The organism is Rahnella sp. GSA61A, from assembly GCF_019969905.1.
Lineage (GTDB): Bacteria > Pseudomonadota > Gammaproteobacteria > Enterobacterales > Enterobacteriaceae > Rahnella > Rahnella aceris.
In genome coordinates this window covers 57,672-114,803 of sequence record NZ_JAHXYO010000014.1, presented here as the reverse complement: position 1 = coordinate 114,803, position 57,132 = coordinate 57,672, and the positions used below count along the sequence as shown (strand labels likewise).

At 53.2% G+C, this 57,132-nt stretch carries 57 protein-coding genes (2 of these 57 running past the window's edge); 37 read left to right on the top strand and 20 right to left on the bottom strand.

From position 1 onward, the window contains the following. The 8 genes from csrD to tldD form a co-directional block, all read left to right on the top strand. Positions 1-1,295: the 3' portion of an RNase E specificity factor CsrD gene (gene csrD, locus LC431_RS17755; RefSeq protein WP_112151056.1), read on the top strand. The gene continues 640 nt to the left of window position 1, outside the view; 1,295 of the gene's 1,935 nt are visible here — the last part of the coding sequence; its start codon lies beyond the left edge, outside the window; it ends in the stop codon at positions 1,293-1,295. Positions 1,296-1,650: 355 nt separating this feature from the next. Next, positions 1,651-2,694, top strand: coding sequence for a rod shape-determining protein MreB (gene mreB, locus LC431_RS17750; protein ID WP_013577291.1), 1,044 nt, complete (start codon positions 1,651-1,653; stop codon positions 2,692-2,694). 255 nt (positions 2,695-2,949) lie between these two features. After that, entirely contained in the window at positions 2,950-3,957 is a 1,008-nt protein-coding gene (mreC, locus tag LC431_RS17745; RefSeq protein WP_013577290.1) for a rod shape-determining protein MreC, read from the top strand. Continuing rightward, positions 3,954-4,442 carry a rod shape-determining protein MreD gene (gene mreD, locus LC431_RS17740; RefSeq protein ID WP_013577289.1) on the top strand — a complete coding sequence of 163 codons (489 nt, stop codon included), beginning with the start codon at positions 3,954-3,956 and terminating at the stop codon, positions 4,440-4,442. Before mreC ends, mreD begins: the two co-directional genes overlap by 4 nt. Before the next feature lie 7 nt (positions 4,443-4,449). Continuing rightward, positions 4,450-5,043 carry a nucleoside triphosphate pyrophosphatase gene (locus LC431_RS17735; RefSeq protein WP_013577288.1) on the top strand — a complete coding sequence of 198 codons (594 nt, stop codon included), beginning with the start codon at positions 4,450-4,452 and terminating at the stop codon, positions 5,041-5,043. Further along, the gene (gene rng / locus LC431_RS17730) at positions 5,033-6,502 is read left to right on the top strand and encodes a ribonuclease G (RefSeq protein WP_013577287.1); all 1,470 of its coding nucleotides are present in this window, start codon (positions 5,033-5,035) and stop codon (positions 6,500-6,502) included. The genes LC431_RS17735 and rng overlap by 11 nt, the downstream gene beginning before the upstream one ends. Before the next feature lie 98 nt (positions 6,503-6,600). Continuing rightward, positions 6,601-10,428, top strand: coding sequence for an AsmA2 domain-containing protein YhdP (gene yhdP, locus LC431_RS17725; RefSeq protein WP_112151055.1), 3,828 nt, complete (start codon positions 6,601-6,603; stop codon positions 10,426-10,428). A gap of 141 nt (positions 10,429-10,569) precedes the next feature. Beyond that, the gene (gene tldD, locus LC431_RS17720) at positions 10,570-12,015 is read left to right on the top strand and encodes a metalloprotease TldD (RefSeq protein ID WP_013577285.1); all 1,446 of its coding nucleotides are present in this window, start codon (positions 10,570-10,572) and stop codon (positions 12,013-12,015) included. A 73-nt stretch (positions 12,016-12,088) separates the two neighbouring features. Here tldD and aaeR read toward each other — a convergent pair whose 3' ends face one another. Beyond that, complete coding sequence (gene aaeR / locus LC431_RS17715; RefSeq protein WP_013577284.1) at positions 12,089-13,027, bottom strand: HTH-type transcriptional activator AaeR; 939 nt, start codon at positions 13,025-13,027, stop codon at positions 12,089-12,091. Between the two features lie 273 nt (positions 13,028-13,300). Between aaeR and aaeX the strand changes: the two genes are divergently transcribed. The 3 genes from aaeX to aaeB are packed head-to-tail and all read left to right on the top strand — an operon-like array spanning position 13,301 to position 16,416. Beyond that, the gene (gene aaeX, locus LC431_RS17710; protein ID WP_013577283.1) at positions 13,301-13,504 is read left to right on the top strand and encodes a p-hydroxybenzoic acid efflux pump operon protein AaeX; all 204 of its coding nucleotides are present in this window, start codon (positions 13,301-13,303) and stop codon (positions 13,502-13,504) included. 7 nt (positions 13,505-13,511) lie between these two features. Then, positions 13,512-14,447, top strand: a complete 936-nt coding sequence (aaeA, locus tag LC431_RS17705) for a p-hydroxybenzoic acid efflux pump subunit AaeA (protein WP_013577282.1) — start codon at positions 13,512-13,514, stop codon at positions 14,445-14,447. A 10-nt stretch (positions 14,448-14,457) separates the two neighbouring features. Next, on the top strand, positions 14,458-16,416 hold the full coding sequence (aaeB, locus tag LC431_RS17700; protein WP_112198487.1) for a p-hydroxybenzoic acid efflux pump subunit AaeB: 1,959 nt from the start codon (positions 14,458-14,460) through the stop codon (positions 16,414-16,416). Positions 16,417-16,423: 7 nt separating this feature from the next. Here the strand turns inward: aaeB and LC431_RS17695 are convergent, their stop codons facing one another. Next, complete coding sequence (locus LC431_RS17695; RefSeq protein ID WP_217244656.1) at positions 16,424-17,005, bottom strand: maltose acetyltransferase domain-containing protein; 582 nt, start codon at positions 17,003-17,005, stop codon at positions 16,424-16,426. Positions 17,006-17,190: 185 nt separating this feature from the next. Here LC431_RS17695 and LC431_RS17690 point away from each other — a divergent pair, with 185 nt between their 5' ends. The 3 genes from LC431_RS17690 (at position 17,191) to LC431_RS17680 (ending at position 19,474) form a co-directional block, all read left to right on the top strand. Continuing rightward, positions 17,191-18,651, top strand: a complete 1,461-nt coding sequence (locus LC431_RS17690) for an NAD-dependent succinate-semialdehyde dehydrogenase (RefSeq protein WP_013577279.1) — start codon at positions 17,191-17,193, stop codon at positions 18,649-18,651. A gap of 77 nt (positions 18,652-18,728) precedes the next feature. After that, positions 18,729-19,175: a ribonuclease domain-containing protein gene (locus LC431_RS17685; protein WP_121019663.1), complete on the top strand. Its 447-nt coding sequence runs from the start codon at positions 18,729-18,731 to the stop codon at positions 19,173-19,175. 5 nt (positions 19,176-19,180) lie between these two features. Next, positions 19,181-19,474, top strand: coding sequence for a barstar family protein (locus LC431_RS17680; RefSeq protein WP_013577277.1), 294 nt, complete (start codon positions 19,181-19,183; stop codon positions 19,472-19,474). A 52-nt stretch (positions 19,475-19,526) separates the two neighbouring features. Here LC431_RS17680 and yjgA read toward each other — a convergent pair whose 3' ends face one another. Further along, positions 19,527-20,078: a ribosome biogenesis factor YjgA gene (gene yjgA / locus LC431_RS17675; RefSeq protein WP_013577276.1), complete on the bottom strand. Its 552-nt coding sequence runs from the start codon at positions 20,076-20,078 to the stop codon at positions 19,527-19,529. A 227-nt stretch (positions 20,079-20,305) separates the two neighbouring features. Here yjgA and pmbA point away from each other — a divergent pair, with 227 nt between their 5' ends. After that, positions 20,306-21,646, top strand: a complete 1,341-nt coding sequence (gene pmbA / locus LC431_RS17670) for a metalloprotease PmbA (protein WP_015690526.1) — start codon at positions 20,306-20,308, stop codon at positions 21,644-21,646. A gap of 147 nt (positions 21,647-21,793) precedes the next feature. Next, on the top strand, positions 21,794-22,180 hold the full coding sequence (gene cybC / locus LC431_RS17665) for a cytochrome b562 (protein ID WP_013577274.1): 387 nt from the start codon (positions 21,794-21,796) through the stop codon (positions 22,178-22,180). Positions 22,181-22,633: 453 nt separating this feature from the next. On the opposite strand, the gene rnk is transcribed toward cybC, so the two are convergent. Next, the gene (gene rnk / locus LC431_RS17660) at positions 22,634-23,044 is read right to left on the bottom strand and encodes a nucleoside diphosphate kinase regulator (RefSeq protein WP_112198098.1); all 411 of its coding nucleotides are present in this window, start codon (positions 23,042-23,044) and stop codon (positions 22,634-22,636) included. A gap of 399 nt (positions 23,045-23,443) precedes the next feature. On the opposite strand from rnk, the gene LC431_RS17655 reads away from it, so the two are divergent. The 9 genes from LC431_RS17655 (at position 23,444) to LC431_RS17615 (ending at position 31,180) form a co-directional block, all read left to right on the top strand. After that, on the top strand, positions 23,444-23,794 hold the full coding sequence (locus LC431_RS17655) for a PRD domain-containing protein (RefSeq protein WP_112198097.1): 351 nt from the start codon (positions 23,444-23,446) through the stop codon (positions 23,792-23,794). A gap of 46 nt (positions 23,795-23,840) precedes the next feature. Then, a complete protein-coding gene (locus tag LC431_RS17650; protein ID WP_013577270.1) occupies positions 23,841-24,206 on the top strand; it encodes an SFCGS family glycine-rich protein in 366 nt (121 codons plus the stop codon). After that, positions 24,206-24,505 (top strand): DUF4312 family protein, encoded by a 300-nt coding sequence (locus tag LC431_RS17645; RefSeq protein WP_037035025.1) that lies wholly within the window; start codon positions 24,206-24,208, stop codon positions 24,503-24,505. Before LC431_RS17650 ends, LC431_RS17645 begins: the two co-directional genes overlap by 1 nt. A 32-nt stretch (positions 24,506-24,537) precedes the next feature. Continuing rightward, positions 24,538-25,314 (top strand): DUF4311 domain-containing protein, encoded by a 777-nt coding sequence (locus LC431_RS17640; protein WP_095924408.1) that lies wholly within the window; start codon positions 24,538-24,540, stop codon positions 25,312-25,314. 13 nt (positions 25,315-25,327) lie between these two features. Next, positions 25,328-25,975, top strand: coding sequence for a DUF4310 family protein (locus LC431_RS17635; RefSeq protein WP_112198095.1), 648 nt, complete (start codon positions 25,328-25,330; stop codon positions 25,973-25,975). Positions 25,976-26,056: 81 nt separating this feature from the next. Further along, on the top strand, positions 26,057-27,190 hold the full coding sequence (locus LC431_RS17630; RefSeq protein ID WP_223510134.1) for an amidohydrolase/deacetylase family metallohydrolase: 1,134 nt from the start codon (positions 26,057-26,059) through the stop codon (positions 27,188-27,190). Beyond that, positions 27,180-28,307, top strand: coding sequence for a DgaE family pyridoxal phosphate-dependent ammonia lyase (locus tag LC431_RS17625; protein WP_013577265.1), 1,128 nt, complete (start codon positions 27,180-27,182; stop codon positions 28,305-28,307). The genes LC431_RS17630 and LC431_RS17625 overlap by 11 nt, the downstream gene beginning before the upstream one ends. Beyond that, entirely contained in the window at positions 28,304-29,044 is a 741-nt protein-coding gene (locus LC431_RS17620; RefSeq protein WP_013577264.1) for a KDGP aldolase family protein, read from the top strand. Before LC431_RS17625 ends, LC431_RS17620 begins: the two co-directional genes overlap by 4 nt. A gap of 216 nt (positions 29,045-29,260) precedes the next feature. Further along, complete coding sequence (locus LC431_RS17615) at positions 29,261-31,180, top strand: transcription antiterminator (protein WP_013577263.1); 1,920 nt, start codon at positions 29,261-29,263, stop codon at positions 31,178-31,180. A gap of 25 nt (positions 31,181-31,205) precedes the next feature. Here the strand turns inward: LC431_RS17615 and npr are convergent, their stop codons facing one another. The 11 genes from npr to LC431_RS17560 all read right to left on the bottom strand — a co-directional run bounded on the left by npr (position 31,206) and on the right by LC431_RS17560 (position 39,223). Continuing rightward, positions 31,206-31,478: a PTS phosphocarrier protein NPr gene (npr, locus tag LC431_RS17610; RefSeq protein WP_013577262.1), complete on the bottom strand. Its 273-nt coding sequence runs from the start codon at positions 31,476-31,478 to the stop codon at positions 31,206-31,208. Further along, complete coding sequence (gene rapZ, locus LC431_RS17605) at positions 31,475-32,329, bottom strand: RNase adapter RapZ (RefSeq protein WP_013577261.1); 855 nt, start codon at positions 32,327-32,329, stop codon at positions 31,475-31,477. The genes npr and rapZ overlap by 4 nt, the downstream gene beginning before the upstream one ends. A 67-nt stretch (positions 32,330-32,396) precedes the next feature. After that, positions 32,397-32,879 carry a PTS IIA-like nitrogen regulatory protein PtsN gene (gene ptsN, locus LC431_RS17600; protein ID WP_173362074.1) on the bottom strand — a complete coding sequence of 161 codons (483 nt, stop codon included), beginning with the start codon at positions 32,877-32,879 and terminating at the stop codon, positions 32,397-32,399. 98 nt (positions 32,880-32,977) lie between these two features. Beyond that, positions 32,978-33,265, bottom strand: coding sequence for a ribosome hibernation promoting factor (gene hpf / locus LC431_RS17595; RefSeq protein WP_013577259.1), 288 nt, complete (start codon positions 33,263-33,265; stop codon positions 32,978-32,980). Positions 33,266-33,288: 23 nt separating this feature from the next. Then, positions 33,289-34,722, bottom strand: coding sequence for an RNA polymerase factor sigma-54 (gene rpoN / locus LC431_RS17590; protein ID WP_013577258.1), 1,434 nt, complete (start codon positions 34,720-34,722; stop codon positions 33,289-33,291). Between the two features lie 101 nt (positions 34,723-34,823). After that, positions 34,824-35,549 carry an LPS export ABC transporter ATP-binding protein gene (lptB, locus tag LC431_RS17585; protein WP_013577257.1) on the bottom strand — a complete coding sequence of 242 codons (726 nt, stop codon included), beginning with the start codon at positions 35,547-35,549 and terminating at the stop codon, positions 34,824-34,826. 6 nt (positions 35,550-35,555) lie between these two features. Continuing rightward, complete coding sequence (gene lptA, locus LC431_RS17580) at positions 35,556-36,113, bottom strand: lipopolysaccharide ABC transporter substrate-binding protein LptA (RefSeq protein ID WP_013577256.1); 558 nt, start codon at positions 36,111-36,113, stop codon at positions 35,556-35,558. Then, positions 36,091-36,660, bottom strand: coding sequence for an LPS export ABC transporter periplasmic protein LptC (lptC, locus tag LC431_RS17575; protein ID WP_013577255.1), 570 nt, complete (start codon positions 36,658-36,660; stop codon positions 36,091-36,093). Before lptC ends, lptA begins: the two co-directional genes overlap by 23 nt. Then, positions 36,657-37,223 (bottom strand): 3-deoxy-manno-octulosonate-8-phosphatase KdsC, encoded by a 567-nt coding sequence (gene kdsC / locus LC431_RS17570; RefSeq protein WP_013577254.1) that lies wholly within the window; start codon positions 37,221-37,223, stop codon positions 36,657-36,659. The genes lptC and kdsC overlap by 4 nt, the downstream gene beginning before the upstream one ends. Positions 37,224-37,239: 16 nt before the next feature. Then, on the bottom strand, positions 37,240-38,226 hold the full coding sequence (gene kdsD, locus LC431_RS17565) for an arabinose-5-phosphate isomerase KdsD (RefSeq protein WP_037035037.1): 987 nt from the start codon (positions 38,224-38,226) through the stop codon (positions 37,240-37,242). Positions 38,227-38,245: 19 nt separating this feature from the next. Further along, on the bottom strand, positions 38,246-39,223 hold the full coding sequence (locus LC431_RS17560) for a calcium/sodium antiporter (RefSeq protein ID WP_223510133.1): 978 nt from the start codon (positions 39,221-39,223) through the stop codon (positions 38,246-38,248). A gap of 307 nt (positions 39,224-39,530) precedes the next feature. Between LC431_RS17560 and mlaF the strand changes: the two genes are divergently transcribed. From mlaF to murA, 7 genes are all read left to right on the top strand, one after another. After that, entirely contained in the window at positions 39,531-40,334 is an 804-nt protein-coding gene (gene mlaF, locus LC431_RS17555) for a phospholipid ABC transporter ATP-binding protein MlaF (protein ID WP_013577251.1), read from the top strand. A 15-nt stretch (positions 40,335-40,349) separates the two neighbouring features. Beyond that, entirely contained in the window at positions 40,350-41,132 is a 783-nt protein-coding gene (gene mlaE / locus LC431_RS17550) for a lipid asymmetry maintenance ABC transporter permease subunit MlaE (protein WP_013577250.1), read from the top strand. 3 nt (positions 41,133-41,135) lie between these two features. Then, positions 41,136-41,702 carry an outer membrane lipid asymmetry maintenance protein MlaD gene (mlaD, locus tag LC431_RS17545; protein ID WP_013577249.1) on the top strand — a complete coding sequence of 189 codons (567 nt, stop codon included), beginning with the start codon at positions 41,136-41,138 and terminating at the stop codon, positions 41,700-41,702. A gap of 41 nt (positions 41,703-41,743) precedes the next feature. Then, positions 41,744-42,379: a phospholipid-binding protein MlaC gene (gene mlaC, locus LC431_RS17540; RefSeq protein ID WP_013577248.1), complete on the top strand. Its 636-nt coding sequence runs from the start codon at positions 41,744-41,746 to the stop codon at positions 42,377-42,379. Further along, on the top strand, positions 42,376-42,690 hold the full coding sequence (mlaB, locus tag LC431_RS17535; protein ID WP_013577247.1) for a lipid asymmetry maintenance protein MlaB: 315 nt from the start codon (positions 42,376-42,378) through the stop codon (positions 42,688-42,690). The genes mlaC and mlaB overlap by 4 nt, the downstream gene beginning before the upstream one ends. A 168-nt stretch (positions 42,691-42,858) precedes the next feature. Next, positions 42,859-43,113 carry a BolA family iron metabolism protein IbaG gene (gene ibaG, locus LC431_RS17530; RefSeq protein ID WP_013577246.1) on the top strand — a complete coding sequence of 85 codons (255 nt, stop codon included), beginning with the start codon at positions 42,859-42,861 and terminating at the stop codon, positions 43,111-43,113. Between the two features lie 67 nt (positions 43,114-43,180). Beyond that, positions 43,181-44,440 carry a UDP-N-acetylglucosamine 1-carboxyvinyltransferase gene (murA, locus tag LC431_RS17525; RefSeq protein WP_013577245.1) on the top strand — a complete coding sequence of 420 codons (1,260 nt, stop codon included), beginning with the start codon at positions 43,181-43,183 and terminating at the stop codon, positions 44,438-44,440. Between the two features lie 96 nt (positions 44,441-44,536). On the opposite strand, the gene degS is transcribed toward murA, so the two are convergent. From degS to zapG, 3 genes are all read right to left on the bottom strand, one after another. After that, positions 44,537-45,604, bottom strand: a complete 1,068-nt coding sequence (gene degS / locus LC431_RS17520; RefSeq protein ID WP_037035040.1) for an outer membrane-stress sensor serine endopeptidase DegS — start codon at positions 45,602-45,604, stop codon at positions 44,537-44,539. Positions 45,605-45,691: 87 nt separating this feature from the next. After that, positions 45,692-47,059 carry a serine endoprotease DegQ gene (degQ, locus tag LC431_RS17515; protein ID WP_013577243.1) on the bottom strand — a complete coding sequence of 456 codons (1,368 nt, stop codon included), beginning with the start codon at positions 47,057-47,059 and terminating at the stop codon, positions 45,692-45,694. A gap of 154 nt (positions 47,060-47,213) precedes the next feature. Further along, complete coding sequence (zapG, locus tag LC431_RS17510; protein ID WP_013577242.1) at positions 47,214-47,615, bottom strand: Z-ring associated protein ZapG; 402 nt, start codon at positions 47,613-47,615, stop codon at positions 47,214-47,216. Between the two features lie 285 nt (positions 47,616-47,900). Between zapG and zapE the strand changes: the two genes are divergently transcribed. From zapE to sspB, 5 genes are all read left to right on the top strand, one after another. Continuing rightward, positions 47,901-49,040 (top strand): cell division protein ZapE, encoded by a 1,140-nt coding sequence (gene zapE / locus LC431_RS17505; protein ID WP_112151046.1) that lies wholly within the window; start codon positions 47,901-47,903, stop codon positions 49,038-49,040. 318 nt (positions 49,041-49,358) lie between these two features. Next, the gene (rplM, locus tag LC431_RS17500; RefSeq protein ID WP_013577239.1) at positions 49,359-49,787 is read left to right on the top strand and encodes a 50S ribosomal protein L13; all 429 of its coding nucleotides are present in this window, start codon (positions 49,359-49,361) and stop codon (positions 49,785-49,787) included. A gap of 16 nt (positions 49,788-49,803) precedes the next feature. After that, a complete protein-coding gene (gene rpsI / locus LC431_RS17495; RefSeq protein ID WP_013577238.1) occupies positions 49,804-50,196 on the top strand; it encodes a 30S ribosomal protein S9 in 393 nt (130 codons plus the stop codon). A 334-nt stretch (positions 50,197-50,530) separates the two neighbouring features. Continuing rightward, positions 50,531-51,172 (top strand): stringent starvation protein SspA, encoded by a 642-nt coding sequence (sspA, locus tag LC431_RS17490; protein WP_013577237.1) that lies wholly within the window; start codon positions 50,531-50,533, stop codon positions 51,170-51,172. 3 nt (positions 51,173-51,175) lie between these two features. Further along, a complete protein-coding gene (gene sspB / locus LC431_RS17485) occupies positions 51,176-51,670 on the top strand; it encodes a ClpXP protease specificity-enhancing factor (RefSeq protein ID WP_013577236.1) in 495 nt (164 codons plus the stop codon). A gap of 163 nt (positions 51,671-51,833) precedes the next feature. Here sspB and LC431_RS17480 read toward each other — a convergent pair whose 3' ends face one another. Further along, positions 51,834-53,252 carry a glutamate synthase small subunit gene (locus LC431_RS17480; protein ID WP_013577235.1) on the bottom strand — a complete coding sequence of 473 codons (1,419 nt, stop codon included), beginning with the start codon at positions 53,250-53,252 and terminating at the stop codon, positions 51,834-51,836. Positions 53,253-53,261: 9 nt separating this feature from the next. Then, positions 53,262-57,132, bottom strand: the 3' portion of a protein-coding gene (gene gltB, locus LC431_RS17475; protein WP_223510132.1) for a glutamate synthase large subunit. Its footprint extends 587 nt past the window's final position; 3,871 of the gene's 4,458 nt are visible here — the last part of the coding sequence; its start codon lies off the right edge, out of view; the stop codon is at positions 53,262-53,264.

Below are 57,132 nucleotides of genomic sequence, written 5' to 3'. Positions count from 1 at the left end.
GCAGCCGCGTGGATACCTTGATCCGTGCTTATGCTCAGCAGGACGCGCAAACCGGCCTCAGTAACCGCTTGTTCTTTGATAATCAGCTTGCGACGCAGCTGGAAGAAAAGGGTGCGCACGGTGTGCTGATGTTACTGCGCTTGCCGGATTTCGACACCATGCGCGAAACGCACGGTCAGGCAGTGGTCGAAGAACTGCGTTCGGCGATGGTGAATTTGTTATCGACGTTCGTGATGCGCCATGTTGATGCGCTGCTGGCACGTTATTTCCACAGTGATTTTGCCGTGCTGTTGCCACACCGCACCTTAAAGGAAGCGGAAGTGATGGCCTCACAATTAGTCAATGCGCTCGGCGTCCTGCCGACCTCGTCGCTAATTGACCGCGATGCGCTGATGTACATCGGTATCAGCGCCTACCGTTTCGGTCAGACGCCGGATCAGGTGATGGACATGGCCGAGCAGGCGACGCGACATGCGGCGTTTCAGGGCAGTAACAGCTGGTTTATCTATGATAAAAATGTGCCGGAAAAAGGTCGCGGCAGCGTGCGCTGGCGGACCCTGCTGGAAAATACGCTGGCGCGCGGCGGCCCGCGTCTTTATCAGAAGCCCGCTTTCACCCGGGACAACAAACCGGATCACCGTGAGGTGCAGCGGCGTGTCTTCGACGGCGAGCAGGAACTGCTGGCTGCGGAGTTTATCCCGCTGGTGGTTCAGTTCGGGTTGTCGCAAAGCTTTGACCGGGTCATGTTAAGTCAGATTATTCCGTTACTTAACCGTTGGCCGGATGAAACGTTAGCATTTCACCTGACGGTTGATTCATTATTGCAGCGCTCATTTGTTCGCTGGCTGCGCGATACCTTGCTGCAGTGCGAAAGAACACAACGAAATCGAATTTTGATTGAACTTGCTGAGGCGGATCTCTGTCAACATACCGACCGCCTGCGTCCTGCGATCAGATTGTTACAGGGTTTGGGCTGTCGTCTGGCCGTTTCGCAAGCCGGACTGACGGTGGTCAGCACCTCCTATCTGAAAACTTTCCCGGTGGAGAGAGTTAAGCTTCACCCGGGGTTAGTGCGTGATATTGATAAAAGGGTTGAAAATCAGCTCTTTGTACAAAGCTTACTCAGTGCATGCGAAGGGACTCAGGCGCTGGTATTTGCCTCTGGCGTGCGCACAAAAGAGGAGTGGGCTGTCCTGCTGAAAAGCGGGATCCACGGCGGGCAGGGCGATTTTTTTGCCGGTCCGGAGCCTGTTGAACCGGTCGGTAAAAAATATTCACACAACCGCGATGTTTAAGTGACCGTTAATGCATTATTTAACGTAGAATGAGCCAGCTTTTGACCTACGCCCTTGTCTGGTTTCCGGTGTTTGTACTCAGACCGCAGATGGATGGAAGATGTTGGTAAAAGTGTAAGAATTTATGTGTGGTGTTGCTACTTCGCCTGGGTGCCTGCCCGAGGTAAACCGAGCCTGCGAGACAGAATTATTTCGCAGTGCCATCAGCCTCAAAAAGTCACCGCAAGTGAATGGCGACATCGCGGACAATTTTCACGGAAGCAGGACGTTTTTGCGCCTTGTCGCTGCTTCGCGTGGTTGGTAAAGTAGGCGGATTTTATTTTCCGCCCCCAGCTAGCAGGATTATCCCTTCGTTATGTTTAAGAAATTTCGTGGCATGTTTTCCAACGACTTGTCCATCGACCTGGGTACCGCCAATACCCTCATTTATGTAAAAGGACAAGGCATCGTGCTGAATGAGCCATCAGTTGTGGCTATTCGTCAGGATCGTGCTGGTTCACCTAAAAGCGTTGCTGCTGTTGGTCACGACGCGAAACAGATGCTGGGTCGTACTCCTGGCAATATTGCCGCTATTCGTCCAATGAAAGACGGCGTTATCGCTGACTTTTTCGTGACTGAGAAAATGCTGCAACACTTCATCAAGCAAGTTCACAGCAACAGCTTCATGCGCCCAAGCCCGCGTGTACTGGTGTGTGTGCCAGTCGGCGCAACTCAGGTTGAACGCCGTGCTATCCGTGAATCTGCACAAGGTGCAGGCGCGCGTGAAGTGTTCCTGATTGAAGAACCGATGGCTGCGGCAATCGGTGCAGGCCTGCCGGTATCCGAAGCGACCGGTTCAATGGTGGTGGATATCGGTGGTGGTACCACAGAAGTTGCCGTGATCTCCCTGAACGGCGTGGTGTATTCCTCTTCTGTACGTATCGGTGGCGATCGTTTCGACGAAGCTATCATTAATTACGTACGCCGTAATTATGGTTCACTGATCGGTGAAGCAACGGCTGAGCGTATCAAGCACAGCATCGGTTCTGCCTATCCGGGTGATGAAGTTCACGAAATCGAAGTGCGCGGTCGTAACCTGGCTGAAGGTGTTCCACGTGGCTTCACGCTGAACTCCAACGAAATTCTCGAAGCATTGCAAGAGCCGCTAACCGGTATCGTCAGCGCGGTGATGGTTGCACTGGAACAGTGTCCGCCAGAACTGGCTTCCGACATCTCCGAGCGCGGCATGGTGCTGACCGGCGGTGGCGCATTACTGCGTAACCTTGATCGCCTGCTGATGGAAGAAACGGGTATTCCTGTTGTTGTCGCAGAAGATCCACTGACCTGCGTCGCCCGTGGCGGTGGTAAAGCATTAGAAATGATCGACATGCACGGCGGCGACTTATTCAGCGAAGAGTAATCTCAGCGAAGACTTGCTGATTCAAACAAGTCTTGTTGCAAGCAAGAATAGTCTGCCCGGGAAGGTGGTTGTCCGTCAGGTAAAACCTGCAACGCGAAGTGTGCAGTGTTCAATGTGGATCCGTGCAAACACTGGCTGAGCGATAAAGCTCTGCCAGTGTTTTGGCTATCCCATGAGATTGCCGCCGTTTCTGTCAGGTGAGGTCTTTACTTCGACTGGCTGAAACTTTCTGTTGCCGAGGAACTCGCATATTTTATGAAGCCAATTTTTAGCAGGGGACCTTCCCTGCAACTGCGACTTTTTTTGGCTATTCTCACGGCCATTGTCCTGATTGTTGCCGACAGTAAAATAGGTACGTTTGTTAAAATCCGCACCTATATGGATACTGCCGTCAGTCCCTTCTATTTTTTGTCCAATGCCCCGCGTGAATTCTTAGATCAGGTCTCTTCTACGTTTGCCACCCGTGGCCAGCTGGAACTTGAAAACCGCGCTTTGCGTCAGGAATTGTTGCTGAAAAACAGTGACCTGATGCTGCTTGGCCAATACAAACAAGAAAATGCTCGCTTGCGCGAGCTGCTGGGATCACCGTTGCGTCAGGACGAGCACAAAATGGTGACGCAGGTTCTCTCCACCAGCAATGATCCTTACAGCGATCAGATCGTCATCGACAAAGGCAGCAACAACGGTGTGTATATCGGGCAACCCGTCATCAGCGATAAAGGCGTTGTTGGCCAGGTCATCGCTGTTGCCGCGCTGACCAGCCGTGTGCTGCTGATTTGTGATGCTTCACATGCGTTGCCGATTCAGGTGCTGCGTAATGACATCCGCGTTATCGCTGCCGGTAGCGGCTGTGCTGATGACTTACAACTTGAACACTTACCAAGCAACACCGATATTCGTGTCGGTGATGTGCTGGTCACCTCAGGTCTGGGTGGACGTTTCCCTGAAGGGTATCCGGTCGGCGTTGTATCTTCGGTTAAAGTTGATAATCAGCGTGCGTATACCGTCATTCAGGCGCGTCCGACCGCCGGTCTGCAACGTCTGCGTTACCTGCTGTTACTATGGGGCTCTGACCGTAATGGCGAGCATCCTTTACCGCCGGATGAAGTTCATCGCGTGGCCAATGAACGCCTGATGCAAATGATGCCGCAAGTGTTGCCACCTCCGGGAGATATGGGGCCGCCAGCTCCTGTTCCTCCACCGGCAACGGGTACGGTAACGACACCGGTTAGCACGCCTGCTGTGCAGGGAGCGACGCAATGAACAGCTACCGGAGCCACGGACGCTGGATTATTTGGCTATCCTTCTTAATAGCCATGTTATTGCAGGTGATGCCGTGGCCTGAACAGATTTATATGTTCAGGCCGTCATGGCTGATGCTGATCCTGATTTACTGGGTGATGGCATTACCGCATCGCGTCAACGTGGGTACCGGTTTTGTTGTCGGGTTTATTATGGATCTGATCCTGGGATCGACCCTGGGTATTCGCGCGCTGGCTTTTGCCATTACCGCCTACCTGGTCGCGTTCAAATTCCAGTTATTCCGTAACCTGGCTCTGTGGCAACAAGCGCTGATTGTTATGGTGCTTTCGCTGGCTGTGGACGTCATGGTGTTCTGGGGAGAATTCCTGGTAGTCAATGTGTCGTTCCGGCCTGAAGTTTTCTGGAGCAGTGTGGTCGACGGTGTGCTGTGGCCATGGCTGTTCCTGCTGATGCGTAAAATTCGTCGTCAGTTTGCTGTGCAATGAGGATGTTATGACCGCACTTTATCTGGCTTCCGGGTCACCACGTCGCCGTGAATTACTGGCCTTGCTGGAACTGCCTTTTGAGCGTCTGGTGACTGAGGTTGCAGAAGAGCGTCAGCCTGACGAAGCCCCGCAAGATTATGTTTTACGGCTGGCGAAAGATAAAGCACAGGCCGGTGTGACGGTCGCGGCAGAGGATTTGCCGGTGCTTGGCGCAGATACGATTGTAGTCCTCGACGGTAAAGTGTTGGAAAAGCCACGTGACGAAGCGCAAGCCGCTGTTATGCTTAAGGCATTGTCTGGCAGACAGCATCAGGTGATGACCGCCATTGCGTTTGCCGACAGGCAGGAATGCCTCAATACGTTGGTTGTGACCGATGTCACTTTCCGTTCACTATCCTCCGACGATATTGCACATTATATTCTGAGCGGTGAGCCCATGGATAAAGCGGGCGCTTATGGTATTCAGGGAAAGGGCGGTTGTTTCGTCCGTGAAATTCGCGGCAGTTACTATGCAGTTGTGGGCCTTCCTCTGGTGGAAACTCAGGAACTGCTCAATGAATTTTCTGCCTTACGCGAGCTTAGGAGAAAACATGACAGCTGAATTACTGGTCAATGTCACCCCGTCTGAAACCCGCGTGGCTTACATTGACGGTGGCATTCTGCAGGAGATCCATATTGAGCGCGAGACCAAGCGCGGGATTGCCGGCAATATTTATAAAGGGCGTATCAGCCGTGTTCTGCCGGGTATGCAGGCAGCATTTGTCGATATCGGCCTTGAAAAAGCCGCATTTTTACATGCTTCAGACATCATGCCGCACACCGAATGTGTGGCGCGTGACGAGCAGAAAAATTTCCACGTGCGTGACATCGCAGAACTGGTGCATCAGGGCCAGGATCTGATGGTGCAGGTGGTGAAAGATCCGCTGGGCACCAAAGGTGCGCGTCTGACGACTGACATTACCTTGCCTTCCCGCTATCTGGTGTTCATGCCTGGTGCGTCACACGTTGGCGTGTCGCAGCGTATTGAAAGCGAAGCCGAGCGTGATCGCCTCAAACGTATCGTCTCAGAATATTGTGATGAGCACGGCGGCTATATTATTCGTACCGCAGCCGAAGGCGTGGGTGAAGAAGAACTCAAACAAGATGCGGCCTACCTGAAACGCTTGTGGACCAAGGTGATGGAGCGCAAGCGTCGCAACAAAACCAAATGCAAGCTGTATGGTGAGCTGGCACTGGCGCACCGTGTGCTGCGTGATTTTGCCGGTGAAGCACTGGACCGCATCCGCGTTGACTCCCGCCTGACGTATGAATTGCTGGTCGAATTCACCAGCGAATACATGCCTGAAATGACCAGCAAGCTGGAGCATTACAGCGGCAAGCAGCCTATTTTCGATCTATTCGATGTGGAGAACGAAATCCAGCGTGCGCTCGAGCGCAAGGTGGAACTCAAGTCCGGCGGCTATCTGATTATCGATCAGACCGAAGCCATGACCACCGTGGATATTAATACCGGTGCGTTTGTCGGCCATCGTAATCTGGAAGACACGATATTTAACACTAACACCGAAGCGACGCAGGCCATTGCCCGTCAGCTACGGCTGCGCAATCTCGGCGGCATTATCATTATCGACTTCATTGATATGTCGAATGAAGATCACCGCCGTCGCGTGCTGCACAGCCTCGAGCAGGCGCTGTCGAAAGACCGCGTGAAAACCGGTATTCACGGTTTCTCCGCCCTTGGTTTGGTGGAGATGACCCGCAAACGTACCCGCGAAAGCGTCGAACATGTGCTGTGCAGCGATTGTCCGACCTGTCATGCACGCGGCACGGTGAAAACCGTTGAAACCGTCTGCTATGAAATTCTGCGTGAAATTGTGCGTGTGCATCATGCCTACGATTCTGACCGTTTCCTGGTTTACGCATCTGCCGCAGTAGGGGAAGCGCTCAAGGGAGAAGAATCCCATGCACTGGCCGAAGTAGAAATCTTCGTCGGCAAGCAGGTGAAAGTGCAGATCGAGCCGCTCTACAGTCAGGAACAGTTTGACGTCGTCATGATGTGATCCGATGGCTATTCGTCTGAAGCATCAAGAAGTTAAAGGTTTCCATTGCCGTCTGTGCGGGTGAAAACCAGCATGGAATGGAAAACAAGGAGAGAAGTTTGAGGCGACTGCCCGGTATTTTATTAACCACCAGCGCAACCCTTGTCGTGATAGTGGCTTTGGTGATCAGTGGCTTGCGTCTGGCATTGCCTCAGTTGACCCGCTTCCAGGATCAACTGGTCGGGAAAGTCGAGGCGGTCACGGGCGTACCGATCGAGTTATCGCAAGTCAGCGCCAGCTGGAAAACCTTTGGCCCGATCATGGAGATCCGAGGCCTACAGGTGACATTACCGGACTCAAAGTGGCAGGTTCAGCGCATTACCCTGGCGCTGGACGTCTGGCAATCCTTGCTGCATTTCCGCTGGCAGTTCCGCGACCTTACTTTTTACAATTTGCAGCTGGATTTAAACAGCACGCTGGGTGGCGAAAGCAATAAAGGCAACGGCATCCAGCCAAACCGCGTCAGTGATATTTTCCTCAGACAGGTCGACCATTTCGATCTGCGCAACAGCCGCATTTCCTTCCTGACGCCTTCCGGTCCACGGGCGGAATTCGACATTCCTCAGATGACCTGGCTGAACAGCCACAACCGCCATCGCGCCGAAGGGCAGCTTAGCCTGTCGAGTTTTAACGGGCAGCACGGCATTGTGCAGTTGCGTATGGATCTGAACGACACCAATGGTTTGCTCAATAACGGGAAAATTTATCTTCAGGCCGATGATATCGACATGAAACCGTGGTTCAGCCGGTGGTTGCGCAATAATACCGGTCTGGAAAGTGCTAACTTCAGCCTTGCGGCGTGGCTGACGGTGCGTAGTGGCGATATTTATGCCGCTGACGCATTGCTGAAAAATGGCTCTGCCACCTGGAAAAATGGCACTGAGGAACACCAGCTCGATGTCGATAATCTGACATTACACGGTAACCGTCAGGGTAATGGCTGGCAGGTTGGCACGAAGCAGCTGAATCTGAAAACCGATGGTGTGGCGTGGCCGAAAGGCCGCCTTGAAGTACTTTATCTGCCGGAAAATAACCAGTTCCTCGGGCCCTCGCAGGGTGAAGAGCTGCGCATCCGTGGCACCAATCTGCAACTGGAACGTTTAGGCCCGGTGATCCCGACTTTCTCATTCCTGACTCCGGCTTTACTGGAGCGCTGGCAGGATTTAAAACCCGCCGGTAACGTTGATCGGCTCGCGCTGGATATCCCGCTAAAGCAGCCTGATCAGACCCGTTTTGATGTGAACTGGCGCGATGTCAGCTGGCAGCGCTGGAAACTGCTGCCGGGTGTCAATCATTTCAGTGGTGGCCTGAAAGGTAGCGTGGCGGGCGGGCAGATGACGGTGAAATTACAAGACAGCCTGCTGCCGTACGGCGAAATGTTCCGCGCACCTCTGGATATCAGTGCGGCGACCGGTACCTTTAACTGGAAGAACGGCAAAGATGGCTGGTCATTGTCGGGTAAAGACGTAGATGTCAAAGCCAACGCGCTGTGGGCGAAGGGCGATTTCCGCTACAACCAGCCTGTCAAAGGTGACCCGTGGCTGAATATCCTGGCCGGTATTCGCCTGTATGACGCCGGTCAGGCCTGGCGCTATTTCCCTGAACCGCTGATGGGCAAACATCTGGTAAATTATCTCAGTGGTGCCATAAAGGCCGGTCAGGTGGATAACGCCACCCTGACCTTCAACGGCAATCCACATCATTTCCCGTTCAAAAAGAACGAAGGGCAGTTTGAAGTGTGGGTTCCGCTACGCCACTCGACCTTTGAGTTCCAGCCAGGTTGGCCAGCGCTGACTGATCTGGATATCGATCTCGATTTCCTTAATGACGGCCTGTTTATGAAAGCCGCGCACACCAAACTGGGCAATGTGGACGGTAACAATGTCGTTGCCAATATTCCTGACTACCTGAAAGAAAAACTGTTTATTGATGCGGACCTGCGCGGGCAGGGGAAAGATATCGGCGATTATTTCATGGATACGCCGTTGCATGACTCGCTGGGCTCCGCGCTACAGGAATTGCAGATTGGCGGCGAAGTGAATGGTCGCTTACATCTGGATATTCCGCTTGATGGCGAACTTGTGCGTGCATCCGGTGGCGTCACGCTCAATAACAACAGTCTGTTTATTAAACCGCTGAACAGCAAAATCAGTCAGCTCAGTGGCCAGTTCAGTTATGACAATGGCAACCTGCAAAGTAACCGGCTTACCGGTAACTGGTTCGGGCAACCGGTCAACGTGATGTTCAGCACGCAGGAACTGCCGGATGATTTCAAGGTTCAGGTCGGGCTGGATGCCAACTGGCAACTGTCTAAAATCCCCGGCTTGCCAGCGGCAGCCGCCAGTAAAATTTCGGGTGGTACACCGTGGAAAGGCGACGTCAATATTACGCTGCCGCACAAAGGCACCCCGACCTATACCGTCGATGTAAACGCCGATCTGAAAGATGTGAGCAGTCACTTACCCGAACCGTTGAGCAAGAAAGCCGGTCATCCGCTGCCGCTGGTGGTGAATGTCAAAGGCGACCTGCACAGTTTTAATCTGCAAGGTGTGCTGGCGGGCAAAGATCATTTCAACAGCCGCTGGCTGCTGGGTAAACAACTGAAACTCGATCGCGCATCGTGGCAGGCAAACAGCAAAAAAACGCCTCCATTGCCGGATGACAGCAGTCTGACGCTCCATCTGCCCGCACTTGATGGTGAAAGCTGGCTGGGTTTGCTGTCACCGGATAAAGCGACGCAGGACACTACTACTAAACTGGCCGGTTTCAGCTTCCCGCACCAGATTATCCTGACAACGCCTGCGCTGACACTGGGCGGACAGGTCTGGAATGACCTGACCCTCACCTCGGTACAAGGGCATCAGGGCATGGAGGTCACTGCCAAAGGTAAGGAAATCGATGGCAGGCTGAACATGAATGACAACGGTCCGTGGCTGGCTAATCTGAAATACGTCTATTTCAATCCGCAATGGACGGTCGCGGATGTGGCCAGCAGCGGTCAGCCGGGAGGTAATCCGTTTGCTACTGAAAAAATTTCGTTTGCCAGCTGGCCGGCATTGCAACTGCGTTGTGAAGCCTGCTGGTTCCTCGGCCAGAACTTCCGCAAAGTGAATGCTGACCTGACACCGCAAGGCGATCAGCTGATGCTGCGTAACGGTCTGATAGATACCGGCGTGGCACGTCTCGACGTGCAGGGCGACTGGAGGCAGAACGGGCAGGGCGAAAACACCGGCCTGAAAGGCAAGCTGACCGGTAAGAATATTGAGCAGGCCATGTCATTCTTTGGCGTGACTACACCACTGAAAGGCGCGCCGTTTGACGTTAACTTTGATTTGCACTGGAAATCCGTGCCGTGGAAGCCAGATATCAGCACACTGAACGGCACCCTGAAAAACACGCTGGGCAAAGGCGAAATTGCGGATGTCGGCACGGGCCGCGCCGGACAATTGCTGCGACTGGTCAGCTTCGATGCGCTGCTGCGCAAACTGCGTCTTGATTTCAGCGATACCTTTGGCCAGGGCTTCTATTTTGACTCCATCAAATCCACGGCCTGGATTAAAGACGGCGTACTTCATACCGACGATCTGCTGGTTGACGGGCTGGAAGCAGATATCGCCATCACCGGGAAGGTCAATTTCGTGAATCAGCAATTGGATCTCGAAGCGGTCATTGCGCCGGAAATTTCCGCCACAGTAGGTGTGGCGACGGCGTTCGTCATCAACCCGGTAGTCGGCGTTGCAGTCTTCGCTGCCAGTAAAGTGCTGGCCCCGCTGTGGAATAAAATCTCGCTTATCCGCTATCAGATTGACGGCACTATCGCAGAACCCCGTATCAACGAAATTCTGCGTAAACCGGTTGAACATCCAAAAGCCGCCGCCGCACAGTAACGCCACCGTGAAGGTGGCAGGAAACCTCGTTCATGCTGTGTTAGGCTGTTAATAACCTTGTAACAATGGATTGTCTGGCGTGCAGACTGTGTAGACCACAGTCTGCACGCCGGATTGTCGTCTAAAAGAGAGTGAACATCTATGAGTCTGGCCTTAGTCAGTGAGCAGTTACTAACTGCTAATAATCTGAGTCATCAGGATCTGTTTTCCATTTTGGGCCAGTTGTCTGAACGTCGTCTTGATTATGCCGATCTCTTTTTCCAGTCCAGTTTCCATGAAAGCTGGGTGATCGAAGACAGCATCATCAAAGACGGTTCTTACAATATCGATCAGGGCGTCGGTGTTCGTGCGGTAAGCGGTGAAAAAACCGGTTTTGCTTATGCTGACCAAATCACGCTGAATGCCCTGAACCTGAGTGCAACAGCTGCCCGCAGCATTGTCCGCGACCAGGGCAATGGCAAAGCGCATACGCTGGGCGAAATTGCCTATAAATCTCTTTATTCTCCGCTGGATCCGCTGCAAAGCCTGTCACGCGAAGCAAAAATCGAACTGCTACACCGCGTCGACAAAATTGCCCGTGCGGCCGATAAGCGCGTGCAGGAAGTCAGTGCCAGCATCACCGGCGTGTATGAAAACATCCTGGTGGCAGCCACCGACGGCACGCTGGCGGCAGACATTCGCCCGCTGGTGCGTCTGTCCGTGAGCGTTCTGGTTGAACAGGATGGACGTCGTGAGCGTGGCTCAAGTGGCGGCGGCGGTCGTGTTGGTTATGACTACTTCCTCGAAACCGTTAACGGTGAAGTGCGTGCGGAAGCTTTTGCCCGTGATGCCGTGCGTATGGCGTTGCTGAATCTGACGGCAGTCGCCGCCCCGGCAGGTGGCATGCCGGTGGTGCTGGGCGCAGGCTGGCCAGGCGTGCTGTTACATGAGGCGGTAGGCCACGGTCTGGAAGGTGACTTCAACCGTCGCGGAACCTCTGTATTTAGCGGTCAGATGGGCAAACGGGTGGCTTCTGAACTGTGTACCGTAGTGGACGACGGCACCCTGCCGGGTCTGCGCGGTTCACTGGCGATTGACGACGAAGGTGTGCCGGGGCAGTACAACGTGCTGATCGAAAACGGCGTGCTGAAAGGCTACATGCAAGACAAACTGAATGCGCGCCTGATGGGCGTTGCGCCGACCGGTAACGGCCGCCGCGAATCTTACGCACATCTGCCGATGCCGCGTATGACCAACACCTATATGCTGGCCGGGAAATCAACGCCGGAAGACATTATCAGTAGCGTAGAATTTGGCCTGTATGCGCCAAACTTCGGCGGCGGTCAGGTGGATATCACCTCGGGTAAATTCGTGTTCTCTACCTCCGAAGCTTATCTGATCGAAAAAGGCCGCATCACCAAACCGGTGAAAGGCGCGACGCTGATCGGCTCGGGCATTGAAGCGATGCAACAGATTTCCATGGTCGGCAACGATCTGGCGCTCGATAAAGGCGTCGGTGTGTGTGGTAAAGAAGGCCAGAGCCTGCCGGTCGGGGTCGGTCAGCCTACCCTGAAACTGGATAATCTCACCGTCGGCGGCACTGCGTAGCAGAAGATTATTTCGGTGTTATCCCTCCCCTTTCACAAGGGGAGGTCAGGTGGGTTTTTGGTTTGATACGAACTCAATTCCACTGAGTCACTTTCTTGCCCTGCCGGTATCCCTGATACACCTTGCTTACCCGTTTGAAATAATCCGTCAGATAATCAATACAGACCTGCACTTTCAGCGGCAGTTTGTCCTTTTCAGTATACAGCGCGTAAACCGGGCGCGGATCGGACTGATAGCGCCTGAACAGAATCTCCACCTCACCGGCATTAATCTCCTCAATCACCCACATCAGCGGAACATACGCGATACCGACACCGGCTTTCAGCCAGCGGATCATGGTCTGCGAGTCGTTAGTCACGAAGCGGCCTTGCGGTGTAATACGCGTTGAAACACCTTCGGGGGCGATCAGTTCGAATTCACTGTCCGGGCGGACGCTGTATTCCAGCCAGGAGAAATTCACCATATCGGCGGGTTTCTCCGGCGTGCCGTGTTGTGCCAGATAACTGCGCGCCGCACACACCACCATCGGCATTGAGCCTAAGCGGGTGCAGAACAGGCTGGAATCCTGCAACGCGCCGACGCGGATCACCACGTCCAGTCCGTCAGCGATCAGGTCCGGTGCCGGAATGCCAGTCACCAGATTCACCGTCAGACCGGGGTATTCGGTGAGCATTTCCGCAGTCATCGCGGCAAGAACATTTTGTGCCATCGTCGATGAACTGCCGATGCGTAATGTTCCGGTCGGGGTGTTGTTGAAGGCATACAATTGTTCATGCACTTCACGTACGTCGTGCAACATTTTCCGGCAACCCTGATAATAAAGTTTACCGGCTTCTGTCAGACCGATGCTGCGGGTGCTACGGTTTAGTAATTTGATTTGTAAGTCATTTTCCAGCTTTGAAATCGTCTGGCTGATGGCAGAAACGCTCATGTCGAGGCGTCGTGCGGCCGCCGTGAAGGAGCCGCTTTCCACGACCTGAGCAAAGATCGACATGCGTTTTAATCGGTCCATTGTTAACTCTGGCTTAAAAGTGATTTAGATCACAGAACGTTGATCTGTTGATAATAAGCACGCTAATATACCCTTCCGGGCGATAAAGCTCAGGTTTCAGTTTTCCTGACATCATGCTTACCTTCGCACACTTCCCTGGCAACTCTGCAGCTTCATTGCTCTGCTCCCGTTGAATTATTTTCTCCGGGGTCGCGTGCCGTTGCCTAAAATAACGAATAATGCGTGCGCGGGACGATATGTGTTTGTCCGTCGTAATAATGTAAGGAATTTTTGATGAGTTTGCTTCCGGTAATGGTGATTTTCGGATTGTCGTTTCCTCCGGTGTTTTTTGAAATATTGTTGGCGCTGGTGGTGTTTTTCCTGCTGCGGCGCATATTGCAACCCACCGGAATTTATGATTTTGTCTGGCACCCGGCATTGTTCAACACAGCGTTGTACTGCTGTCTTTTCTACCTGATCTCCTGCATGTTCGTCTGAGGGCGTTGTGAAAAATTTCTCCATAAAAATAATACGTTACACAATAACGTTGATTCTTGTCGTGCTGGCTGTCATCGCAATCTTCAAAGCCTGGGCGTTCTATACAGAATCTCCATGGACCCGTGATGCCAAGTTTACCGCTGACGTTGTGTCCATCGCGCCCGATGTCACCGGTCTGATTACCGATGTGCCAGTAACGGATAACCAACTGGTGAAAAAAGGCCAGGTACTGTTCAAAATTGACCAGCCGCGCTACCAGCAGGCGCTGGACGAAGCGAGTGCTGACGTCGCGTATTACCAGGCGCTGGCTTCTGAGAAAAAGCGCGAGGCCGGACGTCGTGTGAAACTGGGCGTACAGGCCATGTCGCAGGAAGAAATCGATCAGGCCAATAACGTGCTGCAAACCGCTGAACATCAGCTGGCGAAAGCGCAGGCTGCACGGGATCTGGCGGTGCTGGATCTGGAACGTACCGTGGTTGTCGCACCTGCTGATGGCTGGGTGACTAACCTGACCGTTCATCCGGGCAACTACATTAACCGGGGTTCGACTGCCGTGGCGCTGGTGAAGAAAAATTCCTTCTACATTCTGGCGTATCTGGAAGAAACCAAACTGCCGGGGCTGAAAAAAGGGGATCGTGCGGAAATCACGCCGCTCGGCAGCAACCGTATTATGCACGGTACGGTCGACAGCGTAGCGGCGGCGGTGACGAACAGCTCCTCTTCTGCGGCGACCAACGGTCTGGCGACCATCGACAGCAACCTTGAATGGGTGCGTCTGGCGCAGCGTGTGCCAGTGAAAATTCTGCTTGATGACAAAGACCAGCAACATCCTTATCCGGCAGGTACCACGGCGACGGTCGTGATTACCGGCAGCCATGACCGTAAACAAGATGAAGGATCCCCGTTCCTTCGCCTCCTGCACCGTCTGAGAGAGTTTGGTTAAGGCCGGAAAGATGAATAGCGTACTTATCCCGCGCGTGCGTTTTGCCTGTAAGCTGACGTTCGCGATCCTCGGCGCACTGGTTCTCGGGTTCTATCTGCAACTCGAAACCCCGCGCTGGTCGGCCATGACTGCCGCGATCGTAACGTCGGGACCTGCGCTGGCGGCGGGTGGCGAACCCTTTGCCGGTGCTATTCGTCATCGTGGTTTTCTGCGGGTTATCGGCACCTTTATCGGCTGTATCGCGGCGCTGGTGATCGTGATTGCTACCGCCCGCGCACCGGTCGTTATGCTGCTGTTATGCTGCATCTGGGCGGGCGTGTGCACCTGGTGGTCATCGCTGGTTCGTATCGAGAACTCGTATGCGCTGGGTCTGGCTGGTTATACCGCGCTGATTATCGTGGTGACTTCCGCCAGCTCGCCTTTGCAAACTCCGCAGTTTGCGGTTGAGCGTTGCAGTGAAATCGTTATCGGGATTTGCTGCGCTATCGTCGCTGACCTGTTGTTCTCCCCCCGTTCCATCAAAAAAGATATTGACCGTGCCGTCAGTCAGCTGATGTTGGATCAGTTTGCGCTGATGCGGATTTGCGTGAATAGCGGGACGAAGGAAGAAATCGATAAGTCCTGGAATAACCTGGTGAAAAGCACGACCGCGCTGAACGGGATGCGCGGCAGTCTGATGATGGAGTCGTCGCGCTGGCAGCGGTGTAATCGGCGCCTGAAAGCGCTGCACAGCACCTCGCTGAGCATGATCACCCAGGCGTGCGAAACCTATCTGATTATGCAAAGCTCTCCGGAACGGGTCTCGCCTGAACTGAAAGCATTGTTTGCTGAACCCGCTGAAAACGTGGCGGATGTGCATCGCAGACTGAAACAATTACGCCAGATGATTACCGGCATGCACAGCGACAACGTACTGATGACGGTCAGCGCCTGGACCGGCGCCGGAACCCGTGCGCTGTTGCTGATGAAAGGCATCCAGACCAACAGCAGTATCAGCACCATTGAAAGCGGGGTGCTCGATGGCGAAGTGGTGGTGCGGCCTGTTTCAGCAGAACGTCACCATGCGCTGGTCAACGGCCTGAGAACCTTCACGGCGACAACCATCGGCTGCCTGATGTGGCTGTGGACCGGCTGGACGTCAGCCAGTGGTTGCGTGATTATCATCGCAGTGGTGACTTCGCTGGCGATGCGTACGCCGAACCCGAAAGGCATGGCGATGGATTTCATTATCGGCATGTTGCTGGCGATTCCGGTCGGCTCGATGATGTTTATGCTGATCATGCCCGCAACGCAGCAGAGCCTGTTCCTGCTGTGTCTGATGCTGGGGATCTTCACCTTCTTTATCGGTATCGAAGTGACCAAGCGCCGTCTCGGTATGCTCGGATTGCTGGCAGGCACCATTAATATTCTGGTGCTCAGCAATCCGATGGTTTTTAACGTCACGTCGTTTCTGGATAACGCGATGGGGCAGGCGATCGGTACGGTGATCGCGATGGCGGTGTTGCTGATTGTGCGCGACAAGTCTCGCGAGAAAACCGGGCGTACGCTGCTTAACCGCTTTATGAGCAGCGCGGTATCGGCGCTGACCACCAAAGCGTACCGGCGTCGTGAAAACCATCTTCCGGCGCTTTATCATCAGCTGAACCAGTTGCTGGTGATGTTCCCGAACGATATTGGTAAATACCGTCTGGCGCTGATGCTGATTATCGCGCACCAGCGCATGAAACTGGCAGAAGTGCCGGTGAATGATGAGCTGTCGGCATTCCACAAGAAAATCCGTAATACGGCCGATCACGTGGTCTCTGCTTCAGGTGAAGGCAAGCGCACCTATTATTATCAGCGGTTACTGAAAGAGCTGGGTGAGTATCAGGAGAAACTGGTCGAGTACGACGCACCACTGAAAGTGACCGAGCCGGTAAGGCGCCTCACTGACATGCTGCAACGTTATCAGCACGCGTTCCTGGCCTGACCGGCGGCTATTTCAGGAAAGCCTCACGGTCGCTGGCGGTGATCGGACGTAATACGCGGCAGGGTACACCTGCCGCGACCACATCCGGGGGAATGGATTTGGTCACCACACTGCCAGCCCCAATCACGCTGTTACGTCCAATCGTCACACCCGGATTGACTATCACGCCGGTGCCCAGCCAGACATTATCTTCAATGACAATCGGCAGCGAGAATTGCTGTCCGGTGATGCGGATGTCAGGATCGATGGGATGTCCGGCGGTGGCGAGCGTGACGTTCGGTGCGATCATCACGTTATTGCCAATGGTCACGGTGGCGTCATCCACCACCGTGAGATTGAAGTTAGCGTAAAAGTGGTTGCCGATATGAATATGGGTGCCATACGCGACGCGCAGCGGCGGCTCAATCCAGCCGTTCTCGCCCAGGCTACCCATCATGTCTTTCAGCATCCGCTGGCGTTTTTCTTCTTCTGACGGACGGGTCAGGTTGTAATCGTACACCCGCTCTTTTCCGGCGCGGCGTTCCTCCGGCAATCCTTCGCCCATGTCCGTATACAGCTCACCCTTATTCATCTTTTCGCGCGTCGACATGCCTTCTTCCTTTGTAAAAATGGGGTGGGGTTCACCGCAGTTTACTGAGGGATGCGGAAACTGTGAACGTATGACAATTCACTTTGCGATCTGTGTCTCTCAGTGCTGTCTGACAGACGCTTCTGCTCAAGCCGCTATACTTACCTGATAGATCGCTTAAAACGGCATAAATCAGGAGGATCCTCATGTCAGCCCAACCTCATAAACTCTCCACGCATCCATTATTTAAGACCGGCTATTTTGCCGGTGGTAAATGGCTTAAAGCCAAAGAAACCTTTGATGTGCTGGATCCGGCAACCGGCGATGTGGTCGCCAAAGTCGCCAAAGCCGGTAAAGCAGAAACAGAAGCCGCGGTGAAGGCAGCAAGTGACGCATTCCCCGAATGGCGCAAAACCACTGCGAAAGCGCGTTCTGAAATCTTGCATCGCTGGTATGAACTGATGCTGGAAAATAAGCAGTTTCTGGGTGAGCTGATGGTTGCCGAGCAGGGCAAACCGCTGAAAGAGGCACTGGGCGAAGTCGATTACGCCGCCAGCTACCTGCAATGGTTCAGCGAAGAAGCCAAACGCGCTAACGGAGAAATCATTCCTCCGGCCAAATCCGGCTCACGCATTCTGGCGACCCGCGAACCGGTCGGCGTGGTGGCGGCCATCACGCCGTGGAATTTCCCGCTGGCGATGCTCACCCGTAAACTGGGTCCGGCGCTGGCGGCAGGGTGTACCGGTCTCATCAAACCGGCCAGTAACACGCCGCTGTCGGCGTTCGCCTTGTTGCAACTGGCGCAGGATGCCGGGGTTCCGGACGGTGTGATCAATGGCGTGGCCGGTGACACCGGTGCCATCAGCGACGTGATTATGACCAGCAATGCGGTACGTAAAGTCTCCTTTACCGGCTCGACGGAAATCGGCAAAACGCTGGTGCGTAACAGCGCCGACACCATGAAAAAGGTGTCGATGGAACTGGGTGGCAATGCGCCGTATATCGTGTTTGACGATGCCGACATTGAGGCGGCGGTGAAGGGCGCGATCACTTGTAAATTCCGCAATACCGGCCAGGTCTGCGTGTGCATCAATCGTATTTATGTGCAGGAGGGCGTGTACGAGGCGTTTACCTCGCGGCTGGTGGAAGAAGTACGCAAGCTGAAAGTCGGCAACGGCATGGACGAAGGCGTCATTGTCGGGCCGCTGATTGATATCAAAGGACTGGAGAAAGTTGAAGAGCACGTCAAGGACGCGCTGGAGAAAGGCGGACGCCTGATGGAGGGCGGACAGCGCCACAAACTCGGTGGCAACTTCTTCCAGCCGACGGTCATTATTGATGCCACTGATGACATGAAAGTGGCGCATGAAGAAACCTTCGGTCCGCTGGCGGCCTGTTTCCGTTTCAAAACGGAAGAGGAAGTGATTAAACGCGCCAACGACACACCTTTCGGGCTGGCAGCGTATTTCTATAGCCAGAATCTTCAACGTATTTTCCGGGTCGCGGATGCTATTGAGAGCGGGATGATTGGCATTAATGAATGTGCGATTTCCAACGAAGCCGCGCCATTTGGCGGCGTAAAAGAATCCGGCCTTGGACGTGAAGGTTCGGTGCTGGGGCTGGAAGAATATTTGCAGGTGAAAACGCTGCATTTAGGGAATCTTTAAGTCAGCTTTCCAGAAGTTACTTTTTAAGAAACAATAAACAGAAACAGTTTCATTCCGGCTCAACACAAAGGACGTCAATGAAGGCATTTAACGGGCGGTGTGTGCGCAATCTGATGATGGCCGCCGTGTTTTTCGGGCTGTGCGGTGTCGCGGGGCAGGTTGTCGCGAAAACGACATATAATCAGGGCACAATAGTTCCGGGCACCGATGAACAAACGGTGATCGGCTATTTACGCCAGAACCATAAATTGCCTGAAAATTACATCACCAAGAAAAAGGCGCGGGAAGCCGGCTGGGATGCCCGTTTCGGGAATTTATGTGATGTATTGCCGGGCAAAGCCATCGGTGGTGACCGCTTCTCAAACCGGGAAGGACGTTTACCTTCGGCGTACAAAAGGGTGTGGCGCGAAGCGGATATTAACTATCGCTGCGGGCGTCGCGGTGCTGACCGCGTGTTGTTTGCCAGCGACGGGCTGATTTATGTCAGTAAAGACCATTATCAGAACTTCGTTCGGGTGGAGTGATGTCGATGAATAAAGTGAGCTTCGATTTTAATCACATCCCGGATTTACCCGCATTCTACCGCGAGTTTGTCCGTCAGTTTGCACTGACTGACAGCTTCGGCGCGAATCTGGACGCACTCTGGGATGAGGTAACGGGCGGGATTGCACTGCCGGTTGAGATAGATTTCATTAATCTGAATGCCAGCCGTAAACGCCGTTTCGGCGCACTGATTCTGTTGTTTGAAGAAGCGGAGGAAGAACTGGAAGGCGAGTTGCGGCTGAATCTGCTGGAGAAACCCGCAGTAAAGGCTAAAGGCTGAAAAGAAAAAACCCGCCATTTTCTGTTAAGTAAAAAGGCGGGTTTTTGTTTTTTTATTCCTGACCTTCAGCCAGTTCGCGCAGATACTGAAAAATCTGGCGGTAAGATTTCGGCGGCTTGTTAGTGGCTTTCTCTTTCTGTGCGTTACGGATCAGTGCGCGCAGTTGCTGGCGATCGGCTTCAGGATACAATTCCAGTACCGGCGGGATCGCATCATCACCTTCTTCAACCAGACGGTCACGCAGCATTTCCAGTTTATGGAACAGCGAAATCTGCTGGTTATGGCGGTTTTTCAGCTTATCCAGCGCGGTCTGGATCGGTTCAACATCGCGGGAACGCAGCATTTTACCGATCAGCTGTAACTGGCGGCGGCGGCCTTCTTTCTTGATCTTCTGCGCTAAGTCGATCGCTGCGCGCAGATCGTCGTCCAGCGGCAGTTTGTCCAGCGAGTTTTTACCCAGTTCAACCATTTCTGCACCGAGATCTTTCAGCGCCTCGGCGTCACGTTTAATTTCACTTTTACTGACCCAGATGATTTCTTCATCATCTTCGTTCTCGTTGGTTTCGGGAACGTCGTCGTGCCAGTCGTCAATTTTCTTTGTCATGGGCGCTTCCTCTTAACGAGGTAATCCTGTCAGTTTGATTGTGCTTTATTGCTTTGGCGGCATTATGCAGGGTTATGCCGCATACATCCATGTTCTGTTGCAACTTTGGGCATAACAACGCCGGAGTGAATGCGAAATTGTGGCGAGTCTCTGTTAGACTCAAAGATAAGAGTTTCTGTATATCAGTGTAGAACAATCCCTTTTATCTCATAAGCGATGGCATGCCGATGAACGTAGTGAATCAAGTAGCGCAGCAGCGTAAGACTCTGGAACAGGCCGTATCTCAGGCACTGGAACTGGCGAAAGCCGGTTCAGATGCTGCAGAAGTGGCGGTCAGCAAAACCACCGGTATCGGCGTCAGCACCCGTTTTGGCGAAGTCGAGAATGTGGAATTCAACAGCGACGGCGCACTGGGCATCACCGTTTATTATCAGAACCGTAAAGGCAGTGCGTCTTCCACCGATTTAAGCCCGGACGCTATTTCCCGCACCGTGCAGGCGGCGCTGGATATTGCCCGTTACACGTCGCCGGATCCGTTCGCGGGCGTGGCCGATAAAGAGATGCTGGCGTTCGATGCGCCGGACCTGGATTTATTCCACCCGGAAGAGCTGGATCCGGATCGCAGCATCGAACTGGCCGCACGTGCTGAACAGGCGGCGTTGCAGGCTGACAAGCGTATCACCAATACCGAAGGTGGCAGTTTCAACAGCCATTACGGTATCCGCGTTTTCGGTAACAGCCATGGCATGTTGCAAAGCTATTGCTCGACGCGTCATTCGATTTCCGCCTCAGTGATTGCCGAACACGAAGGCGACATGGAGCGCGATTACGCCTACTCCATCGCCCGTAAAATGAGCGATCTGAAAGACCCTGAATGGGTCGGCGCAGAGTGCGCCCGCCGCACCTTGTCACGTCTGGCGCCGCGCAAATTACCGACCATGCAGGCCCCGGTATTGTTCGCTTCTGAAGTGGCGACCGGCCTGTTCGGGCATCTGGTGGGGGCGATCAGCGGTGGCAGCATTTACCGTAAATCGTCTTTCCTGCTCGACAGCCTCGGCAAGCAAATTTTGCCGGAGTGGCTGACCATTGAAGAACATCCGCACCTGTTGCAGGGGCTGGCTTCCACGCCATTCGACAGCGAAGGTGTGCGCACCGAGCGTCGTGATATCGTCAAAGATGGCGTGCTGCAAAACTGGCTGATGACCTGCTATTCCGCGCGTAAGCTCGGTCTGCAAACCACTGGTCACGCGGGCGGCATTCACAACTGGCGCATCGCCGGTCAGGGCGATGATTTCGCCGGAATGCTGCGTAAGCTCGATAAAGGCCTGGTCGTCACCGAACTGATGGGGCAGGGCGTCAGCGGTGTTACCGGCGATTACTCCCGTGGCGCGGCAGGTTTCTGGGTCGAGAATGGCGAGATCCAGTATCCGGTAAGCGAAATCACCATTGCCGGTAATCTGAAAGACATGTGGCGCAATATGGTCGCCATTGGCAGCGATATCGAAACCCGCAGCAATATCCAGTGCGGTTCCGTGCTGTTACCGGCAATGAAAATCGCTGGCGAATAACCCTCCTTAAAGCAGCTGTCGCCCGATCGCTGCTTTAATTCTTTACAAAAAATTCATCCCGTTTTTCTCTCTCTCAGCCTATTTTTATAAAGCCTTACAAGCAATGTCGTTTTATCTAATAAACAAATAACAATAGAGAGATAGTTCATGCGTAAACAACTGATGGCGTTAGCGGTGATAGCCATGCTCGGCAGCAGCACGGCAGCACTGGCAGCAGATTTAGAAACGGACATGGATACAATTGCTGATAACTACGGCAAGGTGTTGAAAACCAGCGATCAGGCCGAACTGACCACCGGTCTGGCAAACATGAAAGCGGCTGCCGAGGACGCGAAAAAAGCCACACCACCGAAACTGAAAGGCAAAGCGCCGGACAGCCCTGAAATGCAGGATTACCACAAAGGGCTGGATACACTGATCGGCCAGATTGATAAGGCCTCCGCTTTAGCCAAAGCGGGCAAGGTCGATGAAGCGAAGAAAGAAGCTGAAGGGTTCAAGGCGACAAGGAATGAGAACCACAAGAAGTTTAAGTAAGCAGATGGCGGGTGTCTTGCTCCTCCCCTGCGAAGGGTAGGGAGTAAAACCCACATTATTTCATGGTGAGAAATAGCCGGAATTGACCGCTGTCTTGCTCCTCCCCCTGCGAAGGGGGAGGCGGGGAGGGGGTTTTAATGACAAAACCAATGTCAGTGCAAACTTTAACTTATTGATTCGCCATTAATACCCCACCCCAACCCTCCCCTTCGCAGGGGAGGGAGTAAAACCCACATTACTTCATGGTGAGAAATAGCCGGAATTGACCGCTGTCTTGCTCCTCCCCCTGCGAAGGGGGAGGCGGGGAGGGGGTTTTAAAGGCAAAACCAATGTCAGTGCAAACTTCAACTTATTGATTCGCCATTAATACCCCACCCCAACCCTCCCCTTCGCAGGGGAGGGAGTCGTTCAGCGCGTTGCCTCCCACCTTCGCAGAAAAAGGAGTTAACTGCCTTAACGTCTCAACTCCCCCGCCGCCTCCGGCTGAAACAACAATTCCAGCACTTCAATCCGGCTGTTCTCGCCATTTGGCATTTCCCACGTGATGCTTCCGCCTACGCGCAGCCCCAGCAGGGCGGCACCTAACGGCGCCATCACCGACAGTTGCTCGTTGCTGTCTTTGAGCGCAGCCGGATACACCAGCGTGCGGATGTGTTCTTCGCCGTCTTTACCTTCAGTAAAGCGAACCTTGCTGTTCATCGTCACTACGTCGGCAGGGATTTCCTCGGGCGGCAAAATCTCGGCGCGATCTAACTCGTCATTCAGTGCGTCGGCGACCGGGCTGCTGGCAAACGCCGGTTGCGCCAGCAGTGTGTCCAGGCGTTCTGCGTCAAGTTCATTGATGATCAGTGTCGGTTTACTCATAACATTCTCCATGGTTCCTTTTGCATCACCCGCTTCATGCGAGTGGGGTGCCGGTCGGCAAAAAATAACACCCCTGCGGGTAAGCGCAGGGGTGTCGGTAATTTGCATGTGTTCTTTGATACTAGGCACTCTTAAGCGGAAATGAAAGCGTTGTGAGGGAATTAATCCGCATTGCGAAAAATCCGATTACCAGTGTAATACGCTGCTACACCCTGCAATATTCAGTGATATGGCGACTTAACTTTTCGTTTTGCGAATTGGATCTGCTCAGCGCATCGTATTTCCACTTCGAACTGGAAAAAGACCCTCTACACAGGAAATCTTACCGGGGTTAGGGTAAAGACAGACGAAATACACGGCTGAAAATAGTGGGCCGGGCAAGGAGAGAGGTAACCGCGAGTGAATAACGCAAGCGCATCTGTGAATGGGACCGGGCGGATTGAATTGAAAGATGCTGCGGCGATAACAGAGCAAGTATTAAAAGATATTCAGACAATGCAAAGTGCGAAGAATATCTACACCACCGATGTTCAGTTGCAGATGTTAACGTCACACGTTAAAGCCATGGTATTACGCTCGATTACCGGTGAGCCGTTGCCTGAAGTCGAAAAAGAGTTATTTGATGAAATCTCTGCCGACTCCATGCAAATGGCAGAGGACGTGGTGAGCTGGTTCGGGAATTTACCGATTGAGGAAGCGTATTTGCTCTCGGTACATTTTGAAGTGGCCAGAGACAACGAGCCGAAATAATTTTTATTGAAATTTTAATGCATTAATTAATGTGGAGATGTGAATCATGGGACAAGTATTAGTTGTGATCGGCGACCGTTTAGGTAAAGGCCAGAAAGTGGCAGCAGGCGTGGAAGCGGCTGGCGGAAAAGCCATTGTTGTCCCCGGTATGGCGGCAGATATGAAACTCGGCGACGTGATGAAAGCAGAAGGCGCGACCTTTGGTATTTCTTTCTGCGGCAGTGGCGGTGCAGGTGCGATTACCGCACAAAACAAATACGGATATAAAGCGAAGTACGGGATGCGTTCAGTTGATGAAGGTGTCACGGCGATTAACGAAGGCTGTTTAGTATTAGGGTTCGGATTTATGGATAAAGAAGAACTGGGTCAGCGTCTGGTTGAAGCTTATAACAAGAAGTATGGTCAGGCGTAATGAAGCAACAATTAACCACGACAGTTCGGGTTGAAGGAAAGGGCGAAAATAAGGCTGCCGCCTTTTCTTCCGCACTGAGTCAGGTTCAGAGAACGGTTCTCAAATCGTCTGCCAATAATGTCTTACTGCGTATAGAACCGCAGGACGTCAGGATAATAAAGGCAGAAGAGTCAGTCAAAAGAGAAAAGTTTCTGTTCTTTTTTCTGGCCAGGGAAAGAAAGAGTTATTACGTGGCGTTAGACATTACCGTCAACCTGACTGTTATTAATACGGAACAGGTAGTTTTTGTCACGAAATAAAAACGTTAGCTATAAATGACAAGGATATACTGATGTTTTTAATTATTTTATTTAAGTCGCTTATTATCGGCGGACTGGTTGGCGTGGGCGTAGGTGCGGGGGCCGCACGTATGTTCCATGCACCCACCGTGCAAGGAATGGGGGCTTTTCGTACGCTTGGGGAATTAAACTCCTGTGAAGGCGATCCGGCTTCGCATTTCTCATTTGGTCTGGGCTTCTTCTTTAACGCCTGGGCTTCTTCCGTGGCGGCAGGTTCTTTCACCCAGGACGTTGACCACCGCATCATTCCCCACTGGGCAACCGCTGCCCTGATGTTTAAAAACCGCAATGTGGCTGAAACCCTGCATGACCCGCGCAAGATGGCGATTGCAGGCGGCATCATCGGCATGATTGTGGTCGCCTTCCTCAACACTACTGCGTCTGCGGTGCCTGCGGCGTTGCAGGTCACGGCAATCAAAGTGCTGGTGCCTGCGGCCAACCTGTTGGTGAACACCGTGATGCCGGTGATTTTCTGGCTGGCGGCGATCGATGCAGGACGTCGTTCCGGTTTCTGGGCCACTATTTTTGGTGGTCTGGCGCAGATGATCATGGGTAACGCCGTACCGGGTCTGGTGCTGGGTATCCTGATCGGTAAAGGCGTCGAAGAAAGCGGCTGGAACCACGTCACCAAAGTGATGATGGCGGCGATTATCGCGCTGTTCGTCCTCAGCGGTTTCTTCCGTGGCTTCGACGTCAAACTGTTGCAGTCATTCATGCTGGACGTCCCGACATGGCTGAACGGCATTCACAATTCACTCAGCGGCAAGTAAGAGGAACATGACAATGGAAGAACAAGCCAAACGTGGTTTCTGGTACGCCGAGTGGTCGTTCCCGATTTTTGTCGGACTGCTGTCTTCCGGTGTTTTCGCCGGGACACACATGTATTACCTGTACGGCATCGGTGCGTTTAACGAAGTGGCGTTTGTATCAATGCTGCGTTCCGGCATGGATACAGGCGTGTATGGCGCGGTGGCGGCCTTCGGTGCCAGCTTTCTGTTTGCCCGCATCATCGAAGGTTCGCTGGTCGGTATTCTCGATATCGGCGGTGCGATCCAGACCGGTATTGGCCTGGGCGTCCCGGCACTGTTGCTCGGCGCGGGGATTATCTTCCCGGTGGCGAACTTCGCGGCCTCGCTGGTAACCGGCCTGCTCCTCGGGTTAGCCGTCGGTTACATCATCATTCTGGCACGTAAATTCACCATCAATCAGAGCAATTCTACCTACGGCGCTGACGTGATGATGGGCGCGGGTAATGCCTCCGGCCGCTTCCTCGGGCCGTTGATTATCCTGTCGGCGATGGCGGCATCGATTCCTATCGGTCTGGGCTCGCTGATTGGCGCATTGGGTTTCTATCTGTGGCAAAAACCGATTACCGGTGGTGCCATTCTCGGCGCAATGGTGCTGGGCGCTGTCTTCCCGGTTTCACTGTAAGAACGCAGTAGTACAGAAGAAAAGCTGAAGTAAACGGGCGTCAGGAACACTCCTGATGCCCGAGATTATGGAGAACGTCGTATGTATGACTTAATCATCCGGCAGGCATTACGCGCAGACGGCAGCCTGACTGATATTGCAATTCGCGACGGCAAATTCGCCGCCATTGGCACGTTGCCCTGCGGTGCCACCGCCCGCCAGACTCTCGATCTTCAGGGCAAGGTTTACGCCAGCGCGGGATGGATCGACTCCCATGTTCACTGTTACCCCAAATCGCCGATTTATCATGACGAAGCCGATCTGATTGGTGTGGCCTGCGGTGTCACCACCGTGGCCGATGCGGGCAGTACCGGCGCGAATGATGTCGACGATTTCTATCAGATTACCCGTGAGGCGAAAACCAACGTCTACGCGTTTCTCAATATCGCCCGCACCGGCATTGTCACGCAGAACGAACTGGCGGATATGACCCAGATCGACAAGGTCGGCGTGCGTGACGCCATCGCGCGAAATCCCGGTTTTATCATTGGCATCAAAGCGCGCATGAGCAGCAGTGTGGTCGGCCAGAACGGCATTAAGCCACTGGTGCGCGCCAAAGAAATTCAGCAGGAAAACGATGACCTGCCCCTGATGGTGCATATCGGTAATAACCCGCCGAACCTCGACGAAATCGCAGATTTACTGACCTCTGGCGACATCATTACCCACTGCTATAACGGCAAGCCGAACCGCATTCTCTCGCCGGATGGCGTGCTGCGTGATTCCGTTAAGCGGGCGCTCAGCCGTGGCGTGCTGCTGGATGTCGGTCACGGCACCGCGAGTTTCAGCTTTGAAGTGGCAGAGCTGGCCATTAAGCAGGGCATTTTGCCGCACACCATCAGCTCCGATATTTATTGCCGCAATCGCCTCAACGGGCCGGTGCACAGCCTGGCGACCGTGATGTCGAAATTCTTCAGCGTCGGCATGACATTGCCGCAGGTGATTGATTGCGTTACATCGCATGCCGCTGATGCGCTGCGTCTTCCTGCCAAAGGTCGTCTGCAAATCGGTGCCGACGCCGATCTGACCCTGTTCGAACGCCGTCAGGCGCCGCAGGTGTTTATCGATTCCGAAGGACAGTCCGTGAAGGGCGAAAGTTTGCTGGTGCCTCTGGCCGCTGTGGTCGCGGGCGTCACTCTGTTAACCGAAGAAGGGAAATCTGCTCATGTCTTCTGAACAATCGCTGTATGAAAAGTACCAGTTAAAACAAGTCATTAATGCTTCCGGTCGTATGACAGCGCTGGGCGTTTCCACGCCGCGTGAAGAAGTCGCAGCAGTGGTGAATACCGGTCTGAATCATTACTTTGAGATGAAAGATCTGGTGAACAAAACCGGCGCTTACATCGCGAAACTGCTAAACGTCGAAAACGCGGTGGTGGTTTCCTGCGCTTCTGCCGGGATCGCGCAATCTGTGGCGGCGGTGATCGTCAAAGATGACGCCTGGCTGCTGGAAAACCTGCACGCCGCGCCACTGGAAATCCCGCACGATATCGTTCTGCCAAAAGGCCATAACGTGAATTTCGGTGCACCGGTCGCGACGATGGTGACGATGGGCGGTGGCAAGGTGGTAGAAGCCGGTTATGCCAACGAATGTTCTGCCGCACAACTCGCGGCCTGCATCACCCCGCGTACCGCTGCAATCATGTACATAAAATCGCACCACTCAGTGCAGAAAAGCATTTTGTCGGTCGCGGAAGCCGCTGAAGTGGCGCGTAAGCACAATGTGCCGCTGATCGTCGATGCCGCCGCGGAAGAAGATCTGACCTGTTATTACGAGATGGGTGCGGATCTGGTGATTTACAGTGGCGCGAAGGCCATCGAAGGGCCGACCAGCGGGCTGGTGCTCGGCAAAAAACAGTATGTCGAATGGGTAAAACTGCAATCGGGCGGGATTGGTCGTGCGATGAAAGTCGGCAAAGAAGGCATTCTTGGCCTGACGCAGGCCATCGAAAGCTATCTCACCTTGCCGAAAACCACCGGGCAGGAAATGGTCGACAAGATGACGCCATTTATCGCCAGCCTGAATGAAATCAGCGGTGTTACCGGACGCGTGGTCTGGGACAGCGCCGGACGTGATATCGCCCGTACGGAAATCACTTTCGATGAAGCGGTACTGGGCTGGAAAACCAAAGCCATTGTGGACGCCATGAAAAACGGCGATATCGCGATTTATTTCCGTGGCTACCGCGCCAACGAAGGCAAGATCGAAGTCGATGTGCGCAGCGTGACGCCGCCGCAGCTCACCATCGTCGCACAACGTTTTAAACAACTTTTCAGCGGAGACAAAGCATGAAGCTGACCCCAAATTTCTATCGTGACCGCGTGTGCCTGAATGTGCTGGCGGGCTCGAAAGACAATGCCCGTGATATCTATGAAGCGGCAGAAGGTCATGTACTGGTCGGTGTGCTTTCCAAAAATTATCCAGACGTCGCGAGTGCGGTGGCGGACATGAAAGAGTATGCCGCATTGATTGAAAACGCGTTGTCTGTCGGTTTAGGCGCGGGCGATCCGCGTCAGTCTCTGATGGTCAGCCAGATTTCAGCGCAGGTTCAGCCGCAGCACGTCAATCAGGTCTTTACCGGCGTCGGTACCAGCCGTGGAATGCTTGGGCAAAACGACAGCGTGGTCAACGGTCTGATTTCACCCACCGGTAAACCCGGCTTTGTGAAGATCAATACCGGACCGCTGAGTTCTGCTTCTGCGGACGCCATAGTGCCGGTGGAAACCGCCATTGCGCTGCTGAAAGATATGGGCGGCAGCTCGGTGAAATATTTCCCGATGGGTGGCCTGAAAACCCGTGATGAATTCGCTGCCGTGGCCCGTGCCTGTGCGGAACAGGATTTCTGGCTGGAGCCGACCGGCGGTATCGATTTAGAAAACTTCGAGCCGATTATGGAAATCGCGCTGGCGGCGGGCGTCACTAAAATCATCCCGCATATCTACAGCTCGATTATCGACAGCGCCACTGGTAACACACGTCCTGACGATGTGAAAACCCTGCTGGTCAGCGTCAAAAAGCTGGTGGGCTGAAGGTTCTGACCTTTCCTGCGCGGTAAGCCGTCCGGGCACACTGATGTTGTTACCGGATGGCAAATATATTTACGCAATCAATCAACGAAGCGATAACATCACCTGATTCAAGGTATTTGCCGAAAACGGCAAACTGCGTTTATCGATGACTCTGTGGCAGTCGGCAGTTCGTTGTAAAGGGTGATCGCGCCGTAGCCGGAATAATATGGAAGAACAATGGTGAGATTTCCCAATCAACGTCTGGCGCAACTGTTTGATGCGCTGCAAACCGAAACGCTGCCTCAGGATGAACTGGCAAAACGCCTGTCGGTGTCGACGCGGACGGTCCGTGCGGATATCACTGCGCTTAATGAAATCATCGCGGACTATGGCGCGACCTTCGTACACAACCGTGGCAGCGGGTATCAGCTGCGCGTTGATGATCAGAGCCTGTTCTCGTCGTTGCAGCAATCGACACAACGTAAACCGAATCCGACGCCGCGTACGGCCGCAGAGCGGGTGAAGACGCTGCTGATCCGCTTTTTGACCTCAGCTTTTTCATTAAAGCTGGAAGATCTGGCTGATGAATGGTTTGTCAGCCGGGGAACCCTGCAAAATGATATGGCTGAGGTAAGGGAGCATCTGGCCCGCTATCATCTGAATATTGAAACCAAGCCGCGCTACGGCATGAAGCTGTTTGGTGCGGAGCTGGCAATCCGCGCCTGCCTGACCGACTTGTTGTTCCAGCTCGATGCCGAAGAACAGGCCAATCCGCTGCTGAAGGCGGAAAGTCTGGAGTCGGAAGCGCTGGTGCCGCTGACGCGCTTTATGCATCAGCTTCTGACGCAGTCTTCTATTCAACTGACCGACGAAGGTGAACAATATCTGATTCTCTATTGCGCGGTGGCCATTAAACGCATTGCCGGCGGTTATCCGCTGACTGATTTTGATGCTGAAGACGGTGACCCGGCGGTCAAACACGTTTCTGTGCGGCTGGCTGCGGAGCTGAAAAGTCTGGTGGGCAAGGAAATTCCGGCCTCTGAAGAAGCTTATCTGCGGGTGAATATCGCCGCGCGTCGCGTGCAGCAAATCCTGCCAACGGACATTAATGCTGACGATGACGAATCGCTGGTCGATTACATCCTGTCGTATATCAATTCGCACTATAGTTATGATTTACAAGGTGATAAACAGCTGCGCGCTGATCTGCTGACGCATATCAAAACCATGATTACGCGGGTGAAATACCAGATTAATATCCCCAACCCGCTGCTGAACAACATCAAACAGCATTACCCGATGGCGTATGACGTCACGCTGGCGGCGGTGTCGAGCTGGGGGAAATACACGCCGTACACCCTGAGTGAAAACGAGATTGGGTTTCTTGTGCTGCATATCGGCGTCGGGCTGGAGCGGCATTACAACATCGGTTATCAGCGACATCCGCAGGTGATGCTGGTATGCGACACCGGCAATTCGACCATCCGTATGATTCAGGCGCAGATTAGCCGCAAATATCCGCAGCTGGTGATGAAACAGGTTGTGACGTTGCGGGATTACGAACAACTGGAACACATCGACGAAGATTTCATCATCTCCAACGCCCGCATCAGCGAGAAGAATAAACCGGTGGTGGTGCTGTCGCCATTCCCGACCGAATACCAGATGGAGCAGCTTGGCAAGCTGGTACTGGTTGATCGCACCCGGCCTTATATGCTGGAAAAATTCTTCGACGAAAAACACTTCATGATCATCGATGAACCGATGACGCAGGCGGAGTTATTCCGCCATGTGTGCTCTCAGCTGGAAGCCGAAGGCTACGTCGATCAGGCGTTTTATCCGTCGGTGGTTGAGCGCGAGGAAATTGTCTCGACCATGCTGGGGGAAGGGATTGCGCTGCCGCACTCGCTGGGGCTGCTGGCGAAGAAAACCGTGGTGATAACGTTGCTCTCTCCGCAGGGCATTGCGTGGGGAGAAGGGGAGACCGCACACGTGATTTTCCTGCTGGCAATCAGCAAGGCAGATTATGAAGAGGCGATGGCGATTTACGATTTGTTCGTGACGTTTGTGCGGGAACGCTCAATGAGCCGTTTGCTGAGCAGCGAAAACTTTGAGAGTTTCAAGGCCATTGCAATCGACTGTTTAAGCCGCATTTAATACGGCTCAAAGAGTGCGTTAATTATCAGTCTTCATCAAAACCTGAATTAATCAGATTTACCACTGCCGTCAATGCCTGTTCTTCATCGGGGCCGGTGGCTTCGATTTCGATTTTCTGACCTTTCGGGGAATCGAGCATCAGCAGCGCGATGACACTGCTGGCTTCCGCTTCAATGCCCGTGTCGTTGCGCAGCATCACTTCTGATTCAAAGCTCTGCACCAGTTCAAACAACTTCATTGCCGGGCGGGCATGCATACCCAACCGGTTTTTGATTTCTACCGTTTGTTTCACCGTCATGATTTGCGTTTTTCCAGCGTGCGATGGCGGGATTGCACATTTTTCCCGCGGGAACGGAAATAGTCGGCCAGTTGCTCTGCGATATAGACCGAACGGTGTTTACCGCCGGTACAGCCAATGGCGACGGTCAGATAGCTGCGGTTGTTCGTTTCCAGCATCGGCAGCCATTGTTCGAGGTAGCTGCGGGTCTGGTAAATAAAGTTGTGCACTTCAGTATGACGGTCAAGAAACGCCGCGACCGGCTTATCAAGGCCTGTCATCGGACGCAGTTTCGGATCCCAGTGCGGGTTTGGCAGAAAACGCACATCGAAAACGTAATCCGCATCAATCGGAATGCCGTGTTTGAAACCGAAGGATTCGAACACCATCGTCAGTTCGCGCTCGCGTTTACCCAGCAGACGGGTACGCAGCATTTCTGCCAGTTCATGCACGGACATTTCGGAGGTGTCGATGATCAGATCCGCAGACGAACGCAGTGGTTCGAGCAGATCGGCTTCTTCATCAATGGCACTTTCGAGGGACAGATTTTTGCTGGAAAGCGGGTGCAGTCGACGGGTGTCGCTGTAGCGGCGGATCAGAGTATTGCGGTCGGCATCAAGGAATAACAACTGCGGTGAGAAGCTCTCCGGCAGTTGTGACATCGCATACTCATAAACTTCCGGTGTTTCCGGCATGTTACGGACGTCAATGCTGACGGCCGCTGACGTATTACGTTCAACAAGGGTCTGGGCAAGCTGCGGCAATAACACCACCGGCAGGTTATCCACGCAGTAAAAACCCATGTCTTCTAGTGCCCGTAGGGCAACCGACTTCCCGGAACCGGAACGGCCGCTGACAATCATCAGCACCATGGTGTCACTCCCCTGGCATTCAGTGTGCAGAATTCATTTTCCCGGCACTGTACCGGGAATCAGCAATTTATTCGTTTTCAGTCATTATCTGGAACAGTTCTTCGTCACTTTGCGCGCCACGCAGACGGCGACACACTGTTTTATCAGCTAATTTCTTAGCGACTAAAGATAATGTATGTAAATGGGTTTTACATTGATCTGCCGGTACCAGCAAGGCAAAAAGCAAATCTACCGGCTGATTATCGATGGCGTCAAAAGCAATCGGTTGTTCAAGCTGAATGAATACGCCGACGGCACGTAAAGTGTCTTCTTCCAGCTTACCGTGCGGGATGGCGATCCCGGCACCGATCCCGGTGCTCCCCATACGTTCACGGGTCAAAATGGCGTCAAAAATCACCTGCGGCGACAAATTTAATTGTTTGGCGGCCAGCTCACTGATGATTTCCAGTGCGCGTTTTTTGCTGGCGCAATGAACGCCGCTTTTGGTGCATTCGGCATTAAGCACCGACGTTAATTGCATTGCAGTATCGTTAATCATGTCATCTTTCACTTTTGCGCTGTTTCACCCTTAAAGCTATATCGGCTCGTTTCCCGAAGGTCACAAGCCGATGCCCGAAGGTTTGTAGCACAGGGTTGGCTACATGAATGTCAGTGCTGTTTCAGTTTGTCTTTATGTTTATTCAACTGTCGGGCCAGTTTATCAACCAGTCCGTCAATCGCTGCGTACATATCCTGATGTTCCGAGGTGGCATGTAATTCGCCTCCGTTCACATGCAAAGTGGCTTCCGCTACTTTCTGCACCTTTTCCACGCTCAACACCACATACACCTGATTAATCCTGTCGAAATACTGCTCAAGCTTAGCCAGCTTCGACGTGATGAATTCTCTCAGGGGATCCGTGATCTCAATGTGATGTCCGGTAATGTTGAGCTGCATAATGTCTTCCTTCTCTGTTGAGGTCAAACTAACTGTTTACGTTGGTTTGAGGGCGGGATGGACAAAGACTCTCGGTATTTGGCGACAGTCCGACGCGCAACCATAATTCCCTGATCGGAAAGCAGGGTCGCTAACTTACTGTCACTGAGCGGTTTTACAGGATTCTCCGCTGCGATTAATTTCTTCACCAGCGCCCGGATCGCGGTTGACGATGCCTCGCCACCGCTGTCTGTACTGACATGGCTGGAGAAGAAATACTTCAGTTCGAAAATGCCACGCGGGCTGTGCAGGAACTTCTGCGTCGTCACACGTGAAATCGTCGATTCGTGCATTTCCACGGCACTGGCAATATCTGCCAGCACCATAGGTTTCATAAATTCTTCACCCAGTTCAAAGAACGCCTGCTGCTGCTCAACGATGCAGCGCGTCACTTTCAACAGCGTGTCGTTACGGCTTTCCAGGCTTTTGATTAACCACTTGGCTTCCTGCAGATTGCTGCGGATAAATTGCCCGTCGCTGTCGCTGCGTGCGGAATTCCCCATCGCGGCGTACTGCTGGTTAATCTTCAGACGCGGAATGCTGTCGGAATTGAGTTCTACCGCCCAGACACCTGACACTTTACGCACCAGCACATCCGGGATCACGTATTCGGATTCGCCGGTGTTGATAGACTGGCCCGGACGCGGATCAAGAGACTGGATCAGGAGCATCGCTCCTTTCAGTGTATCTTCTTTTAACCGGGTTGATCGCATAAGTGCGCGGAAATCATGGTTCGCCAGCAAATCGAGATGTTCGCTGATGATAAGACGGGCTTCAGTGATGAAAGGCGTGTCAGTCGCATATTGAGAAAGCTGGATCAGCAGGCAGTCGCGCAGGTCACGGGCGGCCACACCCACCGGATCAAAACGCTGAACGCGCTTAAGTACGGCTTCGACTTCGTCCATGGTGACATTTTCATCACCGACGCTTTCGAGAATGTCGTCAAGGGAGACGGTCAGGTAACCGGTGTCATCCACTGCATCGACGATTGAGGTGGCAATCGCGGCATCGGTATCAGAGAACGGCGTCAGCTCGACCTGCCACATCAGGTAATCCTGAAGTGTCTGCGTGGTTTCGCCCTGGTAAATCGGTAGCTCATCGTCGCTGTAATCATTGCCGGTGCCTGACGGCGTGCCTGCGGTGTAAATCTCATCCCAGGTGGCGTCCAGCGGCAACTCTTCCGGCATGTCTTTCTGCTCGAGTGCCTCGCGGGTGTCTAACCCTTCGCTGTCGGTGGTTTCTACCGAGTCGATTTCTTCATGAAGGTCGGTTTGTTCCAACAGAGGGTTGCTCTCCAGCGCGAGTTGGATCTCCTGCTGGAGCTCAAGCGTGGATAGTTGCAACAAGCGGATGGCCTGTTGTAACTGAGGAGTCATTGCCAGTTGTTGGCTGAGTCTGAGTTGCAAACCTTGCTTCATATCTTGGCTTAATTCCGTTGATGAGTGAAAACGGCAACACTTCTGTCAGAGACGGCCTGTTTCAGTGTAGGTTGAAACAGGCACGGTTCCGGCGGCACAGATCACAGACGGAATTCTTCACCAAGATAAACACGTTTAACTTGTTCATCAGCAAGAATGTCGGCTGGCGTGCCGTGGGCGATCAATTTCCCCTGACTGACGATATACGCGCGTTCACAAACGTCGAGTGTTTCGCGAACGTTATGGTCAGTGATCAGTACGCCGAGGCCGCTGTCACGTAAATGCTCAATGATTTTTTTGATGTCGATAACGGAAATCGGGTCAACCCCGGCGAACGGTTCATCCAGCAGGATGAATTTAGGGTTCGCTGCCAGTGCACGGGCAATTTCAACACGACGGCGTTCACCACCAGACAGTGACTGACCGAGGTTATCGCGCAAATGAGAAATATGGAACTCTTCCATTAATTCATTAGCGCGGTCATTACGCTGTTCTTTGGTCAGATCGTCACGGATCTGCAGCACCGCCATCAGGTTATCAAATACGCTCAGACGACGGAAAATGGAGGCTTCCTGCGGAAGATAGCCAATACCGCGACGGGCGCGGGTATGCAGCGGCAGCAGGCTGATGTCTTCATCATCAACGATAATGCGGCCCGCATCGCGCTGGACGATGCCCACGACCATGTAAAAGGTGGTGGTTTTACCCGCACCGTTTGGCCCTAATAACCCGACGATTTCACCCGAGTTGACCATCAGACTGACATCTTCAACGACCTTACGGCCTTTGTATGCCTTTGCCAGATTCTCTGCGATTAATTTAGCCATAAAATATCAGTTACTCTTTTTGGTCGGCTGGCCGCCCGCTGCAGGCGTTTTTTGTTGCAGCTGCGAAGGTACCAGAACGGTCGTCACACGGTTACCTTTATCACTAAAGGCTTCCATTTGCTGTTTCTGTACCAGATAGGTAATACGGTCGCCTTTCACATTGCTGTCCAGTTGCTCAAGGTAAGCGTTGCCGGTCAGCGTGACGAGGTCATTTTCCACTTCGTAGCGGACTTTCTGTGCATGGCCTTTAATCGGCTTACCGTTATCCTGCATCTGGTAGAACGTCACCGGGTTGCCGTAACCTTCTACCACTTCTTTACCGGAAACCCCCTGCGGGCGGATGACGACCACTTTGTCGGCTTTAACCTGGATCGTACCCTGATTGACGACCACATTGCCGGTAAAGGTCGCGGTATTGGTATTGACGTCGAGCGCCTGGTTTGCTGAATCAATGGTGATCGGTTTCGTTGTATCGTCTTTTAAGGCAAATGCCGGAACGCTGACGGCTAACAATGAGCTGACGATCAGGAGATCACGGATTTTATTTTTTGCTTTGAATTTCATAAGAGGTCGTTACCTTTTCGATCAGCTCTGCTGTTTTGTCACGCAGATTACCACGCATTTTCATGCCGTTAGATGTAAAACCTGTACCATACAACGTCACTTCATCGTCTGAGGCAACGTCCTGTGTCGTCAGGTTAACCCGTGCATTGTCCGTTTTGATTCTTTGCAGCTGTGATGTCTCAGGTGTCAGGCTGTCTGCCTGCACATGCCCATAAAGATAGAGCATTTTATCCTGAGTCAGTTTCGCTTTATCAGAACGCAATACCCAGGTGGCTACTTTGTTCTTGTCATACATGGTCGCGACTGGATTGGTAAACCATGACACCTGATCAGCGGTGTAATATTTTACCTGGTCTGAAACCAGTTTATACGTCAGGCTGCCCATCGGGTCATACACCATCGTAACGGTGTGGGACGTCTGGTAAGTCGGATCCTGATCATTGACCGCTTGCGGAACATCATCGCTGTTGTCAGATAATGACCAGCCAATCAGCACCAGAACGATGGCAGTCAGCGCCAGAATAATCCAAAGTTTTGCTTTACTCATATCGACAGCCCTTTGGCGTCCTCCAGCTTACCCTGCGCCAGCAGAATCAAATCACACAGTTCGCGTACTGCACCACGTCCACCCGCGATACGGGTAACATAATGCGCTTTCGGTAACAGAACAGGATGTGCATCCTGAACCGCGACAGAGAGACCCACTTCGGCCATCACCGGCCAGTCAATCAGGTCATCACCAATGTACGCCACTTCTTCGGCCCGCAGAGACAGTGTATCTAACAGTTCGCGGAAGGCCAAAAGCTTATCAGATTGCCCCTGATACAAGTGGCGTATGCCCAGAGTTTTAGCGCGATCTTCCAGTAATTTCGCATTGCGGCCTGTAATAATCGCGACTTCGATATCGGATGTCAGCAGGCAGCGGATACCGTAACCGTCGCGAACGTTGAAACTTTTCAGCTCTTCTCCCTGATTTCCCATATAGATCAGGCCATCAGACATAACGCCATCGACATCGCAAATCAGCAGACGGATTGCTTTTGCCCGTTCAAGCACTTGCGCACTGACCGGACCGTAGCAGGTTTCCACCAGGGCTGCGCTATTACTCATTCAGGGAATTCCTCAATTAAACTACGCCAGCGCGCAGCATATCGTGCATATGTAACACACCCAGCAACTGGTCACCATCAGCAACCATCACGCAAGTGATGTGTTTGTCCTGCATTAAATTCAGCGCATCAACCGCCAGCAGTGAAGGACGCACGCGGATACCGCCTGTCGTCATCACATCCGCAATCGATGCCGTATTGATGTTGACGCCCATATCAAAGATGCGTCGTAAATCCCCATCGGTAAAGATCCCTTCGATTTTCATCAAATCGTTGCAGATAACCGTCATGCCCAGATTTTTTCGGGTGATTTCCAGCAACGCATCCCGCAACGAAGCTTCACGGCTGACGTGCGGAATTTCATCCCCGGTGTGCATGATATCGCTGACGCGCAGTAACAGCTTGCGACCCAGTGCTCCGCCAGGGTGTGACAGGGCGAAATCTTCCGGTGTGAAGCCGCGTGCTTCAAGCAGTGCGACGGCCAGTGCATCGCCCATCACCAGCACTGCCGTGGTGCTGCTGGTCGGTGCCAGACCCAGCGGGCAGGCTTCTTTGGGCACTTTTACACAAAGGTGAACATCTGCCGCTTTCCCCATCGTGCTTTCGGGGTTAGACGTCATGCAGATAAGCGTAATGCTCAGGCGTTTGAGTACCGGTATCAGCCCCAGAATTTCATGGGCTTCGCCGGAGTTGGAAATCAGAATGACGACATCCTGCTTCGATACCATGCCCAGATCACCGTGGCTGGCTTCGCCGGGATGCACAAAGAATGCCGGTGTGCCCGTACTGGCAAAGGTGGCGGCCATCTTACGGCCGATATGACCAGATTTGCCCATGCCCATGACGACGACTTTGCCATTGCAGGCGAAGATTTTTTCGCAGGCGCGGGTAAAATCACCGTTAATGTATTGATCTAACTGCTCAAGTCCTTCACGTTCTGTTTTCAGCACATCATGTCCGACGGCCTGAAAATCAAAACCGGGGGCGAAGGTATCGTTAGCCATAGTGGGTTCCTGACAGAGTTCAGAAGGCAATGCTGTCCGGTAATAGAAACAGCACGGCCATATAAGCGATAAATCCACACAGCAGTAATGCACCGGCTAAATGTCCGATACGGTGTTTACGCATCAGGCATAGTCCGGAAAGCACCACGCTGACCGCCAGCATGACCCAATAATCGCGATGAAACGCGTCTGGGTTGAACGAACCTGGTGCTACCAGCGCGGGTAATCCCAGCACCAGGCAGGTATTAAAAATGTTTGCGCCGATAATATTACCCAGCGCGATGTCATCTTCGCCTTTGATAGCGCCGGCGATAAAGGTCGCCAGTTCTGGCAGACTGGTACCGATAGCAATCACCGTCAGGCCAATCACCAGTTCACTGACACCCAGATAACGCGCGATGACAGTGCTGTTATCAACGATCATGCCCGACGCCAGCGGCATGATGATAAAGCCCAGTGCCAGCCACAAAAATGCGACCGTATTGCTACTGTCTTGCGGAAGTTCGGACATTTGCTCGTAGGTCAGCGTATCCAGCCCCTCTTTTTCGGCGGCCCGGGCGATTTTTATCATCAGCATTATGAACACGCCTGCGCTGGCCAGTAGCAAAACACCATCAAACCGGCTGAGTTCGCCGTCGCTTAACAGAAAACCACACAGTGCGGTGACCAGTAACAATAATGGGAGCTCGCGGCGTAATATATCAGAACGAACGGAAAGTGGATGAATCAGGGCGGCACCGCCCAAAATCAGAAGAATATTAATGATATTCGAACCAATTGCGTTTCCGACGGCCAAATCCATCTGATCGTTGATGGCGGCGGTGGTGGAAACCACCAGTTCAGGAAGGGATATTCCGACGCCGACGACAGTCATACCAATCACCAGCGGGGAGATGCCCATCGAGCGTGCCAGCACTGCGGCTCCGTACACCAGACGATCAGCGGCGTAAACTAACAGTAACAAGCCGACAATCATCAGTACGATAGCGAGAAGCATGAAACATCCTTTATTGGGTATAATGCGAGGTTCGTTGCCCTGGCGGGCAGGCGATTCCTTCGTCAACATGAGCTAAGGCGACATTTTGTCTGAAAATGACGCCTGCGGGTTCCTGTATGTTAGACGATGAAGGCTTTTATTTTAAAATGGTAATTCGTTGATTTTGACCGTCTGTGGCAGAAAAGTAAATCGATGGCAACTTTGGTAACGAAACCGGGGTAAGTTTTTGTAAAAATACCAAAGTTATACGATACCTTGTGCGTGTCAGACGTATTCTTAGCGAAAGCATTCCGAAGGGAAAAACTGAATGAGTCAAAGCGAATCGAATCTGGTTGAGATCAAAGGCATGAGTTTTGTGCGCGGCGATCGTCCCATTTTCGAAGAGATAAATATGACCGTGCCGCGTGGCAAAGTCACTGCAATCATGGGACCTTCGGGGATCGGTAAAACCACCTTGCTGCGTCTGATTGGCGGACAACTTGCGCCCGACAGCGGCGAAATCTGGTTCGACGGCGATAACATTCCGACGTTGTCCCGTCGCAAATTGTACGAATCGCGCAAGAAAATGAGTATGTTGTTTCAGTCCGGTGCATTGTTTACTGACCTGACTGTGTTCGAAAATGTGGCGTTCCCGCTGCGTGAACACAGCAAATTACCGGAAGAATTACTGCGCAGTACGGTGACCATGAAACTGGAAGCGGTCGGGTTACGCGGTGCCGGTGACCTGATGCCTGCTGAATTGTCTGGCGGTATGGCAAGACGTGTCGCACTGGCTCGTGCGATTGCCCTCGACCCTGAACTGATCATGTTCGATGAGCCTTTTGTGGGACAGGATCCGATCACCATGGGCGTCCTGGTTAAACTCATTGATGAACTGAACCATGCGCTGGGTGTGACGTGCATCGTGGTTTCTCATGACGTTCCTGAAGTGCTAAGTATTGCTGATTACGCTTATATTGTGGCCGCGCAGCATGTGATTGCCGAAGGCACACCTGAGGAGCTGCAAAATAATCCTGATCCGCGTGTTCGTCAGTTCCTTGACGGTATTGCCGATGGACCGGTGCCTTTCCGTTTCCCTGCCGGTGATTACAAAACCGAGCTGCTCGGATGATGGAGTTCCCTATTCATGTTAATTAAGGCGTTAGCCTCAGTCGGGCGCCGCGGGATAAACACCTGTGCGTCTTTTGGCCGCGCCGGTCTGATGCTCTTTCGGGCATTGGTCGGTAAGCCGCAATTTGCCAAGCAGTGGCCGCTGTTGATCAAGCAGCTTTACAGCGTTGGTGTACTTTCCCTGCTGATTATCCTCGTTTCCGGCTTGTTTATCGGCATGGTGCTTGGTTTGCAGGGATATCTGATTTTAACCACCTACAGCGCTGAGGCCAGCCTCGGCATGATGGTGGCGCTCTCTTTACTGCGCGAACTTGGACCGGTGGTGACTGCTCTGCTGTTCGCCGGCCGAGCGGGTTCCGCGCTGACCGCCGAACTGGGGTTGATGAAAGCCACTGAGCAAATTTCCAGCCTGGAGATGATGGCTATCGATCCGCTGCGCCGCGTTGTTGCACCGCGTTTCTGGGCCGGTCTGATTTCCATGCCTTTGTTGACGGCGATTTTCGTTGCCGTGGGGGTTTGGGGAGGTTCGCTGGTGGGTGTGGACTGGAAAGGCATCGACAGCGGTTTCTTCTGGTCAGCGATGCAAACCGCGGTAGACTGGCGGACTGATTTACTTAACTGCCTGATTAAAAGCCTTGTTTTCGCTATCACTGTGACCTGGATTGCGTTGTTCAATGGCTATGATGCGATACCGACGTCCGAAGGGATTAGCCGGGCAACGACACGTACTGTGGTGCATTCGTCACTGGCGGTGCTGGGATTGGATTTTGTGCTGACAGCACTGATGTTTGGAAATTAAACCATGCAAACGAAAAAGAGTGAAATCTGGGTAGGCGCGTTTTTAATCATCGCATTGATTGCGGTGATCTTCCTGTGTCTTAAAGTGGCCGACATCCGTTCCATCGGCTCCGACCCGACTTACCGTATTTCTGCGGACTTCGACAATATAGGCGGCCTGAAAAGCGGTTCGCCGGTCAAAGTCGGTGGCGTGGTTATCGGCCGCGTCAGCAGCATAACGCTTGATAAAAACTATTCCCCACGTGTCGAAATGGATATCGACCAGAAATACAACCAGATCCCGAGCACCAGTACGCTGGCGATCCGCACGTCTGGTTTGCTGGGCGAACAATTCCTGGCGTTGAATATTGGTTTTGAAGACCCTGAAATGGGAACGACTATCCTTAAAAACGGCGGCGTTATTCAGGACACTAAATCAGCGATGGTTCTCGAAGACCTGATTGGCCAGTTCCTTTATAAGAGTGGCGACGGCAAGGCTGACCCTGACGCAACGGCGGCTCCTGCTGCGCCTGAAGGGAATGCTGCACCTGCACCTGACGCTAATACGGCGCCACAGCCGGCTGCCCATTAAGAATTTGCCATTACGGATTCTCCATAAAAGAGGAAATAAGTATGTTTAAACGTTTAGTGATCGCTGCACTGTTGGTGGTTATGGCTCCGCTGGCGAATGCTGCTGTGGACAAGACCAATCCTTACAGCGTGATGAATGAAGCAGCGAACAAAACCTTCACCCGCCTCAAAACCGAACAGCCGAAAATCAAGCAGGATCCTAACTATCTGCGCCAGATCGTTCGTGAAGAATTGCTGCCGTATGTGCAGGTCAAATACGCCGGCGCGCTGGTATTAGGCCGCTATTATCAACAGGCGACACCTGCACAGCGCGAGGCTTATTTCGCGGCGTTCTCTGACTATCTGCAACAGGCTTACGGTCAGGCGCTGGCGATGTACAACGGCCAGAGCTACACGGTGCAACCAGAGCAGTCCTACGCGGATAAAGATATCATTGCTATCCGTGTCACCATTACCGATCCGAATGGTCGTCCTCCGGTTCGTCTGGATTTCCAGTGGCGTAAAAACAGCCGCACAGGCGAATGGCAGGCATATGACATGATCGCCGAAGGCGTCAGCATGATTTCGACCAAACAGAACGAGTGGGCAGATATCTTGCGCCAGAAAGGTATCGAGGGTCTGACAGCGCGTCTGAAACAAGCCGCTGCTCAGCCGATCACGCTGGATAAACAACAATGAGTGAAGCCCTGCGCTGGGAATCGCAGCCGCCGCGACTGATGTTGCACGGTGAGTTAGATCGCGAAACGCTGGTGGCATTCTGGGATATGCGCAGAAAGCTGATGTCCGGCGTGACCTGTCTGGATGTTTCCGGGCTGGAGCGTGTGGATTCTTCCGGTCTGGCTTTCCTGGTGCATTTACGCGAGGAAGCCCGTCAGCAGGGGATTACGCTGACGATTGCGGGCATCACCGACAGGCTGAGAACACTGATTACCTTGTATAACCTTCAGGACATTATTCCGTCGGACACTACGGGCTGCTCTGTTGAATAAATATATGAGCAGTTCCCGTGAGTTAGGCTGCGGGATGTGAATAATTGACTGAATGTCCGTAAAGCCCCTGTGCGAAACTCTTCGTCAGGGGCTTTTTCGTGGTTTAAGAATTGCGCCGATCCCTATAAGATATCGGGCTGTTATGATTCTTCAGAAGAATAGATCCCTATGGAAACGAGTGAAATTAAAGACGTGCTGATGAACGCATTGGCACTGGACGAAGCCCACATTACTGGCGATGGCAGTCATTTTCAGGCCATTGTCGTTGGTGCGATGTTTGATGGCATGAGCCGCGTGAAAAAACAGCAGACCGTTTACGCACCGCTGATGGAATACATCGCCGACAATCGAATTCACGCACTGTCTATTAAGGCTTATACCCCTGAAGAATGGGCGCGTGACCGTAAACTGAGCGGTTTATAAGACTGCCGGAGTTCCGGCAGCTTCCTCGTATTTGACCTGTCGTTTTAATGAATAGAGAGCAGTCATAATGGATAAATTTCGTGTACAGGGTGGGACTCGCCTGAGCGGTGAAGTCACTATCTCTGGTGCAAAAAATGCAGCACTTCCTATTTTGTTTGCCGCACTGCTTGCTGAAGAACCTGTTGAACTCCAGAACGTTCCTCATCTGAAAGATATCGATACCACCATCAAACTGCTGAGCCAGCTGGGCACCAAAATAGAACGCAACGGTTCTGTTTTCGTTGACGCCAGTGCGGTGAATGAGTTTTGTGCGCCGTATGACCTGGTGAAAACCATGCGCGCTTCTATCTGGGCTCTTGGCCCGCTGGTGGCGCGTTTTGGTCGCGGTGAAGTCTCCCTGCCGGGCGGCTGTGCTATCGGCGCACGTCCTGTTGACCTGCATATTACCGGTCTGGAACAGCTGGGCGCGACCATTGTGCTGGAAGAAGGTTATGTGAAAGCCTCTGTCGATGGCCGCCTGAAAGGTGCGCACATCGTGATGGATAAAGTCAGCGTGGGTGCGACCGTTACCATCATGAGCGCAGCGACATTGGCTGAAGGCACCACCATTATTGAAAACGCCGCGCGTGAGCCGGAAATCGTCGATACCGCGAATTTCCTGAATACGCTGGGTGCGAAAATTACCGGTGCGGGTACTGATAAAATCACCATCGAAGGCGTTGCACGTCTGGGTGGCGGTGTTTACCGTGTGGTCCCCGATCGTATCGAAACCGGCACCTTCCTGGTGGCGGCCGCGATTTCCGGTGGCAAGATTACCTGTCGCGAAGCCCGTCCTGATACGCTGGATGCTGTACTGGCAAAACTGCGTGAAGCCGGTGCCGATATCGAAGTGGGCGAAGACTGGATCAGTCTCGACATGCATGGCAAACGGGCTAAAGCCGTCACCTTCCGCACCGCACCGCATCCGGGCTTCCCGACTGACATGCAGGCGCAGTTCAGCTTGCTGAATCTGGTGGCAGAGGGTACCGGTGTGATCACCGAAACCATCTTCGAAAACCGTTTCATGCACATTCCTGAACTGATCCGTATGGGCGCACATGCTGAAATCGAAGGCAGCACCCTGATTTGTCATGGCGTTGAAAAACTGTCTGGCGCTCAGGTGATGGCGACCGATTTACGTGCTTCTGCAAGTCTGGTTCTGGCGGGTTGTATTGCCGAGGGGGTGACCGTGGTTGACCGTATTTATCACATCGATCGTGGCTATGAGCGTATCGAAGATAAATTGCGTCAGCTGGGTGCGAAAATTGAGCGCTTCAACGGCGAATGATTCGTAGCTCTTGATGCAATAAAACGATTTCTAATGCAATAAAAAAGCCGGAAGGGGAAACCTTTCCGGCTTTTTCGTTGCTGTCTTCAGCGATCGTCAGTGATCAGGATATTCCTGCACGGTCACCTGCAAGGTCAGCTTCTGACCGTCACGCATAATCTCCACCGGAATGACCGTACCCGGACGAACCTCTGCGACCTGATCCATTGTCTCGATAGCGGAAACAGCCGGTTTGTTGTTGACGTTAACGATCACGTCTCTGACCTGCATGCCTGCATTAGCCGCCGGGCCATTGGGTGTGACTTCATTCACCACAATCCCCTGAATATGATCCAGTCCGCTATTCGGCCCGTGCAGAGGGGAAACCTCGCGCCCGCTGATTCCGATATACCCGCGAATAACCCGGCCATCGCGAATCAGCTTGCCCATGACTTTTGTCGCCAGTGCGGTCGGGATGGCAAAGCCGATACCTTCCGGTGTGGCGCCGTCATTACTTTGGTCAAAGGACAGTGTATTAATCCCCATCAGCTCACCCAGCGAATTCACCAGTGCACCGCCGGAGTTACCCTGGTTAATCGATGCATCGGTTTGCAGAAAGTTCTGGCGGCCTGACGGGCTGAGGCCAATGCGACCAGTGGCGCTGATAATACCCTGCGTGACTGTCTGACCGAGGTTATACGGGTTACCAATTGCCATCACGACATCACCGACATGCGGGGCGCGATGTGGATTAATCGGGATCACCGGCAGATTTCCGGCGTTGATTTTCAGTACGGCCAGGTCAGTCAGGCTGTCAGAGCCGACCAGCAAGGCTTCAAATACGCGGCCATCCTGCAATGCGACGATGATCTGATCGGCATTATTGATTACGTGCTTGTTGGTGAGGATATAACCATTGTCGTTCATGATCACACCGGAACCCAGTGTGCGGATGGCCAGTTCGTTCTGTGAACTGTTACCCATGTTGCGGTTATAAACGTTCACCACTGCCGGAGCAGCGTGGCGGACGCCTGAGTTATAGCTGACCGGTTCTTCGCTGTTTTGGGTGAAGTTTCGGTCAAACAGCGGTTCTGTGATGTTTTTACGCAACATAGGTACCGCCGCCAGCAAAATGCCAGCAACAATCAGGCCGATAACAGCGGATCTCAATAGCTTAACAAACATGGGTATATGGGATGCGAGATAAAAAGTGAGGGAAGAATAGCATGAGTTAATCGGACGCAGCAGCACCTGCGTCCGATTTTCAACGCTTTACGGCATGAATAAGTAGATATTTTGCCCTTTACGCAAGATGCTCAGCGCGATCAGGTCAGGTTTGCTTTCCAGTATTTTGCGGAAAGCGGCCAGATTTTCGAGCGGTTCGCGGTTTACACCGATAATCACATCGTCTTTTTCCAGACCGATTTGGTCAGCGGGCGTCCCTTTTTTCACGTCATCGACATGCACGCCTTTGGCGTTTTTATCCGCCGGATCGCTGAGCGTCACACCCTGCAAGGCAGGATTGAGTTTCTCAATGCTGACTTCCACGGCCGGGCTTTTATCCAGCGTGACGTTCACAGTCATCGGTTTACCATCGCGCAGCAAACCAATCTGCATGGTGACGCCCGGACCTGCGGTGCCCACTTTCGCGCGTAACTCAGCAAAGCTGCTCAGCGTTTTCCCCTGCAGGGTAATCAGTACGTCGCCCGGTTTAATACCGGCTTTCGCCGCTGCAGAATCCGGCAATACTTCATTGACGAAAGCGCCGCGCTGGCTGTCAAGTTTGAATGCCTGCGCCAGTTCCGGCGTCATTTCACTGCCGCGGATCCCCAGCAGGCCGCGTTTCACTTCACCGAACTCAATCAACTGATGGCTGAGGTTCTTCGCCATGTTCGCCGGGATAGCAAAACCGATACCGACGCTGCCACCCTGAGAGGAAATGATGGCGGTGTTAATACCAATCAGTTCACCTTTCAGATCGAGCAATGCGCCCCCGGAGTTACCGCGGTTAATCGACGCATCGGTCTGAATAAAGTTTTCCAGCCCCTCAAGATTCAGGCCGCTGCGACCAAGCGCAGAAACAATGCCGGATGTCACCGTCTGGCCAAGCCCAAACGGATTGCCAACGGCGACGGCAAAATCACCGACACGCAGGTTGTCGGAATCCGCCATCGTAATTTGTGTCAAATTTTTAGCATCAATCAGCTGGATCACCGCAATATCAGACTGATCGTCTTTGCCGATGAGCCTGGCTTTATATTCACGGCCATCGTTGAGCTGAACGTTGATTTTATCCGCATTATTCACCACGTGGTTGTTGGTGAGCACATAGCCTTTGGCGGCATCAATAATAACGCCTGAACCCAGCCCTTCAAAAGGCTGTGGCCCCTGATTGGGTTCCGGGTCCTGCTGACCGAAGAAGAATTTGTATTCCGGTGGGACATCCGCACTGGGTGGCTGGGTACCTGAAACCTGAACGCCCACGACTGCGGGCAATACTTTTTCCAGCATAGGTGCCAGACTTGGCAAAGGTTGTCCCTGAACTTCCGTAGGTAAAGCGGCATTCGCCATAGGCGCAGAAGCGAAAGTTAATCCAAGGCTAACAGCTAACACACTGAGCAAAAATGACTTTTTCTTCATCACGATAACTCTCTCGCTTTCTGTAATGGACGTCAGTTATGGACAATAGAACGGTGATTCACAGCACGGGAAGGGTCTGGAGAACGGCACATGCACGGGACATATGCCGTAAATACGCCTGCATAACGATTGTTATGCAGGTCAGGGGCGTCTGTTATTTACGAACCGGACGCTCACCACGCAGCAGACCGGACGCGCCATCAGAATAATCGCGTGGCATTTGCACCGGTACCTGATCGTTATCGGCCTCGGAGCCGGTCAGGCGGTAGTTGAACGGATTATCTTGCTCGGGCATATCGGGCAGCAAATTGTTGGAGCTTTTAGCCATGTGCTGATACAGCTGACGGTAATCAGTCGCCATGTTATCCAGCAACTCTGCGCTGCGGGCAAAATGGCCCACCAGTTCCTGACGGTATTCGTCGAGTTCGGCTTTGCTTTTCTCCAGTTCGTTTTTCATGACTTGTTGATCACGTAATTTACGATTACCAAAGCGCATCGCTACCGCACCAATCGCGATACCGACCACTAATCCAATGAGTGCATACTCCCAGGTCATAATGACTCCTATTTTGACTTCGTTGTCCCGCAGGGCTTTTTCACGTAACTTTTATGACTTAACTTCTTTACACAATGGTTTTAACGTAATTGTTACACGCATTTGTCATGCAATAGCTCCACTATAACCGTTAACCTTGCCAGAGTGGAATCCTGCGGGGAAAATCACTGCTATCTGTTGGTTTTTTCATACACAGACAGCCGGGAAAAGCGGCGAACCCACGGCAAAAAAGCGGCTAAACGACGTGAAAAACATAAAAATTTTTTCTCAGGGACGTTAACAAAGATGCAATCTCAATCACCCCTTTTCCTTTATCAGAACGCTGTGGATGCCGGTGAATTCCAGGCGGATGCTGTTCAGAAACAGGCTGTCGCAAAGCTTGATGTGATTTATCAGGCACTTTCCGCGCAGCCCGCAACAATGCCTCAGACCACCGGTCGTGGAGGGTTGCTGGGCCGTTTGTTTGCAAAATCTCCGCCGAAAACCCCTTCGCGACCAGTACAGGGACTGTATATGTGGGGCGGCGTGGGGCGCGGTAAAACCTGGCTGATGGATTTGTTTTTCCACAGCCTGCCCGGTGAACGTAAGCTTCGCCTGCATTTTCACCGCTTTATGTTGCGTGTCCATGAAGAACTGACGGAGCTTCAGGGGCAGGAAGATCCGCTGGAAGTGATTGCTGACCGCTTCAAAGCGGAAACGGACGTACTCTGTTTCGACGAGTTTTTTGTTTCGGATATTACCGATGCGATGTTGCTGGCGACGTTGCTGCAGGCGCTGTTTGCCCGCGGTATCACCCTGATTGCGACGTCGAACATTCCGCCTGATTTGCTGTACCGCAACGGTCTGCAACGCGCGCGGTTCCTGCCGGCCATTGATCTGATTAAAGAATATTGCGATGTGCTGAATGTGGATGCCGGCATTGATTACCGTCTGCGTACGCTGACACAAGCCAATTTGTGGTTATCGCCTGTTGGCCCTGATACGAGTGACGCGATGCATTCCATGCTAGGCAAACTGACCGGCAATCACAGTGGCGCGGAGGCAGGCGAAAGACCCGTACTTGAAGTGAATCATCGTCCGCTGCAGGCCATTGCTGCCGTTGACGGCGTGCTGGCGGTGGAATTTCATACCTTATGTGAAGAGGCGCGCAGCCAGCTCGATTATATTGCGCTGTCGAAAATCTATCACAGTGTACTGCTGCATAATGTGCCGGTGATGGGCGCAGACAGTGAGAACGCTGCGCGGCGTTTTCTGGCGCTGGTCGATGAATTCTATGAGCGCCATGTAAAACTGGTGATTTCCGCAGCGGTGCCGATGTTTGAGATTTATCAGGGGGAACGGCTGAAATTCGAATATCAGCGTTGCCTCTCGCGTCTGCAGGAGATGCAGAGTGAGGAATACCTCAGGCGGCCGCATCTGCCGTGATTTTAATTGATTATTATTTGCTCAGCCTGTGGTATAAAAAGGCGCAGTAAAGCCTGCATGGCGAACCCTCAGAAGACGTTGAGGTAAATCTTCCTTTTTGTCGAAAAAGGGTTCGATCTTTGCGGGAGACTTCTCTATAATCTTGCGACCCCACGTTACTACAAAGTTTTTTTCCCGAAACTTTATAAGTGCCAGCATTGGCTATTCGAAGGGGTAGGTTTGCTGGACGATGGTCGTGTGAACCTCAAATACTTATTTTATAAACAAGTAAGCGTTCGGGTGTTCGCCAACGTGTAACTTTAATTGGGTAAGCTTTTAATGAAAACTTTTACAGCTAAACCGGAAACCGTACAACGTGACTGGTTCGTAGTTGACGCTACCGGCAAGACCTTAGGTCGCCTGGCCACTGAACTGGCTCGCCGTCTGCGTGGCAAACATAAAGCGGAATACACTCCGCACGTTGATACTGGTGATTACATCATCGTTCTGAACGCAGAAAAAGTTGCTGTTACTGGCAACAAGCGTAACGACAAGATTTATTACCATCACACCGGCCACATCGGTGGTATCAAGCAAGCGACCTTTGAAGAGATGATCGCTCGCCGTCCTGAACGCGTGATCGAGCTCGCGGTTAAAGGCATGTTGCCAAAGGGCCCGTTGGGTCGTGCAATGTACCGTAAAATGAAAGTTTACGCGGGTAACGAGCACACTCATGCGGCGCAACAACCGCAAGTTCTTGACATTTAATTCGGGATTATAGGCAATGGCTGAAAATCAATACTACGGCACTGGTCGCCGCAAAAGCTCCGCCGCTCGTGTTTTCATCAAACCGGGTAGTGGTAACATCGTAATTAACCAGCGTAGCCTGGAACAGTACTTTGGTCGTGAAACTGCCCGCATGGTAGTTCGTCAACCACTGGAACTGGTCGACATGGTTGAGAAATTCGACCTGTACATCACCGTTAAAGGTGGTGGTATCTCCGGTCAAGCTGGTGCTATCCGTCACGGTATTACCCGTGCACTGATGGAATATGACGAAAATCTTCGTGGCGAACTGCGTAAAGCTGGCTTCGTTACTCGTGATGCTCGTCAGGTTGAACGTAAGAAAGTCGGTCTGCGTAAAGCACGTCGTCGTCCTCAGTTCTCCAAGCGTTAATTTTCTGCTGCTATTGCAGCACAGTGCTTCGGCACGAAAATCAGCGTCAAAAACCCGGTGTTTCACCGGGTTTTTTTATGCCTTTTGTTCCGTAATTGCAGGGGAAATGATCTCCTGACACACAATTCCCCATGAAATCGTCTCACCGTCCCCCACAGCCTGCGTAAAATCTGGTAAACTATCACACACTTTTGTGCCTGTTCGCCGAGCAGTTGACGTTGCCGCGCTTCCTGGCTGGGTTCGCCTTGCCGATGGTTGTCTATGAAACTACGGGACAAAAACTGCAGGCTGGCGATAACTCGCTGTAATATTCTAGATAAACTTGGAGGTTTTCATGGCTGTCGCTGCCAACAAACGTTCGGTAATGACGCTGTTTTCCGGCCCGACCGACATTTTTAGCCATCAGGTACGTATCGTACTGGCGGAAAAAGGTGTCAGTGTCGAGATCGAGCAGGTTGAGATGGATCACCTGCCGCAGGATCTTATTGACCTCAACCCTTACCGCACTGTACCGACACTGGTTGATCGTGAGCTGACCCTGTTTGAATCCCGCATCATCATGGAATATCTTGATGAGCGCTTCCCGCATCCGCCGCTGATGCCGGTTTATCCGGTTGCCCGTGGTGAGAGCCGTCTGATGATGCACCGCATCGAAAATGACTGGTATTCGCTGATGCGTCAAATCGAGCAAGGTTCTGCGACTGAAGCGGACGCTGCACGTAAGCAACTGCGTGAAGAGCTGCTGGCGATTGCGCCAATCTTCTCGTACATGCCTTATTTCAAAAGCGAAGAGTTCAGTCTGGTCGATTGCTACCTGGCTCCGCTGTTGTGGCGTTTGCCAGAGCTGGGCATTGAATTGTCAGGTACCGGTTCGAAAGAGCTGAAAGGCTACATGACCCGCGTCTTCGAACGTGATGCTTTCCTGGCTTCCCTGACCGAAGCAGAGCGCGAAATGCGTTTGCATACCCGAGGTTAAGGTATGGAGATGACCGACATGTCTCCGCGTCGCCCCTATCTGCTGCGGGCTTTTTATGACTGGTTGCTGGACAACCAGTTAACCCCGCATCTGGTGGTTGACGTGACGATGCCTGGCGTGATGGTGCCGATGGAGTTTGCGCGTGACGGACAAATTGTTCTGAACGTTGCGCCGCGTGCTGTCGGCAATCTCGAACTGGGTAATGATGACGTACGCTTTAACGCCCGTTTTGGTGGCGTACCGCGTAACGTGTTTGTACCGATTGCTGCTGTTCTGGCAATTTATGCCCGTGAAAACGGTGCCGGTACCATGTTCGAACCTGAACCTGCTTATGAAGCCGAAGGTGCCTTTGACGGTGACCTGAGCGCTGATGAGCCGACAGAACCGACCATGTCAGTCATTGATGGTGATTTGCCGGATGTGGCTGAAGAAGATCCGGATGATGAGCCGCCGACACCGCCTCGCGGTGGTCGCCCGGCATTGCGTGTTGTGAAATAACAACCCGCTCAATCCGGCTTCATGCTTAAACCCTGCGTTGTTACGTGGGGTTTTTTATTGCCTTAAATACGCCGCCGCCTCTTTTCGCCAGTGCAGATTGCATACGATTAAAAAAACAACGGGGCTGCCATCGCTGGCAGCCCCGTTTTGATGCCCCGCCGGATCAGACTTCGAGGAAGTTCATGATGCCTTCTGCGGCCTTGCGGCCTTCAGCAATCGCTGTCACCACCAGATCAGAACCGCGAACTGCATCGCCACCCGCGAAGATTTTCGGATTGCTGGTCTGGAAGGCGTTGTCGCTGCCTTCAGGGGCAACGATGCGTCCCTGAGAGTCCAGCTCAACGTCATGGGCTGCCAGCCATTCCATTTTGTGAGGGCGGAAACCAAATGCCATCACCACGGCATCAGCTTCCATCACATGTTCGGAACCGGCCACGATTTCTGCACGACGGCGGCCATGGGCATCCGGAGCGCCCAGTTCGGTACGCGCCATACGCACGCCGCATACGCGGCCTGAATCATTCAGCTCGATGCTCAGCGGTTGCAGGTTGAATTTGAAATCCACACCTTCTTCACGCGCATTCTTCACTTCACGACGCGAGCCCGGCATGTTCTCTTCATCACGACGGTACGCACAGGTTACATGCGTTGCGCCCTGACGAATCGAGGTACGCACGCAGTCCATTGCGGTATCACCACCGCCCAGCACCACGACGCGTTTCTTATCCATCGTCACGTAAGGTTCTTCCTGGCTGTCATCGTAGCCCATCAGCTGCTTGGTGTTAGCGATGAGGAACGGCAGGGCATCGTACACGCCCGGCGCATCTTCGTTCGCCAGGCCACCGCGCATGGACTGATAGGTGCCAACGCCGAGGAATACAGAATCGTATTCCGCCAGCAGCGCATCAATAGTGATATCTTTGCCGACTTCGGTATTGAGCTGGAATTCGATACCCATCTCAGTGAAGATTTCGCGACGCTTGGTCATCACTGATTTTTCCAGCTTGAAGGCCGGAATACCGAAAGTCAGCAGGCCGCCGATTTCCGGATGGCGATCGTAAACCACCGCTTTCACACCGTTACGGGTCAGGACGTCTGCACAAGCCAGACCTGCCGGGCCTGCGCCGATGATCGCCACGCGTTTGCCGGTTGGCTGCACGTGAGACATATCCGGACGCCAGCCCATCTCGATCGCTTTATCGTTGATGTAGCGTTCGATGTTACCGATGGTCACTGCACCGAACTCATCGTTCAGGGTACAGGAGCCTTCGCACAGTCTGTCCTGCGGACAAACGCGCCCGCAGACTTCCGGCAGGCTGTTAGTCTGATGCGCGAGGTCGGCTGCTTCCATGATGCGACCTTCGTTCGCCAGCTTCAGCCAGTTCGGAATGTAGTTGTGAACCGGGCATTTCCATTCGCAGTAAGGGTTACCGCAGGACAGGCAGCGGTCAGCCTGTGATGCGGCCTGCGTTGCTGAGAACGGCTCGTAAATTTCCACAAACTCAATTTTGCGGATCTTCAGCGCTTTCTTAGGCGGATCAACACGCTGCAGGTCGACAAATTGATAAACGTTTTGACTCATCTTAACCTCTTACTGCGCTTGTACCCGCAGCTCAGCTGCGGAACGACTACGGTGACCCAACAATGCTTTGACATCACTGGACTTCGGTTTTACCAGGGCAAATTTAGGCGCCCATTCCGGCCAGTTCGCCAAAATCTCTTCACCACGGGTCGATGCGGTCAGCTGTACGTGTTCGATGATCAAACCGCGCAGATGCTCTTCATGGATAGCCAGATCGGCTACTTCCAGGACTTCAACCAGTTCCGGGTTAACACGTTTGCGGAATTCGCCATCTTCATCAAGAACATAAGCGAAACCACCGGTCATGCCTGCGCCGAAGTTGACGCCGGTACGGCCCAGCACACAAACAATGCCGCCGGTCATATATTCACAACCGTTATCGCCGATGCCTTCCACCACGGTGATGGCACCGGAGTTACGTACCGCGAAACGCTCACCCGCGCGGCCTGCAGCAAACATTTTGCCGCCGGTTGCGCCATATAAACAGGTGTTACCGATGATGCTGGCTTCGTGACTGCGGAACGCAGAACCAATTGGCGGACGAATGGCAATGCGGCCACCCGCCATACCTTTGCCCACATAGTCGTTCGCGTCGCCGGTCAGCATTAAATCTACGCCGCCTGCGTTCCAGACGCCGAAGCTCTGGCCTGCGGTGCCGTTGAAGTTAATACGCACCGGATCAGCCGCCATGCCCTGATCGCCATGTTTCTCTGCAATCGCACCGGACAACATAGCGCCAACGGAACGGTCAGTGTTGCGGATATCAAAGTAGAACGCTTTGCTCTGTTTTGAATCGATATGCGGCGCGGCCTGTTCCAGGATGTCTTTATTCAGCTGACCCTTGTCGAACGCCGGGTTGCTTTCGGTGCAGTACACCGCTTTGCCTTCATGCGGCGTGGCCGTTGCCAGTATCGCAGAAAGGTCGAGATTGTTTTGCTTGGCGGTGAAACCGTCCAGTTCAGTCAGTAAATCGGTACGACCAATCAGATCCACCAGTTGGCTGACGCCCAACTCGGCCATGATTTCACGGGTTTCCTGCGTAATGAACCTGAAGTAGTTCGTTACACGTTCCGGCAGGCCGTGGTAATGGTTACGACGCAGTTTTTCATCCTGAGTTGCCACGCCCGTTGCACAGTTGTTCAGGTGACAAATACGCAGGTATTTACAACCCAGCGCCACCATCGGGCCGGTACCAAAACCGAAGCTTTCTGCACCAAGAATCGCTGCCTTGATGATGTCGAGGCCGGTTTTCAGGCCGCCATCAACCTGCAGACGGATCTTATGACGCAGGCCGTTGGCCACCAGTGCCTGTTGTGTTTCTACCAGGCCCAGTTCCCACGGACAACCGGCATACTTCACCGAAGACAGCGGGCTTGCGCCGGTGCCGCCATCGTAGCCAGCGATAGTGATGAGATCCGCGTAAGCTTTTGCCACGCCAACGGCGATAGTGCCGACGCCCGGTTCAGACACCAGTTTCACCGAAATCATCGCTTTCGGGTTGACCTGTTTCAGGTCGAAAATCAGCTGCGCCAGATCTTCAATGGAATAAATATCGTGGTGCGGCGGTGGAGAAATCAGGGTCACGCCCGGTACGGAATAGCGCAGTTTCGCGATGTACGGCGTCACTTTGTCACCCGGTAACTGGCCGCCTTCGCCTGGTTTTGCACCCTGCGCCACTTTGATCTGGATAACGTCAGCATTGACCAGATACGCCGGTGTTACACCGAAACGACCGGAAGCCACCTGTTTGATTCGGGACACTTTATTGGTGCCGTAACGCGCCGGGTCTTCGCCACCTTCGCCGGAGTTAGAACGTCCGCCGATGCTGTTCATCGCTTCGGCCAGAGATTCATGCGCTTCCGGGCTCAGTGCGCCGATAGACATCGCTGCGGTATCGAAACGGGTAAATAAACCTTCCGCCGGTTCAACCTGATCAACAGGGATCGGCTGGCCTTTTGGCGTGACTTTCAGCAAGTCACGCAGTGTGGCCACCGGACGCTCGTTTACCAGTTTGGCGTATTTCTTATAATCGTCGTAATCACCGCTGTTGACAGCGGCTTGCAGGGTAGTGACCACGTCCGGGTTATAGGAATGGTATTCGCCACCGTGGACAAATTTCAGCAGGCCGCCCTGATCCAGCGTTTTGCGTTTCAGCCACGCGCGCTTGGACAGGTTCAGTAAGTCCTGTTCGAAGTCGCTGTAACCGGCACCGCCGATACGGCTGACGACGCCGTTAAAGCAGGTGTTGCACAGATCCTTCGCCAGACCGACTGCTTCAAACAGTTTCGAGCAACGGTAAGAGGCGACGGTTGATATGCCCATTTTGGACATGATCTTGTACAGGCCTTTGTTGATGCCGTTACGGTAGTTCAGCATCACTTCACGGTATTTCTTCTCGATGACCTGGGAGTCGACCAGTTTTGCCAGGGTTTCGTAGGCCAGATACGGGTAAACCGCAGTGGCACCGAAGCCAATCAGCACGGCGAAATGGTGCGGGTCACGGGCGCTGGCGGTCTCAACAATGATGTTGGCATCGCATCGCAGGCTTTTCTCAACCAGACGCAACTGCAGCGCACCGACGGCCATGGGTGCAGGCAGCGGCAGGCGGTTCGGGGCGATATTGCGGTCAGACAGCACCAGCAGAACCGCGCCGTTACGCACTTTCTGTTCGCCTTCGTCACAGAGTTTCTGGACGAACTGCTCCATATTTTGTTCGGTCGGATCGTACGTAATATCCAGCGTTTCCGCGCGATAGTGTTTGCTGTCGAGCGTGGTCAGCTGTTTAAAGTCAGACCACAGCAGGATTGGCGATTTGAAGCTCAGACGGTGAGCCTGACCTTCGGCTTCGCAGAACACGTTCATCTCGCGGCCGATGCTGGTCGCCAGAGACATCACGTGGGCTTCGCGCAGCGGATCGATTGGCGGGTTAGTGACCTGCGCAAATTGCTGGCGGAAGTAGTCATACACGATACGCGGACGGCTGGAGAGCACGGCAAATGGCGTGTCGTCACCCATGGAGCCGACGGCTTCCTGACCGTTTTCACCCAGTACGCGGATGATCTGATCGAGTTCTTCGCTGCTGTAGCCGAATTGCTTCTGGAAAGTTTCCAGTAAGGTGTCTTCCAGCTCACGGCTGCCCACCTGATCTTCCGGCAAGTCTTCGAACGGCACCAGACGCTGAACGTTTTTCTCCATCCATTGCTTATAAGGATGGCGGCCCTTCAGATCGTTGTCAGTTTCTGCAGAATGGTGGATTTTGCCGCTGCGGGTGTCGATCACCATCAGCTCGCCCGGTCCGACGCGGCCTTTTTCGACCACTTCGTCCGGCTGATAATCCCAGATGCCAACTTCGGACGCACAGGTGATCAGCTTATCTTTGGTGATGACATAGCGCGCAGGACGCAGACCGTTACGGTCAAGGTTACAGGCGGCATAACGGCCATCTGACATCACGATACCGGCCGGGCCATCCCACGGCTCCATGTGCATGGAGTTAAAGTCGAAGAATGCGCGCAGATCGTCGTCCATGTCCGGGTTTTGCTGCCAGGCTGGCGGCACCAGCAAACGCATGGCGCGCAGTAAATCCATCCCGCCTGCCAGGAACAGTTCCAGCATGTTGTCCAGCGAGCTGGAGTCCGAACCGGTTTCATTCACGAACGGTGAGGCGTCTTGCAGATCGGGGATCAGCGGCGTTTTGAATTTATACGCACGGGCACGCGCCCACTGGCGGTTACCGGTGATGGTGTTGATTTCGCCGTTGTGCGCCAGATAGCGGAAAGGCTGAGCCAGTTGCCAGCGCGGTACGGTGTTGGTCGAGAAACGCTGGTGGAACAGGCAGATGGCCGATTCCAGACGCAGGTCGGCCAGGTCTAAATAGAAG

What these genes read in the sequence shown, in the direction of transcription:
- kdsD (WP_037035037.1), bottom strand. Translation starts at nt 38,226, where the DNA reads ATGGCTAACGATACCTTCGCCCCCGGTTTTGATTTTCAGGCCGTCGGA.
- mreB (WP_013577291.1), top strand. Translation starts at nt 1,651, where the DNA reads ATGTTTAAGAAATTTCGTGGCATGTTTTCCAACGACTTGTCCATCGAC.
- npr (WP_013577262.1), bottom strand. Translation starts at nt 31,478, where the DNA reads ATGACGGTGAAACAAACGGTAGAAATCAAAAACCGGTTGGGTATGCAT.
- LC431_RS17480 (WP_013577235.1), bottom strand. Translation starts at nt 53,252, where the DNA reads ATGAGTCAAAACGTTTATCAATTTGTCGACCTGCAGCGTGTTGATCCG.
- LC431_RS17680 (WP_013577277.1), top strand. Translation starts at nt 19,181, where the DNA reads ATGAATAAAGTGAGCTTCGATTTTAATCACATCCCGGATTTACCCGCA.
- LC431_RS17650 (WP_013577270.1), top strand. Translation starts at nt 23,841, where the DNA reads ATGGGACAAGTATTAGTTGTGATCGGCGACCGTTTAGGTAAAGGCCAG.
- rplM (WP_013577239.1), top strand. Translation starts at nt 49,359, where the DNA reads ATGAAAACTTTTACAGCTAAACCGGAAACCGTACAACGTGACTGGTTC.
- LC431_RS17560 (WP_223510133.1), bottom strand. Translation starts at nt 39,223, where the DNA reads ATGCTTCTCGCTATCGTACTGATGATTGTCGGCTTGTTACTGTTAGTT.
- degS (WP_037035040.1), bottom strand. Translation starts at nt 45,604, where the DNA reads ATGTTTGTTAAGCTATTGAGATCCGCTGTTATCGGCCTGATTGTTGCT.
- LC431_RS17625 (WP_013577265.1), top strand. Translation starts at nt 27,180, where the DNA reads ATGTCTTCTGAACAATCGCTGTATGAAAAGTACCAGTTAAAACAAGTC.
- rpsI (WP_013577238.1), top strand. Translation starts at nt 49,804, where the DNA reads ATGGCTGAAAATCAATACTACGGCACTGGTCGCCGCAAAAGCTCCGCC.
- LC431_RS17690 (WP_013577279.1), top strand. Translation starts at nt 17,191, where the DNA reads ATGTCAGCCCAACCTCATAAACTCTCCACGCATCCATTATTTAAGACC.
- pmbA (WP_015690526.1), top strand. Translation starts at nt 20,306, where the DNA reads ATGAACGTAGTGAATCAAGTAGCGCAGCAGCGTAAGACTCTGGAACAG.
- rpoN (WP_013577258.1), bottom strand. Translation starts at nt 34,722, where the DNA reads ATGAAGCAAGGTTTGCAACTCAGACTCAGCCAACAACTGGCAATGACT.
- LC431_RS17695 (WP_217244656.1), bottom strand. Translation starts at nt 17,005, where the DNA reads ATGTCGACGCGCGAAAAGATGAATAAGGGTGAGCTGTATACGGACATG.
- mlaE (WP_013577250.1), top strand. Translation starts at nt 40,350, where the DNA reads ATGTTAATTAAGGCGTTAGCCTCAGTCGGGCGCCGCGGGATAAACACC.
- murA (WP_013577245.1), top strand. Translation starts at nt 43,181, where the DNA reads ATGGATAAATTTCGTGTACAGGGTGGGACTCGCCTGAGCGGTGAAGTC.
- tldD (WP_013577285.1), top strand. Translation starts at nt 10,570, where the DNA reads ATGAGTCTGGCCTTAGTCAGTGAGCAGTTACTAACTGCTAATAATCTG.
- LC431_RS17635 (WP_112198095.1), top strand. Translation starts at nt 25,328, where the DNA reads ATGGAAGAACAAGCCAAACGTGGTTTCTGGTACGCCGAGTGGTCGTTC.
- mlaC (WP_013577248.1), top strand. Translation starts at nt 41,744, where the DNA reads ATGTTTAAACGTTTAGTGATCGCTGCACTGTTGGTGGTTATGGCTCCG.
- rng (WP_013577287.1), top strand. Translation starts at nt 5,033, where the DNA reads ATGACAGCTGAATTACTGGTCAATGTCACCCCGTCTGAAACCCGCGTG.
- LC431_RS17735 (WP_013577288.1), top strand. Translation starts at nt 4,450, where the DNA reads ATGACCGCACTTTATCTGGCTTCCGGGTCACCACGTCGCCGTGAATTA.
- aaeB (WP_112198487.1), top strand. Translation starts at nt 14,458, where the DNA reads ATGAATAGCGTACTTATCCCGCGCGTGCGTTTTGCCTGTAAGCTGACG.
- zapE (WP_112151046.1), top strand. Translation starts at nt 47,901, where the DNA reads ATGCAATCTCAATCACCCCTTTTCCTTTATCAGAACGCTGTGGATGCC.
- rapZ (WP_013577261.1), bottom strand. Translation starts at nt 32,329, where the DNA reads ATGGTGCTGATGATTGTCAGCGGCCGTTCCGGTTCCGGGAAGTCGGTT.
- hpf (WP_013577259.1), bottom strand. Translation starts at nt 33,265, where the DNA reads ATGCAGCTCAACATTACCGGACATCACATTGAGATCACGGATCCCCTG.
- mlaB (WP_013577247.1), top strand. Translation starts at nt 42,376, where the DNA reads ATGAGTGAAGCCCTGCGCTGGGAATCGCAGCCGCCGCGACTGATGTTG.
- mlaF (WP_013577251.1), top strand. Translation starts at nt 39,531, where the DNA reads ATGAGTCAAAGCGAATCGAATCTGGTTGAGATCAAAGGCATGAGTTTT.
- mlaD (WP_013577249.1), top strand. Translation starts at nt 41,136, where the DNA reads ATGCAAACGAAAAAGAGTGAAATCTGGGTAGGCGCGTTTTTAATCATC.
- lptB (WP_013577257.1), bottom strand. Translation starts at nt 35,549, where the DNA reads ATGGCTAAATTAATCGCAGAGAATCTGGCAAAGGCATACAAAGGCCGT.
- LC431_RS17615 (WP_013577263.1), top strand. Translation starts at nt 29,261, where the DNA reads ATGGTGAGATTTCCCAATCAACGTCTGGCGCAACTGTTTGATGCGCTG.
- aaeR (WP_013577284.1), bottom strand. Translation starts at nt 13,027, where the DNA reads ATGGACCGATTAAAACGCATGTCGATCTTTGCTCAGGTCGTGGAAAGC.
- rnk (WP_112198098.1), bottom strand. Translation starts at nt 23,044, where the DNA reads ATGAGTAAACCGACACTGATCATCAATGAACTTGACGCAGAACGCCTG.
- ibaG (WP_013577246.1), top strand. Translation starts at nt 42,859, where the DNA reads ATGGAAACGAGTGAAATTAAAGACGTGCTGATGAACGCATTGGCACTG.
- mreD (WP_013577289.1), top strand. Translation starts at nt 3,954, where the DNA reads ATGAACAGCTACCGGAGCCACGGACGCTGGATTATTTGGCTATCCTTC.
- aaeX (WP_013577283.1), top strand. Translation starts at nt 13,301, where the DNA reads ATGAGTTTGCTTCCGGTAATGGTGATTTTCGGATTGTCGTTTCCTCCG.
- sspB (WP_013577236.1), top strand. Translation starts at nt 51,176, where the DNA reads ATGGAGATGACCGACATGTCTCCGCGTCGCCCCTATCTGCTGCGGGCT.
- LC431_RS17645 (WP_037035025.1), top strand. Translation starts at nt 24,206, where the DNA reads ATGAAGCAACAATTAACCACGACAGTTCGGGTTGAAGGAAAGGGCGAA.
- LC431_RS17685 (WP_121019663.1), top strand. Translation starts at nt 18,729, where the DNA reads ATGAAGGCATTTAACGGGCGGTGTGTGCGCAATCTGATGATGGCCGCC.
- LC431_RS17640 (WP_095924408.1), top strand. Translation starts at nt 24,538, where the DNA reads ATGTTTTTAATTATTTTATTTAAGTCGCTTATTATCGGCGGACTGGTT.
- zapG (WP_013577242.1), bottom strand. Translation starts at nt 47,615, where the DNA reads ATGACCTGGGAGTATGCACTCATTGGATTAGTGGTCGGTATCGCGATT.
- kdsC (WP_013577254.1), bottom strand. Translation starts at nt 37,223, where the DNA reads ATGAGTAATAGCGCAGCCCTGGTGGAAACCTGCTACGGTCCGGTCAGT.
- lptA (WP_013577256.1), bottom strand. Translation starts at nt 36,113, where the DNA reads ATGAAATTCAAAGCAAAAAATAAAATCCGTGATCTCCTGATCGTCAGC.
- cybC (WP_013577274.1), top strand. Translation starts at nt 21,794, where the DNA reads ATGCGTAAACAACTGATGGCGTTAGCGGTGATAGCCATGCTCGGCAGC.
- sspA (WP_013577237.1), top strand. Translation starts at nt 50,531, where the DNA reads ATGGCTGTCGCTGCCAACAAACGTTCGGTAATGACGCTGTTTTCCGGC.
- yjgA (WP_013577276.1), bottom strand. Translation starts at nt 20,078, where the DNA reads ATGACAAAGAAAATTGACGACTGGCACGACGACGTTCCCGAAACCAAC.
- lptC (WP_013577255.1), bottom strand. Translation starts at nt 36,660, where the DNA reads ATGAGTAAAGCAAAACTTTGGATTATTCTGGCGCTGACTGCCATCGTT.
- degQ (WP_013577243.1), bottom strand. Translation starts at nt 47,059, where the DNA reads ATGAAGAAAAAGTCATTTTTGCTCAGTGTGTTAGCTGTTAGCCTTGGA.
- LC431_RS17630 (WP_223510134.1), top strand. Translation starts at nt 26,057, where the DNA reads ATGTATGACTTAATCATCCGGCAGGCATTACGCGCAGACGGCAGCCTG.
- mreC (WP_013577290.1), top strand. Translation starts at nt 2,950, where the DNA reads ATGAAGCCAATTTTTAGCAGGGGACCTTCCCTGCAACTGCGACTTTTT.
- LC431_RS17620 (WP_013577264.1), top strand. Translation starts at nt 28,304, where the DNA reads ATGAAGCTGACCCCAAATTTCTATCGTGACCGCGTGTGCCTGAATGTG.